This is a genomic window from Allobosea sp. RCC_152_1, assembly GCF_041360765.1.
In the GTDB taxonomy this organism is placed as follows: Bacteria; Pseudomonadota; Alphaproteobacteria; order Rhizobiales; family Beijerinckiaceae; genus Allobosea; species Allobosea spartocytisi.
This window is the reverse complement of sequence record NZ_JBFUPU010000015.1, coordinates 1-54,002: the sequence shown is the minus strand read 5'-3', so window position 1 is coordinate 54,002 and position 54,002 is coordinate 1. Positions and strand designations below refer to the sequence as shown.

General features: G+C 67.3%; 49 protein-coding genes and 1 tRNA gene. 27 read left to right on the top strand and 23 right to left on the bottom strand.

The annotated features are described in order from the left end of the window. Positions 1–152 precede the first annotated feature (152 nt). The 7 genes from AB6806_RS28790 to AB6806_RS28760 all read right to left on the bottom strand — a co-directional run bounded on the left by AB6806_RS28790 (position 153) and on the right by AB6806_RS28760 (position 6,833). Positions 153–587 (bottom strand): DUF1236 domain-containing protein, encoded by a 435-nt coding sequence (locus AB6806_RS28790; protein ID WP_038361013.1) that lies wholly within the window; start codon positions 585–587, stop codon positions 153–155. 251 nt (positions 588–838) lie between these two features. After that, on the bottom strand, positions 839–1,813 hold the full coding sequence (locus AB6806_RS28785; RefSeq protein WP_051987700.1) for a tripartite tricarboxylate transporter substrate-binding protein: 975 nt from the start codon (positions 1,811–1,813) through the stop codon (positions 839–841). Between the two features lie 64 nt (positions 1,814–1,877). Next, on the bottom strand, positions 1,878–3,380 hold the full coding sequence (locus tag AB6806_RS28780; protein ID WP_113253330.1) for a tripartite tricarboxylate transporter permease: 1,503 nt from the start codon (positions 3,378–3,380) through the stop codon (positions 1,878–1,880). Positions 3,381–3,383: 3 nt separating this feature from the next. After that, on the bottom strand, positions 3,384–3,902 hold the full coding sequence (locus tag AB6806_RS28775; protein WP_191125233.1) for a tripartite tricarboxylate transporter TctB family protein: 519 nt from the start codon (positions 3,900–3,902) through the stop codon (positions 3,384–3,386). An 18-nt stretch (positions 3,903–3,920) separates the two neighbouring features. After that, positions 3,921–4,889, bottom strand: a complete 969-nt coding sequence (locus AB6806_RS28770; RefSeq protein ID WP_051987702.1) for a LysR family transcriptional regulator — start codon at positions 4,887–4,889, stop codon at positions 3,921–3,923. Between the two features lie 126 nt (positions 4,890–5,015). Then, positions 5,016–5,939: a DMT family transporter gene (locus AB6806_RS28765; RefSeq protein WP_248312678.1), complete on the bottom strand. Its 924-nt coding sequence runs from the start codon at positions 5,937–5,939 to the stop codon at positions 5,016–5,018. Between the two features lie 231 nt (positions 5,940–6,170). Further along, positions 6,171–6,833: a glutathione S-transferase family protein gene (locus AB6806_RS28760; protein ID WP_038361025.1), complete on the bottom strand. Its 663-nt coding sequence runs from the start codon at positions 6,831–6,833 to the stop codon at positions 6,171–6,173. Positions 6,834–7,166: 333 nt separating this feature from the next. Here AB6806_RS28760 and mgtE point away from each other — a divergent pair, with 333 nt between their 5' ends. Beyond that, positions 7,167–8,534: a magnesium transporter gene (mgtE, locus tag AB6806_RS28755; protein ID WP_038361028.1), complete on the top strand. Its 1,368-nt coding sequence runs from the start codon at positions 7,167–7,169 to the stop codon at positions 8,532–8,534. 13 nt (positions 8,535–8,547) lie between these two features. Here the strand turns inward: mgtE and AB6806_RS28750 are convergent, their stop codons facing one another. Beyond that, positions 8,548–10,218, bottom strand: coding sequence for a GGDEF domain-containing protein (locus AB6806_RS28750; RefSeq protein ID WP_370956360.1), 1,671 nt, complete (start codon positions 10,216–10,218; stop codon positions 8,548–8,550). A gap of 173 nt (positions 10,219–10,391) precedes the next feature. Then, positions 10,392–13,394, bottom strand: a complete 3,003-nt coding sequence (locus AB6806_RS28745) for a PAS domain-containing sensor histidine kinase (RefSeq protein ID WP_370956359.1) — start codon at positions 13,392–13,394, stop codon at positions 10,392–10,394. A gap of 220 nt (positions 13,395–13,614) precedes the next feature. Between AB6806_RS28745 and AB6806_RS28740 the strand changes: the two genes are divergently transcribed. The 3 genes from AB6806_RS28740 (at position 13,615) to AB6806_RS28730 (ending at position 15,316) form a co-directional block, all read left to right on the top strand. After that, positions 13,615–14,010, top strand: a complete 396-nt coding sequence (locus tag AB6806_RS28740; RefSeq protein ID WP_038361033.1) for a phasin — start codon at positions 13,615–13,617, stop codon at positions 14,008–14,010. 98 nt (positions 14,011–14,108) lie between these two features. Next, on the top strand, positions 14,109–15,077 hold the full coding sequence (locus AB6806_RS28735; RefSeq protein WP_142020169.1) for a phasin family protein: 969 nt from the start codon (positions 14,109–14,111) through the stop codon (positions 15,075–15,077). A 162-nt stretch (positions 15,078–15,239) separates the two neighbouring features. Further along, positions 15,240–15,316, top strand: a tRNA-His gene (locus AB6806_RS28730). Between the two features lie 255 nt (positions 15,317–15,571). Here AB6806_RS28730 and AB6806_RS28725 read toward each other — a convergent pair. The 4 genes from AB6806_RS28725 to AB6806_RS28710 all read right to left on the bottom strand — a co-directional run bounded on the left by AB6806_RS28725 (position 15,572) and on the right by AB6806_RS28710 (position 19,808). Beyond that, positions 15,572–17,083 (bottom strand): tripartite tricarboxylate transporter permease, encoded by a 1,512-nt coding sequence (locus AB6806_RS28725; RefSeq protein WP_038361036.1) that lies wholly within the window; start codon positions 17,081–17,083, stop codon positions 15,572–15,574. A 33-nt stretch (positions 17,084–17,116) separates the two neighbouring features. After that, on the bottom strand, positions 17,117–17,605 hold the full coding sequence (locus tag AB6806_RS28720; RefSeq protein WP_113253335.1) for a tripartite tricarboxylate transporter TctB family protein: 489 nt from the start codon (positions 17,603–17,605) through the stop codon (positions 17,117–17,119). A gap of 148 nt (positions 17,606–17,753) precedes the next feature. After that, on the bottom strand, positions 17,754–18,746 hold the full coding sequence (locus AB6806_RS28715) for a Bug family tripartite tricarboxylate transporter substrate binding protein (protein ID WP_142020170.1): 993 nt from the start codon (positions 18,744–18,746) through the stop codon (positions 17,754–17,756). Between the two features lie 69 nt (positions 18,747–18,815). Continuing rightward, complete coding sequence (locus tag AB6806_RS28710) at positions 18,816–19,808, bottom strand: 4-hydroxythreonine-4-phosphate dehydrogenase PdxA (RefSeq protein ID WP_112763517.1); 993 nt, start codon at positions 19,806–19,808, stop codon at positions 18,816–18,818. A 202-nt stretch (positions 19,809–20,010) separates the two neighbouring features. Here AB6806_RS28710 and AB6806_RS28705 point away from each other — a divergent pair, with 202 nt between their 5' ends. Together AB6806_RS28705 and AB6806_RS28700 are read left to right on the top strand one after the other, a co-directional pair. Continuing rightward, positions 20,011–21,534, top strand: coding sequence for a flagellar biosynthesis protein FlgA (locus AB6806_RS28705; RefSeq protein WP_370956358.1), 1,524 nt, complete (start codon positions 20,011–20,013; stop codon positions 21,532–21,534). Next, a complete protein-coding gene (locus AB6806_RS28700) occupies positions 21,531–22,196 on the top strand; it encodes a GntR family transcriptional regulator (protein WP_038361048.1) in 666 nt (221 codons plus the stop codon). The genes AB6806_RS28705 and AB6806_RS28700 overlap by 4 nt, the downstream gene beginning before the upstream one ends. Positions 22,197–22,262: 66 nt before the next feature. Here AB6806_RS28700 and AB6806_RS28695 read toward each other — a convergent pair whose 3' ends face one another. After that, positions 22,263–23,099, bottom strand: a complete 837-nt coding sequence (locus tag AB6806_RS28695; protein ID WP_142020171.1) for an alpha/beta fold hydrolase — start codon at positions 23,097–23,099, stop codon at positions 22,263–22,265. Between the two features lie 289 nt (positions 23,100–23,388). On the opposite strand from AB6806_RS28695, the gene AB6806_RS28690 reads away from it, so the two are divergent. Both AB6806_RS28690 and AB6806_RS28685 read left to right on the top strand, forming a co-directional pair. Beyond that, complete coding sequence (locus AB6806_RS28690; protein ID WP_248311131.1) at positions 23,389–23,850, top strand: Hsp20 family protein; 462 nt, start codon at positions 23,389–23,391, stop codon at positions 23,848–23,850. Positions 23,851–23,960: 110 nt separating this feature from the next. Further along, positions 23,961–24,227 carry a BQ00720 family protein gene (locus tag AB6806_RS28685; protein ID WP_038361053.1) on the top strand — a complete coding sequence of 89 codons (267 nt, stop codon included), beginning with the start codon at positions 23,961–23,963 and terminating at the stop codon, positions 24,225–24,227. A 16-nt stretch (positions 24,228–24,243) separates the two neighbouring features. Here the strand turns inward: AB6806_RS28685 and AB6806_RS28680 are convergent, their stop codons facing one another. Continuing rightward, on the bottom strand, positions 24,244–25,017 hold the full coding sequence (locus AB6806_RS28680) for an alpha/beta hydrolase (RefSeq protein ID WP_370956357.1): 774 nt from the start codon (positions 25,015–25,017) through the stop codon (positions 24,244–24,246). Between the two features lie 106 nt (positions 25,018–25,123). Between AB6806_RS28680 and AB6806_RS28675 the strand changes: the two genes are divergently transcribed. Beyond that, positions 25,124–26,341 carry a glycosyltransferase family 4 protein gene (locus AB6806_RS28675; RefSeq protein ID WP_142020172.1) on the top strand — a complete coding sequence of 406 codons (1,218 nt, stop codon included), beginning with the start codon at positions 25,124–25,126 and terminating at the stop codon, positions 26,339–26,341. A 117-nt stretch (positions 26,342–26,458) separates the two neighbouring features. After that, entirely contained in the window at positions 26,459–27,001 is a 543-nt protein-coding gene (gene infC / locus AB6806_RS28670; RefSeq protein ID WP_038362350.1) for a translation initiation factor IF-3, read from the top strand. Between the two features lie 80 nt (positions 27,002–27,081). Here the strand turns inward: infC and AB6806_RS28665 are convergent, their stop codons facing one another. Further along, positions 27,082–27,375 (bottom strand): GYD domain-containing protein, encoded by a 294-nt coding sequence (locus AB6806_RS28665; protein WP_038361058.1) that lies wholly within the window; start codon positions 27,373–27,375, stop codon positions 27,082–27,084. A 280-nt stretch (positions 27,376–27,655) separates the two neighbouring features. Then, on the bottom strand, positions 27,656–28,681 hold the full coding sequence (locus AB6806_RS28660) for an amino acid ABC transporter substrate-binding protein (protein WP_142020173.1): 1,026 nt from the start codon (positions 28,679–28,681) through the stop codon (positions 27,656–27,658). A 325-nt stretch (positions 28,682–29,006) separates the two neighbouring features. Here AB6806_RS28660 and rpmI point away from each other — a divergent pair, with 325 nt between their 5' ends. Both rpmI and rplT read left to right on the top strand, forming a co-directional pair. Then, positions 29,007–29,207 carry a 50S ribosomal protein L35 gene (gene rpmI, locus AB6806_RS28655; protein WP_038361062.1) on the top strand — a complete coding sequence of 67 codons (201 nt, stop codon included), beginning with the start codon at positions 29,007–29,009 and terminating at the stop codon, positions 29,205–29,207. 28 nt (positions 29,208–29,235) lie between these two features. Beyond that, positions 29,236–29,610, top strand: coding sequence for a 50S ribosomal protein L20 (rplT, locus tag AB6806_RS28650; RefSeq protein WP_038361064.1), 375 nt, complete (start codon positions 29,236–29,238; stop codon positions 29,608–29,610). 163 nt (positions 29,611–29,773) lie between these two features. Here the strand turns inward: rplT and AB6806_RS28645 are convergent, their stop codons facing one another. Continuing rightward, positions 29,774–30,601 carry an LOG family protein gene (locus AB6806_RS28645; protein WP_465247262.1) on the bottom strand — a complete coding sequence of 276 codons (828 nt, stop codon included), beginning with the start codon at positions 30,599–30,601 and terminating at the stop codon, positions 29,774–29,776. Positions 30,602–30,662: 61 nt separating this feature from the next. Between AB6806_RS28645 and pheS the strand changes: the two genes are divergently transcribed. From pheS to AB6806_RS28610, 7 genes are all read left to right on the top strand, one after another. Then, entirely contained in the window at positions 30,663–31,745 is a 1,083-nt protein-coding gene (gene pheS, locus AB6806_RS28640) for a phenylalanine--tRNA ligase subunit alpha (protein WP_113253344.1), read from the top strand. A gap of 28 nt (positions 31,746–31,773) precedes the next feature. Then, entirely contained in the window at positions 31,774–32,955 is a 1,182-nt protein-coding gene (locus AB6806_RS28635) for a ceramide glucosyltransferase (RefSeq protein WP_133562189.1), read from the top strand. Between the two features lie 26 nt (positions 32,956–32,981). Beyond that, the gene (pheT, locus tag AB6806_RS28630) at positions 32,982–35,405 is read left to right on the top strand and encodes a phenylalanine--tRNA ligase subunit beta (RefSeq protein WP_370956355.1); all 2,424 of its coding nucleotides are present in this window, start codon (positions 32,982–32,984) and stop codon (positions 35,403–35,405) included. A gap of 231 nt (positions 35,406–35,636) precedes the next feature. Then, positions 35,637–36,548, top strand: coding sequence for an alpha/beta fold hydrolase (locus tag AB6806_RS28625; protein ID WP_370956354.1), 912 nt, complete (start codon positions 35,637–35,639; stop codon positions 36,546–36,548). After that, positions 36,545–37,624: a tartrate dehydrogenase gene (locus AB6806_RS28620; protein WP_112763289.1), complete on the top strand. Its 1,080-nt coding sequence runs from the start codon at positions 36,545–36,547 to the stop codon at positions 37,622–37,624. Before AB6806_RS28625 ends, AB6806_RS28620 begins: the two co-directional genes overlap by 4 nt. A 90-nt stretch (positions 37,625–37,714) precedes the next feature. Then, complete coding sequence (locus AB6806_RS28615) at positions 37,715–38,419, top strand: TerC family protein (RefSeq protein WP_370956353.1); 705 nt, start codon at positions 37,715–37,717, stop codon at positions 38,417–38,419. Between the two features lie 77 nt (positions 38,420–38,496). Beyond that, a complete protein-coding gene (locus tag AB6806_RS28610; RefSeq protein WP_038361080.1) occupies positions 38,497–39,240 on the top strand; it encodes a TerC family protein in 744 nt (247 codons plus the stop codon). A 3-nt stretch (positions 39,241–39,243) separates the two neighbouring features. Here AB6806_RS28610 and AB6806_RS28605 read toward each other — a convergent pair whose 3' ends face one another. After that, positions 39,244–39,855 carry a 4'-phosphopantetheinyl transferase family protein gene (locus AB6806_RS28605; protein WP_370956352.1) on the bottom strand — a complete coding sequence of 204 codons (612 nt, stop codon included), beginning with the start codon at positions 39,853–39,855 and terminating at the stop codon, positions 39,244–39,246. 157 nt (positions 39,856–40,012) lie between these two features. Here AB6806_RS28605 and AB6806_RS28600 point away from each other — a divergent pair, with 157 nt between their 5' ends. The 4 genes from AB6806_RS28600 (at position 40,013) to AB6806_RS28585 (ending at position 43,108) form a co-directional block, all read left to right on the top strand. Beyond that, the gene (locus tag AB6806_RS28600) at positions 40,013–40,747 is read left to right on the top strand and encodes an AzlC family ABC transporter permease (RefSeq protein WP_370956351.1); all 735 of its coding nucleotides are present in this window, start codon (positions 40,013–40,015) and stop codon (positions 40,745–40,747) included. Beyond that, positions 40,734–41,051, top strand: a complete 318-nt coding sequence (locus AB6806_RS28595) for an AzlD family protein (RefSeq protein WP_142020180.1) — start codon at positions 40,734–40,736, stop codon at positions 41,049–41,051. The genes AB6806_RS28600 and AB6806_RS28595 overlap by 14 nt, the downstream gene beginning before the upstream one ends. 188 nt (positions 41,052–41,239) lie before the next feature. Further along, positions 41,240–42,112 (top strand): branched-chain amino acid aminotransferase, encoded by an 873-nt coding sequence (locus AB6806_RS28590; protein WP_038361085.1) that lies wholly within the window; start codon positions 41,240–41,242, stop codon positions 42,110–42,112. A gap of 18 nt (positions 42,113–42,130) precedes the next feature. Further along, positions 42,131–43,108, top strand: coding sequence for an NAD(P)H-dependent flavin oxidoreductase (locus tag AB6806_RS28585; protein ID WP_142020181.1), 978 nt, complete (start codon positions 42,131–42,133; stop codon positions 43,106–43,108). A gap of 4 nt (positions 43,109–43,112) precedes the next feature. Here AB6806_RS28585 and murJ read toward each other — a convergent pair whose 3' ends face one another. Continuing rightward, positions 43,113–44,636, bottom strand: coding sequence for a murein biosynthesis integral membrane protein MurJ (gene murJ / locus AB6806_RS28580; protein WP_370956350.1), 1,524 nt, complete (start codon positions 44,634–44,636; stop codon positions 43,113–43,115). Positions 44,637–44,643: 7 nt separating this feature from the next. Next, entirely contained in the window at positions 44,644–45,675 is a 1,032-nt protein-coding gene (locus AB6806_RS28575) for a glycosyltransferase family 2 protein (RefSeq protein WP_370956349.1), read from the bottom strand. Positions 45,676–45,798: 123 nt separating this feature from the next. Between AB6806_RS28575 and AB6806_RS28570 the strand changes: the two genes are divergently transcribed. Together AB6806_RS28570 and AB6806_RS28565 are read left to right on the top strand one after the other, a co-directional pair. Then, positions 45,799–46,632 carry a ChbG/HpnK family deacetylase gene (locus AB6806_RS28570; protein WP_142020183.1) on the top strand — a complete coding sequence of 278 codons (834 nt, stop codon included), beginning with the start codon at positions 45,799–45,801 and terminating at the stop codon, positions 46,630–46,632. Positions 46,633–46,803: 171 nt separating this feature from the next. Continuing rightward, on the top strand, positions 46,804–48,489 hold the full coding sequence (locus tag AB6806_RS28565; protein WP_185747779.1) for a methyl-accepting chemotaxis protein: 1,686 nt from the start codon (positions 46,804–46,806) through the stop codon (positions 48,487–48,489). Positions 48,490–48,562: 73 nt separating this feature from the next. Here the strand turns inward: AB6806_RS28565 and AB6806_RS28560 are convergent, their stop codons facing one another. Further along, the gene (locus AB6806_RS28560) at positions 48,563–49,165 is read right to left on the bottom strand and encodes a superoxide dismutase (RefSeq protein WP_112763299.1); all 603 of its coding nucleotides are present in this window, start codon (positions 49,163–49,165) and stop codon (positions 48,563–48,565) included. 236 nt (positions 49,166–49,401) lie between these two features. Between AB6806_RS28560 and AB6806_RS28555 the strand changes: the two genes are divergently transcribed. Then, positions 49,402–50,838: a hypothetical protein gene (locus AB6806_RS28555; protein WP_370956348.1), complete on the top strand. Its 1,437-nt coding sequence runs from the start codon at positions 49,402–49,404 to the stop codon at positions 50,836–50,838. A 92-nt stretch (positions 50,839–50,930) separates the two neighbouring features. On the opposite strand, the gene AB6806_RS28550 is transcribed toward AB6806_RS28555, so the two are convergent. Then, positions 50,931–53,129, bottom strand: a complete 2,199-nt coding sequence (locus AB6806_RS28550; RefSeq protein ID WP_142020185.1) for a S9 family peptidase — start codon at positions 53,127–53,129, stop codon at positions 50,931–50,933. A gap of 329 nt (positions 53,130–53,458) precedes the next feature. Here AB6806_RS28550 and AB6806_RS28545 point away from each other — a divergent pair, with 329 nt between their 5' ends. Continuing rightward, positions 53,459–53,875, top strand: coding sequence for a Ros/MucR family transcriptional regulator (locus AB6806_RS28545; RefSeq protein WP_038361095.1), 417 nt, complete (start codon positions 53,459–53,461; stop codon positions 53,873–53,875). Positions 53,876–54,002: the final 127 nt, after the last annotated feature.

Genomic DNA, 54,002 nt, shown 5'->3' with positions numbered 1-54,002 from the left:
CATCATGTGCGGCGTCGGGCTCGATGAGCCCGCGATGAGAGCCTTTGCTTGACTCGTACCGCCCCAAAAGAGAAGCCCGCCCCGGTTTCGGGGCGGGCCGTGGCCGAAGGCTGGCGGGTTTCGCTGGCAGTGCCTTCGGCCGATGTCGGTCGTTACTGGATGATCTGTACCACGCGGCGGGTTTGCGGCTCGACGATGACCGCGCGGTCGTTCACCACGGTGTACGCGTAGCCCGACGCCTGCGGGCCGTATTCCGCCGGCAGGGGGCGATAGACCACGCCCTGTTCCGGCAGGACGGTGCCGACCGCGACCGGCTCGGCATAGGTGTAGGACGGCACGCGCTGCTCGACGACATAGGTGCGGAAGCGCGGGGTCGCCGCATCGCCGACGATGGCGCCGACCACGGCGCCGCCGACACCGCCGACCACGGCACCGACCGGGCCGCCGACCACCGCGCCGCCCACGGCACCGGCCGCCGCGCCGCTGGTCGCGCCGCCGACGGCACCGCCGGAGGGCTGCTGGGTTTGGGCGAAGGCGGTCGCCGGAACGAGGGCGAGCGCCGCTACGAAAGCAAGCTTCTTGATCATGGTTCTTCTCCTTATCGAAGTGAACTTCGCGTCGAAGCGAACTTCGTGGAGCAAGAACTTGCAGGAAGAGCGCCAGTTCCGCTCGGGCCCGGTCACGAGATGTTAACGGTCTGAAACAGGCTCCGGGAAGCCGTTTTATCTCAGTGTCTTGCCGGGGTAACGCGGCGGCCGGGGGAGGGTGAAAGCGCACGCTCGAACGAAAAAAGGCGGGCCCGAAGGCCCGCCGTCACGCAACCCAAAAGAGTGGGGGATTACTGCTTGGGGGCAGCCGAAAGCGCCGGGGTCAGCTTGTCGGCGTCGCGCTTGATCAGGGCGGCGAAGCCGGCCGGCGTGCGCTCCTCGGCGGTCGGCAGGACGGTGCCGAGATCGAGCAGGCGCTTCTTGGTGCCCTCGTCGTTGAGCGCCTTGTTCAGCGCGTCGACCAGCTTGTCGACGGCCTCCTTCGGCAGGCCCTTCGGCCCGGCGATGCCGTTCCAGGCCTCGATCTGGTACTCGGGCAGGCCGGCTTCCTTGGTGGTCGGGACGTCCGGCAGCGCCGGCGAGCGCTGCGCCGAGGCGACGGCATAGGCCTTGATCGAGTTGGCGCGCACCTGCTCGGCGACCGAGACGATCTGGTCGCACATGAAGTCGACCTGGCCGGAGACGAGGTCGTTGAGCGCCGGGCCGGTGCCGCGATAGGCGACGGCATTGATCTTCGGCGTGCCGAGAACGCCCTTGAGCAGGGTGCAGGTCGTCCAGGAGACCGAGCCGAGGCCGGCATGGGCCTCGTTCACCTTGTCGGCGTTGGCCTTCACATAGCTGACGAACCCGTTGAGGTCCTTCGGCTCGAAATTCTTGCGCGCCACGATCAGGATCGGCGTGCCGCCGGCAAGCCCGATCGTCTGCATGCCGTTGATCGGGTCGTATTTCAGGCCGGGATAGGTGGCGGGCGCCGCCGAGAAGGTGCCCAGATGCCCCATCGCGATGGTGTAGCCGTCCGGCGCCGCCGTGAGGGCGCGGGCGATGCCGGTCGTGCCGCCGGCGCCGGCGACGTTCTCGATGACGATCTGCTGGCCGAGCGTCTTCGACATGTTGTCGGCGACGATGCGCGCGATGATGTCGGTGGGGCCGCCGGCCGCGAAGGGCACGATCATCGTGACGGGCTTCGTCGGATAGCCCTGCGCCTGCGCGCCGCCGGCGAAGGCCAGCGCCGCGGTGGCGGCAAGGCCGAGAACGAGCTTCTTCATTGGCATTCCTCCCTGAGATTATTGACGATGAGAGTGGAGGGGTGCCGCCGGGGCGGCAACCCCGTCATTCGGTGAAGACTTCGTCGCGCTTCTTCGAGATCGAGGGCAGCAACGCGACGACGAGCACGAGCACGGCGACGACGAGCAGCCCGGCGGAGATCGGACGCTCCACGAAGGTCACGAACGAGCCGCGGGAGATGATCAGCGCCTGCCTGAGCTTCTCTTCCATCAGCTTGCCGAGCACGAAGCCGAGCAGCATCGGCGCGGGCTCGAAGCCGAGCTTGATCAGCAGATAGCCGAACAGGCCGAACATCGCGGTGAAGGCGACGTCCATCGGCTGGTTGTTCACCGAATAGATGCCGATGCAGCAGAAGATCAGGATCGCCGGGAACATCAGCCGGTAGGGCACCTGCAGCAGCTTCACCCACATGCCGACCAGCGGCAGGTTGATGACGAGCAGCATCAGGTTGCCGATCCACATCGAGGCGATCATGCCCCAGAACAGCTCCGGGTTGCGGGTCATCACCTGCGGGCCGGGGATGATGCCGTGGATCGTCATCGCGCCGACCATCAGCGCCATCACCGCATTCGGCGGGATGCCGAGCGTCAGCAGCGGGATGAAGGCGGTCTGCGCGCCGGCATTGTTGGCCGATTCCGGCCCCGCCACGCCCTCGATCGCGCCCTTGCCGAAACGCGAGGGATCCTTGGCGAGCTTCTTCTCCATCGTATAGCTGGCGAAGGGGCCCAGCACCGCGCCGTTGCCGGGCAGGATGCCGAGAACGCCGCCGATCGCGGTGCCGCGCAGCACCGGCGCCACCGATTGCTTGATGTCGCTCCAGCCGGGCAGGAGCCGGCCGATCTTGGCCTTGACGACGTCGCGCGCCTCGGGGTTCTCGAGGTTGCGCAGCACCTCGGCGAAACCGAACACGCCCATCGCCAGCACTGAGAAGTCGATGCCGTCGGACAGGGCCGGGATGCCGAAGCTCAGCCGTTCCTGGCCGGTCTCGAGATCCGTCCCGACCGTCGAGAGCAGAAGCCCGAGCATGATCATGCAGAAGGCCTTGAGGATGGAGCCGCGCGCCAGCACGACCGCGAAGCACAGGCCCATCACCATCAGCGAGAAATATTCGGCCGGGCCGAACAGCAGCGCCATCTTGGTCAGCGGCGCGCCGAGCGCAGCGATGGCGACCGTGGCGACGCAGCCGGCGACGAAGGAGCCGATGGCGGCGGTGCCGAGCGCGATGCCGGCGCGGCCCTGCTTGGCCATCTGGTGGCCGTCGAGCGTGGTCACCACGGCGGTGGCCTCACCCGGGATGTTGACCAGGATCGCGGTGGTCGAGCCGCCATATTGGGCGCCGTAATAGATGCCGGCGAGCATGATCAACGCGCCGGTCGGATCGAGGCCGAAGGTGATCGGGAGCAGGATCGAGATCGTCGCGATCGGGCCGACACCGGGCAGCACGCCGATCAGGGTGCCGACGAGGCAGCCCACGAAGCACAGCGCGATGTTCTGCATCGTCAGCGCGACGCCGAAGCCGAGCGAGAGGTGGGAAAATGTCTCCATCATCGCTCAAACACCCAGAAGCCAGGGCGCGAGCGGGATCGGCAGGCTCAGCGCGTATTTGAACATGAGGATGCAGGCTGCCGACATCGCCACGGCGAAGATCAGCAATTCCTTGAGTCTGCGGTCATCCGCGGCGAGGCCTGCGAAGAAGACGAGGAGCGGTCCCGAGACGAGCAGCCCCAGCGCCGGGATCCGGATCGGCCCGATCTCGAAGCCGCGGATCGTCAGCGCGAACAGGCAGGCCCCGCCGAGGGCGTAGAAAATGCCCTTCCAGGACCAGCCGCTCAGCTGCTCGCCATTGTAGCGCAGCGACGACAGCACGAGCATGAGCCCAAGGGCGCCGCAGATCACCGCGAAGGCTTTCGGCAGCATGCCGGGGCCGAGCTGGCGCAGCGTTCCGGCCGGCAGCTCCCAGGCGAAGACGAAGGCGATCAGCGCGAGCAGGATCATGAACAGGCCGCCGGCGAGATCCTGCGTCGAGCGCACGCGCAATCCTTGCGCCCGTTCTATCTGGTTCAAACTCATGAAGCTCCTCCGGCTGGCTTATTGGATCCGGGCCGGCCGCTTTTGCGGCTTCGGCGGGGTTGCGTGAGGCAGGACGTGGCGCTCCTCGATCAGCGTCACGCTCTCGCGCAGGATCGCGAGAAAATCGTCCCGGGACGGCAGCTTCTGCTGCGGCCGCCAGGCGACGCCGACCAGCGCGCCGGGCGGCGGCGGGTCGAGCATCGCGCCGCGCAGCCGCCGCAGTGTCACGCCGGGAAAGGTCAGTCGCGAAACCCAGTCGGGCGCGAGCGCCATGCCGAGCCCAGCCGCGACGGCCGACATCATCGCCGGCTTTTCGGTCGCCTCGATGGTGACGTTGGGAACGGCGCCGACGCTCTCGAAATAGGCCATCACGAGATCGTAGGCATAAGGCCGGATGCGCTTCGAGGGCACGACGAAGGGCTCGCCCACGAGGTCGTGCATGGTCAGGTGGTCACGCGCCGCGAGCGGATGGTCTTCGCCGAGCACCACGATCGGGCGCTCGACCCGCAGGATCTCGAAGGCGCAGTCGGTCGGCTTGCGCGGCGGGCGCACCAGGGCGAGGTCGAGCTTGCCGGCTTCCAGCATCTGTACCAGCGCGGCGGTCATCGCCTCGACGAACTTGATCTCGGTGCCGGGGAAGCGCTTGCGGAAGGTCATCAGCGCCTCCGGCAGGAAGCTCGACGACGCCGCGTCGATCGCGCCTACGCGCAGCACCTTGCCCGACGCCAGCGAGGCTTCCCGCACCGCGCGCGAGGCCTGCTCCATCTTGACGAGGATGCCCTTGGCCTCCTCGAGCATGATCAGCCCGGCGCGGGTGAGCGCGACCTGCCGGGTGGTGCGGGTCAGGAGGTTGACGCCGAGCTCGTCCTCGAGCGCGCTGATCTGGCGGGAAAGGGCCGGGGGAGCCACGCCGAGACGCTCGGCCGCGCGACCGAAATGCAACTCTTCCGCCACCGCGATGAAGCACCGCAGTTGCCGTACATCCATGGTCGTCCCCTGTTCCCCGTATCGCTTGTCGCGATATCTCAGTCAGTAGGGCGGGCCAATATAGTCTCCAGCCGACAAGTCGACTCTAGAACAATTCATAATTTTTTGGCAATAAAGCCTTTGGTCTCAAGCTGGGCGCGTGCGCCTCGCCCGGAACAGCCTGCCGTCGATCAGCGCGAGCCCGGCGGCGATGGCCGCCATTCCCAGGAAATGCCGCGGCAGCAGGGCTTCGCCGAGAAAGGTCGCGCCGAGCAGAATGGCGCTGACCGGGACGAGGAACGTCACCAGCATGACATTGGTGCCGCCGGCGCGGCGCATGACCCGGAAGAAGATGACGTAGGCGAGCGCCGTCGAGAGGATCGCGAGCCCGACGAGCGAGAATACAACGGGGGTGCTGGGAGCGGGCAGCAGCCAGGGCGGGTCGAAGGCGATCACCAGCGGAATGGTCATCACGGTGGTGGCGCTGACCTGTCCGGTTGCCGTGACCAGCGGGGGCAGCTCGCGAAAGCGCCGGCCGTACAAGCCGGCGAAGCCATAGGAGAGCGCGGCGGCAAGGCAGGCAAGCTGGGGCAGCAGCGCTCCCGAGACGCCGCCAACCGCGTCGGGGCCCATCAGGATCGCGACGCCGACGATGCCGGCGGCGACCCCGGCGATCTTCAGGCCGCTCGCCTTCTCGTCCTGCCCGAAGACATGGGCGACGACGACGCCGAAGAGCGGGGTCGTGGCGTTGAGGATCGAGGCCAGCCCGCTGGCGATCTGGGTCTGGCCCCAGAAAATCAGCCCGAACGGAATCAGATTGTTGAGCAGCCCCATGCCGAAGAAGGCGAGCCACATCCGCCCGCCGACGCGCATCGACAGTCCCGATAGCCTGACGACCAGCAGCAATGTGGCCGCCGCCAGCCCGACCCGCGCGAGCACCACCGCCAGCGGTGGCCATTCCGAGACGGCGATCTTCCCGAAGAAGAACGACCCGCCCCAGAGCAGCGAGAGCAGGATCAGCAGCAGCCAGTCGCCGAGATCCATGACGGGCTGCTTGGATGGGGCGGACATGGGAGGCCTGTGGTTAGGAGGAACTGGGCACGGCGCCTGGCCTCGCCGGAAATCCGCCGTCATTCCGGACGGGCCGCGTAGCGGCGCCGATCCGGAATCCATCGTAGAACGCAGCGCTCGACGATGGATTCCGGGTCAAGCCCGGAATGACGGTGCGCTTCCGTCAAAGGTGGCTTGGTCTAGGCGGATGCCGCCGCCCGCTCCACCCGTTTCCTGTGTTCGGGCCTTTGTTCAGGCGGCTTCGGCGTCGCGCGCCTGCCACATCGCCTGGAAAGCCGGCCGCGCCTGGCAGGCCTCGAGCCAGGCCTTCACGTTCGGATGGGCGTCGAAGAGCTGCGTGGCGGGCCTCGCATAGCGGATGACCTCGGCGACGTTGATGTCGGCGACGGTGAACCGCTCGCCCATGACATGGCCCTTGCCCTCGACCAGCGTGCGGTCGAGCACGGCGAAGGGGGCGGCCAGCGTCGCGAGCGCCGCTTCGACCACCTCAGGTTTGCGCTTCTCGGGCGGGAAAGCGGCGAGGTGCTGCTGCAGGCTGAGCGCATGCGTCTCGCATTCGGTCGCCGCCCAGAGCGCCCACATGACGGCGAGCCCTTCTTCCTGCGCGTCCTTCGGCGCCAGCGGCCCGCCGTGCTTGCGGGCGAGGTAGAGGTTGATCGCCAGCGATTCGTGCAGCTTGAAGCCGTCATCGTCGATGCTGGGGATATGGCCGTTCGGATTGACCTTCAGGAAGTCGGGGCTGCGTGTGTGCAGCGGCACGCCGGGTGCCTGCGGGTCGGCGAGGCGATAGGCCTGGATGACCGGCACATGCCGGAACGGCAGTCCGAGCTCGTTGGCGAGCCAGATGACGCGCGTCGCGCGCGAGCGGTAGCAGCCATAGATCGTCAGGGTCATCGCATGGGGTCCGGCGTCGGAGAAGAGTGCGGCGGCAGCGGCGGCTGGCCGCCGATTCCGTCCCGGCCACCATAGTCGCCGCCCCCCTCCCGACCAAGGCCCGAGATCGATGCTGCATCGCCAAAAAAACGTTTGACGACGAGGCGTTGCGGGTGCATGTGGCCAGCCGTCGCCGGCTCCCGCAGCCGGCACTCACAGGACAACCAGACCCGATGCCCGACGACAGTCCCAGTCGACAGTCGAAGCCGTCTGCTGCCGCCTCGCGCGGCTGATCCGGGTCCCCGGCTCAGCCTTGCGATCGGTGCCGACGGCCGATCGCCAGGAATAAGAGCCATGAACGAGATCGAACTCGCCCCCGACCTGCTGTCGGTCGTCGTCGCCAGGACTCTGGCGGAAGAGCATGTCGCCGACATCGTCGAGACGCTCAACGAGCAGGACAGCGCGACCATCGCGCATATCCTGCAGGAATTGCCGTTCGAGCGCGCCGTGGAGGTGCTCGACCAGCCGGAGCTGGCCGACGCCGCCGAGGCGCTGGCATTGCTGCCGGAGGACCGTGCCGGGGCCTTCCTCACGGCCATGTCGGCCGACCGCGCCGCCGACGTCTTCCAGGACTTCGACGACGAGACCCGGCAGCGCCTGAGCGCACGCCTCGACCGCCAGACCCGCACCGATCTCGGCAAGCTGCTGGCCTATCCCGAGCACAGCGCCGGCTCGATCATGACGACCGAGTTCGTCAGCGTGCCGTCGACCTGGACGGTGCAGCAGACGCTCGACTACATCCGCCGCGTCGAGCGCTCGCGCGAGACCGTCTATGCGATCTACGTGCTCGATCCGGCGACGAAGAAGCTCGTCCGCGCCGTCTCGCTGCGCCGGCTGATCAGCGGCGACCCTGCCGCGCCCGTCGAGTCGGTCGTGCCGGCGCACAAGCCCATCACGGTGACGCCTGAGGTCGATCGCGAGGATGTCGCGCGGCTGATCACGAAATACGACCTGCTCTCGGTCCCCGTCGTCGATGCCGAAGACCGCATCATCGGCATCGTCACCTTCGACGACGTCATCGACGCGATGATCGCGGAGACGACGGAGGACGTGCAGAAGCTCGGCGGCATGGAGGCACTCGACGAGCCCTATAACGAGATCGGCTTCCTCGCGATGATCCGCAAGCGCGCCGGCTGGCTCTCGATCCTGCTGCTCGGCGAGATGCTGACCGCCTCGGCCATGCAGTTCTTCCAGACGGAGCTGGAGAAGGCGATCGTGCTGACGCTGTTCATCCCGCTGATCATGAGCTCGGGCGGCAATTCCGGCTCGCAGGCGACCTCGCTGATCATCCGGGCGCTGGCGCTGCGCGAGATCACGCTGAAGGACTGGTGGCGGGTCATCCTGCGGGAGTTGCCCTCGGGCCTCGTGCTGGGCTCGATCCTCGGCGCGATCGGCATCGTCCGCATCGCGCTCTGGCAATGGCTCGGCTTCTACGATTACGGGCCGCATTGGATGCTGATCGCGGCGACGGTCGGCGGCGCGCTGATCGGCATCGTCACCTTCGGCTCGATGATGGGCTCGATGCTGCCCTTCCTGCTGAAGCGGGCCGGCTTCGACCCGGCCAGCGCCTCGGCGCCGCTGGTGGCGACGCTGGTCGATGTCACCGGCCTCGTCATCTATTTCGGCGTGGCGGCGCTGATCCTGAGCGGGACCTTGCTCTGACCGGGCCGTTTCGTCAGGCGTCGTCGCCGCTGGCGACGACGCGGTTCCGCCCCCGCTGCTTGGCCGCATAGAGCGCCATGTCCGCGGCCCGCAGGAGGTCGAGCCAGATGGCCGGGCGGGCCGCCGTCATCGCGGTGCCGAGGCTGGCGGTCAGGGCGATCAGGCCCCCGTCCGGCAAGACGAACGGCTCGCTGGCCACGATCTGTCGCAGCCGCTCGGCGACAGAGGCGATCGTTTCGGGCGATTGTCCGGTGACGATGATCGCGAATTCCTCGCCGCCGAAGCGGGCCAGCACGTCCTCCTCGCGCAGCGCGCCACGCAGGCGTTGCGCCGTGCTGCGCAGCACGGCGTCGCCGGCGGCGTGCCCGTAGCGGTCGTTGACGCCCTTGAAATGATCGAGATCGAGCAGGATCAGCGCGACCGGAGCCGCCGCGCTCGCCAGTTGCGGGACCAGCCTTTCGAGCGCGCCGCGGTTGAGGACGTCGGTCAGCCCGTCGGTATCGGCCTGTCGCCTGAGCTGCTGTTCGAGCCGCGCGCGCTCCTCGTCCAGCCGGTCGCGCTCGATCAGCTTGGCGCGAAGGGTGACGAGGGCATCGAACAGTCCGCGCATCTCGCCGCGCAGCCCGGGTCCGGCGACGGCCGGCTCCAGCCGTCCTTCGGCGAGACGGATGACCTCTTGGCGAGCCAGCAGCAGGGGGCGGAAGAACAGGTGCTGTCCGGCGAGCAGGAGCAGCAGCTCGACCGTCAGGGCCAGCCCGGTCGCGGCCGAGGCGTAGACAAGAGCTTCTTCGGCAACGTCGCGGCGCGCCTCCAGCTCGCGGATCGTCATCGCGAGATAGGCTTCGCGCAGCTCTTCGATCGGCTTGAAGCTGGGCACGATCATGCGCGTGAAGCTTGCCGTGGTGAGGTCCGCTTGGCCGGCATCGAGCTGCGCCCGCGTCGAATCGATCAGCAGCAAACCGTCCCGGATGAAGGCATGGGCGGTGTCCTGGCTGGCCCGCACCACCTGCTCCGTGCCGCTGGTGACGATCTGCTGCTGGATGTTCTCCCAGAGCTGCCAGACGCGCCCCCGGGTCGCCTCGAAGGCGGCGCGTTGTTCGGGCGTCATCGGGCGACCCTGGGCGATCACGATCACGATGTAGGACCCGAGCCGGCCGGCATAGTCGCGCAGCTCGCCGATCATGCGCGCCGTCATGGCCCTGCCGACCAGATTCGAATCGTCCTTCAGCAGCGCGGTCATCGCCGTGTCCAGGAGGGGCTGCGTCAGGTCGTAGGTGGCGAACATGCCCTGGATCGCCCGTTCGACGGCCGCAGGGGCGCGTTCCGGCTGAGGCCGGTTGAGAAGCGCATCGACCTCGGCACGGGTTCGACGAAGCTGGTCCTGCAAGTCCGCGACCGAAGCTGAGAACGCCGGAGAGGAGGCGAGCCCGGCAAGGGCCGCGTCAGTCGCCTGACGAGCGAGCGCGAAGCCGCCCGCCCGCGCGCCGTCGCCGACGGTGATCCGGCCGAGCGCGGCATTGGTCGGCCGGCGTTCGACCGACACGCGGTTTGCCGCATCGAGCACCGCGCGGAAGGCGATCAGCCGGGCGAGGCCGAGTTCGCTGTTGTGGAAGGTCCGGTAATAGCCGGACAGGACATTGGTCCCCCAGCCCCGCCGAGCAGAGCAGGATGATCGCCACGGCACCCAGGAAATACGGGTTGAGCGCCGTGCCACGCAGGCCGGAGAAACGCATCGGTCGTGACTCGGGGAAAGCTGCTCGCGACGTGGCAAGACTGCCGCTGCGGCAGTTCGCGCTAAAGCCCGGTCGAATGCGGTAAAAATGTGGCGAGCAGGCGATTTTCGGCCTGCCGGGCCGCTCAGCTCGCCAGCACGCGCTGCGGCGGGAAGGTGATCTCGACCAGCGTGCCTTCCTTCTTGACGCTGGTGATCGACATCGCAGCGCGGTTGGCCTCGACCAGCGCCTTGGTCAGCGGCAGGCCGAGCCCCGTGCCGCCGGCGCGGCGCGTCGTCGGCACCTGACGGAAGGGCTCAAGCGCGAGCTTCAACTCGTCGTCGTCCATGCCGATGCCGGTGTCGCGCACCCGCAGGATCGCTTCGCCCTGGTCGCCGAGCGCCGTCGAGATGATGACCTGCCCGCCGGCATCGGTGAACTTCACCGCGTTGGAGAGCAGGTTGATCGCGATCTGGCGGATCGAGCGCTCGTCGGCGACGACCGGCGGCAGCTTCGGCGAGAGGCCCGAGCGCAGCACCACACGCCCGCGCTGCGCTTCCGGCTGGAGCAGGGCTACGGTCGAGAGCGCGATCTCGTTCAGGTTGACGCTGACGAAGTCGAGATCGAGCTTGCCGGCCTCGATCTTGGCGAGGTCGAGCAGGTCGTTGACCAGGCTGATGACGTAGCCGCCCGACTGGTGGATGTCGCGCAGATATTCCTTGTAGCGCTCATTGGCGATCGGCCCGAAGCGCTCCTCGGCCATCACCTCGGCGAAGCCGATGATGGCATTGAGCGGCGTCCTGATCTCATGGCTGATCTTGGCGAGCACATCGGATTTCTGCGCGCTCGCCATCTCCGCCGCCTTGCGCGCATCGACGAGCTCGCCCTCGGTCTTCTTCCAGGCGGTGATGTCGCGCAGCACGGCGCAGAAGCGCGGCTCGGCGCCATGCGCGATCTGGCCCATGGTCATGAAGAGCGGGATCTTGCCGCCCTGCCGCACCCGGCCGACCACCTCGCGCCCATCGTTGAGCACCGAGGCGACGCCGCCGCCTTTCAGCCCTTCAAGATAGTCGAGCGCCGGCGCATGGCTCTCGGCCGAGAACAGCAGCGTGAACAGCTCGCCCGTCACCTCGCGCTGGTCGTAGCCGAACAGCGCCTCGGCCGCCTTGTTGAGGGAGAGGATGCGACCGCGATCGTCGACCGTGACCACGCCGTCGGTTGCGGTGTCGAGCATGGCGGTGAGCTCGGCGATGCGGCCGTCGCGCGCCTCGGCATCGAGCCTGAGCGCCTCGACGCGCGCGGCCGATTCGGCTTCCTCGGCGGCGAATTCGGCCGCGAGCTCGGCTTCCTCGGCCTCCTCCGGCGTCATCACCGGCGCTTCGCCGCCGCCGCTGTCGGGGTGGCGGAAGGCCATCAACGTTGCCGGCGCGTCGAGCCAGTTCACGCTGGAGAGCACGGCATCGACGCTGACGAGATGGCCGGTCCGGTCGATCAGGGTCATTGCCCCGCCGCCGCTGCGCGAGGCCTCCTTGATCAGACGGCTGACGCCGCCGGCCTTCAGGTCGGCGAGATCGGCGTAGTCCAGCAGGTCGAGCAAGGTGCGGTTGGCATAGAGCGCGTCTTCGCCGCGATTGACCAGCACGGCCACCGGCAGCCGGTCGAGCACCTCGGCGTGAGAGTTGCGCTGGCGTGCGGGGGCGATCGCCGGCTCGGGCGCCAGGGGGGCGGCAGGAGCGGGCGCTTCCGCTTCGGCCTCCTTCACCCGCAGCGGCGCGACCGGCGGCAGGCGCGGTGCATCGTTGGTCTCATCGTCGGCGAGCCGTGCGCCGAGCGCCTTGGCGATCTCGCGGAAGGCATTGCGCTCGGCCGAGCTGAGATGGGCCTTGGACGGCTCGAGGACAGGCCGGATCGCCGCGTGCTGTCCGTTGCGCAAAGGCACGATGTTGGCGGCCGGCGCGACGACGGGCGATGCCGGCTCCTCGGGCGCGTCGCGGCGGTCAGCGGGTTGGACCTTTGGCTCTTCCGCGGCGATATCCGGCTGGGCGGGCTCCGGCTGCTGCGAGACGGGCGGCGGGGCGTCGGTGGAACCGGCCTCGTGATGCCGTGCCGATGAGGGCTCTTCCCGTGCCGGCTTGTCATCGGAGGCGGGCTCCGGATGAGAAGCCATTTCGCCGGTCGTGACCGCGTCGGTGTCGGCGATAGACGATGCCTCTTCGGGGGACACCTCGTCCCGCACCGTCGGTGTCCCGATCGTGGCCGCTTGGTCCATGGGGGCCGGACCGACCTCGACGGCATCGTCCTGCGCTACCGGCTCTTCGCTCACCGGGAACGGCTCCGGCGCGTTCAATCGGGCGATGCCGAAGCCGCGGAACCCGGCGAACTGTCTGTTGGCGCCGAGCACGGGCACGCCGGAAAGCTCGACCGGCACGGCCTCGCCCGGCGTCTCGCTCCGCCACAGGACGGTATGGCCGCTCCAGGTCGCCTGCGTGGCGAGGCGTTCCCGCAACCCGCCGCTGCGGTCTATGAAATGGCTGCCGGCCAGATCGTCCCAGCGTTGGCCGACCAGCTGCGCGGCGGCGGCTGCGCCGGTCAGGGCTGCAATGTCCCCGGACAGCTTGGTCAGCCGCCCATCCGCGTCGCTCTGCCAGAGGAAGCGAACCGTGGCCGGACGCGCGGGGGCGGGCTCGGCGGAGGGCGCAATGGCCGCAGGTGCAGAAACCAGGGAAGGAGAGGAAGCGGGAGGCGCATCCACCGGAGGCGGCACGGCCACGCCGAGCCGGCGCAGTTCGGAGGCCGGAATGGCGATGGCGAGCACGGTGCCGGCATCGGCCAATGTCAGCAGTTTGCAGCCGCAGGTGACGGGAAAAGCCGCGAAGCTGGCGGTCAATCGCAGCCGCTCCAGCCGGATGCCAGCGGTCGAGGCGAGGCCGCCCGCGAGCAGGAAAAGACGCTGGCGCGTCGGTGCCGGCAGCGACACCGCCGAAGGGGTGGCACCGAGCAGGGCTTGTCCCGCGGGATTGATGAAGCCCGGCCGTTCGGCCGCGGCATCCCACAGGATCAGCGCGCCGCCGGCGGCAAAGGCCGTGAGCGCGGGGTCTTCACCCGCCGCCACGCCCCATCGCGCCCAGTCCTGTCCGGCTTCGCTCATCCTGGTCCGCTCGTTCGATCCGACTCTTTATGGCTAACAAATCTTTAATAGCTTCCAAACGTCGGCGAATCCATGGAACCAAAGATTGCTCTCCCGCTTCTCTTCCAAACAGCGTTAACGTAGCCGGGCGCAGCTGCTGTCGCGTCGTTGTCATCGCACGGCAACAATGATATTGCAGTGCACAATGAATTAGAGGTTCGGTTGTAACAGGAGGATCCCCATGGACGGCAAGCTTCCCTACGAGATACCGGCAGAGATGCGCGACTTCGCGGAACGCAGCGTAGAGCAGGCGCGCAAGGCTTTCGACGGCTTCATCGGCGCCGCGCAGAAGGCTGTGGATAGCGCGCATGGCTCGGCCGAAAACGCCCGCGTCAACACCCAGGAAGCGACGCGCAAGGCGATCTCCTACGCCGAGAACAACGTCGCGGCGGCTTTCGAACTCGCCCAGAAGTTGGTGAAGTCGAAGGATCTGACCGAGGTGATGCAGCACCAGTCCGATTTCCTGAAGGCGCAGATGGCGACCCTCCAGAGCCAGCTCAAGGAAATGGGCGCCGCCGCCCAGGACGTCGCCACCAAGGCGGCCGAAAGCGTCAGCAAGGCCACCAAGGGCCGCTGAGCCCTTTTGAAGGCTGCCGTTTCGGCGGCGGCTCCGACGAGCGACCGGCCGGGCAGGGTGCCCGGCTTCTGCCTGCCAGCCGTTGAAGGAGAGCCGTGATGGCCAAGCCGCCTCCGACCCGGACCACCGCCAGAGCTCCGGTCAGCCTGCCTTCCGTCAAAGCCTTGTCCTCGGCACCGGCCGAGGCGAAAGCCGCGCCGCCCGCACCCGCTGCCCCGCAGCCCGTGCCGGTAGCCGTGGCTGCAAAGCCGGTTCCTCCGGTCGCCGTAACGCCCTCTCCGGTACCGCCGGCCAAGCCTGTTCCTCCGGTCGCCTCGAAGCCCGCGCCGGCAGCCCTGGCGGCCAAGCCCGTTTCTCCGGTTGCGGCGGCGCCTGCGCCGATACAGCCGGCGCCAGTGGCCGTGAAGGCTGTTCCTTCCGCCCCGGCGGCAAAAGCTGTGATCGCCACTCCGGCAACCGCCGCCAAGCCGGCGCCGGCGAAGGCGCCCGGCAAGTCGCCCAGGAAGGTGGCTTCGGCCAAGCTGCGGATCGAGAAGCCCGTGACGAAGGTCGTCGCGCCGAAGAAGCCGATGGCTGCCGCGCCGGTACCGAAAGCTGTCGAGGCCAAGCCTGCCCCGTTCAAGCCGGCCCAGCTCAAGCCCGTCGCCGCCAAGCCTGTCGAGCAGCCGAAGCCGGCTGCGAAGGTGGAGGTGCCGCTCAAGCCTGTGCCGGCCGCCGCCGCGCCGCAGGCACCCTCTGCCTCTGCCAAGGCGCCTGTGAAGCCCGTCTCGCTCGATTCGCTGCCGCTGCCGCGCCCGCCGGAATTCGCCGCGGTCACGGCCGAGACCGTGATGAGCCAGGCTCTCACCATGGCCCGGGCCTTCGGCGCGCTGCAGGCGAAGGTGCTCGACCACGCCTGCGCCGAGCTGAAGGCGACGCTGGGCGACGCCGAGAAGATGGCGCGCACCGAAAGCGCTTCCGAGGCGATCACGCTTCAGGCGAAGGCGGTCCGCCGCAGCTACGAATCCTATGCCGAGCACCTGAAGGAGCTTGCGCGCATCGCCAACGCGGCTTTGCGCAAGGACTGAAGGCGCGGATGGCGGCTCTGACTGGCCTGCCGCGCCGGCAGCCGGCTGCAGCGTCGGTTTTTCGTTGGCGAAGTTGAATTACGCGGTTGCAAAAGCGCGGCGTCGGCACTAGGTTCCGCGCCGCTGGAGACCCCGCTGCGGCGCCGGGTCGAACAGTCATGGGCAGCCATAGCTCAGTTGGTTAGAGCGCTAGATTGTGGATCTAGAGGTCCCCCGTTCAAGCCGGGGTGGCTGTACCATCTTCTTCAGGACAATCGATAGGTTGCGCCGTCGGTGACGAGACGTCCCGGCCGGTTCACTGCGAATCGGCCGTGAGCGCCGGATTCGGCTTCGGAGCGGCTCGTCCCGAACGATGAGGCCTTTCTGACGAGCTCTGTCCCATGCCGGCAGCAGCGTTCGCGCGCCGGCTCGATCGTCCGTTCCCGGGTCTTGGAACGGAACGGCTCAGCGGATGGCCAGGGCTTCCCGCCGGGGCCTCCGCCGGGAGGGGAGGCCTATGCGGTGCGTGACACCGCCTGGCCGCGCATGCGCCGGATGGTGGCGCCGATCAGCGGCATGAACAGCAGCATGAGGCCGATCCCCATCAGCGTCGAGACCAGCGCGTTCGACCAGAAGATCGAGAGCGAGCCCTGGCTGAAGATCATCGACTGGCGGAAGGCGTCCTCGGCCTTGTCGCCGATCACCATGGCCAGGATCATCGGCGCGATCGGGTAGTCGAGCTTCTTGAAGGCGTATCCGACGATGCCGAAGGCAAGCGCGATCCACAGGTCGAAGGGCTTGCCGGCGACCGTATAGGCGCCGATGAAGCACACCACGATGATCAGCGGCCCGATGATCGAGAACGGGATGCGCAGGATCGAGGCGAAGAGCGGCACCGTCGCCAGCACGGTGATGACCGCGACGATGTTGCCGAGATACATTGAGGCGATCAGCCCCCAGACGAAGTCCGGCCGGTCGGTGAAGAGCGTCGGGCCGGGGTTGAGGCCCCAGATCATCAGCCCGCCCATCATCACCGCCGCCGTGGCCGAGCCGGGAATGCCGAGCGCCAGCATCGGCAGCATCGCGGCCGAGCCGGCCGCGTGGTCGGCCGTCTCGGGCGAGATCACGCCCTCCGGCTCGCCCTTGCCGAACTTCTCCGGGTTGCGCGAGGAGCGCTTGGCCATCGCATAGCTCAGGAACGAGGCGGCGGTCGGTCCGCCCGGCGTGATGCCCATCCAGATGCCGATGGCGGCCGAGCGCAGCAAGGCCAGCCAGTAGCGCGGCAGCTTTGCCGCCGTGCGCAGCACGTCGCCGAGTCGCACCTTCGCGGCGATGCCGCGGAAGCTCAGCCCGTCCTCCATCGTCAGCAGCAATTCGCCGACGCCGAACAGCCCGATCACCGCGATGAGGAAGCTCACCCCGGCCAGCAGCACGTCGAAGCCAAAGGTCAGGCGCACGCTGCCCGAGACGGTGTCCATGCCGATCGAGGCCAGCGAGAAGCCGACGCACATCGCCACGATCGTCTTGAAGGGGGAGGCGCCACCGAGGCCGATGAAGCTGGCGAAGGTGATGAAATAGACCGCGAAGAATTCCGGCGAGGAGAAGCGCAGCGCAAAACCGGCGACCCAGCTCGACAGCACCGTGATCAGGATCACGCCGGCCAGCGCGCCGAAGCCGGCGGAGAGAAAGGCGAGGGAAAGTGCCTCGGTCGCCTTGCCCTGCTTGGCCATCGGATGGCCGTCGAAGGTCGTGGCCACGGAAGAGGGCTCGCCCGGAATGTTGAACAGGATCGAGGTGGTCGAGCCGCCGAACAGCGCTCCCCAGTAGAGCGAGGTCAGCAGGATGATCGCCGAGACCGGGTCCATCGAGAAGGTCAGGGGTAGCATCAGGGAGACGCCGTTGGGCGCGCCCAGCCCGGGCAGCACGCCGACCAGGATGCCGAGCAGCACGCCGGCGATCATCAGGGCGATGTGGTGGAAGCTGATCGCGACGGAGAAGCCGTGCATCAGCGAGGCGACGTTATCCATGAGCCGGAGCTCCCTTCCGGGTTTCGGTCCGGGTCAAAGCCCGAGCGCGGCCTCTAGCGGGCCCTTCATCAGCGGAATGTGGAAGAAGCGTTCGAGCGCCAGGTAGAAGAACACGGCCGAGCCGATGGCGACGGTCAGCGTGCGCAGCCAGCCGAAGCCGCCCTGGAAGCGCATCGTGAAGACGAGATAGACGACGGTCGCGACATACATGCCGAGCGTCGCGCACAGGATCACGAAGCCGAGGATGGGCAGGAAGAAGCTCGCGACGCGGTGGATGCGCTCGCCGTCGAGCACGACCTCGGCCAGCATGTCTCGTCCCGAGAGCCGCTTGCCCCAGGTCAGGGCGAGGGTGGCGAGGCTGCCGAGCGCAACCAGCATGCCGGTATAGAACGGAAAGGCGCCGGCCTCGGGGCCGGAAGTGTCCCAGCCGATGCCGAATTCGAGCGCGCCCCAGACGATCGTCAGCCCATAGGCGAGCGTGAAAAGCGCGACGACGGTCTCGGCCCAGAGGCGGGTGACCATGGGATTTCCCTTCTCGGATCAGGCAGGTTTCGATCAGGCGTCATCCCGGGCTTGACCCGGGATCCATCGAAGGGCGTCGAACGCTGCGATGGATCCCGGCGCGACGCTTCGCTGCGGCCGGGATGACGGTGAGGCTGCCGCGGCAGCCTTATTTCACCACCCAGCCCTCGGCCTCGAACACCTTCTTGTTCGCGGCCTCGTCCTTGGCGACGAAATCGGCGAGCTCCTGGCCCTTCATGAAGCGCGCCGTCTGCGCGGTGCGGGTCACGAATTCCTGCCATTCCGGGGTCTGACTGACCTTCTCCAGCACGCCCTCGTAGAATTTCACGGCGTCCGCAGGCACGCCGGCCGGCAGCCAGACGGTGCGCGGCATCTGGAAGCTCTCGATCGGAATGCCGGATTCCTTGCAGGTCGGGATGTCGCCCCAGCCCTTGCCGCCAAAGACGGGGTCGCTCTTGGCGAGGCGCACCGGCGAGAACACGCAGAGCGGCTTGACCTGCCCGGCCTTCCACTGGCCGACATTCTCATTGGGGTTGTTGGTGTTGGAATCGACATGGCCGCCGGCGAGCTGCGTGGCCGCCGCGCTGCCGCCCTGGAACGGCACGTAGATCCATTTGGCGCCGGTCGCTTCCTGGATCATGACGGTCAGCGTCTGGTCGGTATCCTTCGACTGGCTGCCCGCCATCTTGAAGCCGGGCTTGGCCTTGACCGCGTCGATATAGCTCTTGGCATCGTTATAGGGCGCGCTGCCGTTGACCCAGAGCAGGAACTCGTCGAGCGCCAGCGCCGCGACCGGGGTCAGGTCCGACTTGCTGAAGGCGAGCTTGGCGACATAGGGCAGCAGATAGGCGTTGTTGGTGCCGAAGATCACCTTGTGGGCGTCGCCCTTGCCGGCCTTGCCCTGGAGATAGCCCTCGGCGCCGGAGCCGCCGCCCTTGTTGACCACCACGATCGACTGCTCGACCAGCTTGTGCTTGCTGATGATCGACTGGATGACGCGCGCGAAATTGTCGGTTCCGCCGCCGGGGCCGGAGGTCACGACGAACTCGATCGGGCCGGTCGGCTGCCAGGCCTGCGCCGTGGCGCCCCCGCCGAGCGCGAAGGCGGCGGTGAGCGCCGCGGTGAGTGCGAATTGCTTCATCTGTTTCGTCTCCCTGGGATGTCTGGTTATGCGCGGCTCTTGCGGCCGCTTGGGTATTGAGAAACCGGTTCAGGCCGCTGCGCGGCCGGGCTCCTTTCCGTCCTTGGCCATCTTGATGGCCAGCGACAGGGCGGCGCGCGAGGCGCCGAGATTGGCGATGCCCTTGCCGGCGATCTCATAGGCCGTGCCATGGGCCGGGGTACAGATCGGGAAGGGGAAGCCGCCGATCAGGGTGACGCCGCGGTCGAAGCCCATCAGCTTCATCGCGATCTGGCCCTGGTCGTGATACATCGTCAGCACCGCGTCGAAATCGCCGTTCTTCGCGCGCAGGAAGACGGTGTCCGACGGGAACGGCCCTTCGACCGTAAAGCCCTTGGCCTTGGCCGCCTTGACCGCCGGCTCGATCGTCTCGATCTCGTCGCGGCCGAAATTGCCGCCGTCGCCGGCATGGGGGTTGATGCCGGCCACCGCGATGCGCGGCGGGTCGAAGCCGGCTGCCCGCAGATTGGCATCCGCCAGCGCCAGCGCCCGCAGGATGCGCTCCTGCGTGATGTTCTCGGCCACCGCCGAGAGCGGAATATGCGAGGTGACGCGCGCATTCCACAGCGTGTCGAGGACGTTGAACTCGCTCGCGGGCCCCTCGAAGCCGATGGCGTCGCGCACGAAGCGGATCTCGTCGTCATAGCCGGGATAGGCGAAGCGCATGGCTGCCTTGTTGAACGGCGTGAAGAACACGGCGTCGGCCTTGCCGGAGGCGGCGAAGCGTAGCGCCCGGCGGAAATTCTCGGTCGCCGCCTTGCCGCCCGCAAGCGTCGCCTTGCCGCGCTGAAGATCGGCGGGGTCGTGATTGGCGAGGTCGATGAAGACCGGCTTGTCGGCCTTCGCGGGCAGGGCGTCTTCCGAGGCGGCGATCTGCACATCGGGGTCGAGCCCGGCATCGGCGGCGCCGAGATCGAGCAGGCGCTTGTCACCGAAGATGACGTAACGGGCCGCGTCGCGCAGGTCGGGCTCGCGCAGCAGGCGCGCCAGCAATTCGGGGCTGATGCCCGAAGGATCGCCCATCGCCACCGCGATGACCGGCTTCTTGCCGTTCTCGGAGCTGTCCACCGCTGATCCTCCTGCGGGGCGCGCGTCGATTCGCAAGGGCAATTCGCCCTGATCCGGCTGCGCGTTCCCTCTTGATGTCGTTCGTTGCCGAATTCGCTAACACAGCTCGCCCGACTCCTCAAGTATGCTGTATGCAGTATAATAGCAGCACATGAGAATGAACGAAGCGGCGCCCGAACACCGGGAGCGCGCCGCCGATAGGGAGAGCGAGACGATGAATTTCCACGCCCATTACGCCGGCATCCGGCAGCCGGTCGCGACCTGCCTGGTCGGCAGCGGCGGCTTCGGGCGCAGCTATCTGGCGCAGGCGCGGCGCACGCGCCTGATCGAGGCCCGCATCGCAGTGGATATGACGGCCGAGGCGGCCGGTCGGGCCTTTGTGGCGGCAGGCTATGCCGCCTCCGAGGTCGCCCTCTGCGAAACGGCGGCCGAGGCGCGCGCGGCCTGGGAGGCTGGGCGCTGCGTCGCGGTGGGGCGGCTGGAGACGGTGATCGAACTGCCTTTCGCCTTGCTGGTGGAGGCGACAGGCTCGCCCGAGGGCGCGACGCGCCATGCACTGATGGCGATCGAAGCCCGCCGCCACGTCGCTCTCGTCTCGAAGGAGGCCGACAGCGTGGTCGGCCCCGGCCTCGCGCGGCTTGCGCAGGACAAGGGCGTGCTGGTCACGCCGGTCGATGGCGACCAGCCGAGCCTGCTGATCGCCCTCGTCACCTGGGCGGAGGTCCTCGGTCTTGAGATCGTCGCCGCCGGCAAGTCGAGCGAGTACGACTTCGTCTTCGATCCGGCGTCCGGCAACGTCACCTGCAACGGCGTGACGAAGCAGCTGCCGGAGCTTTCCACGCATTGGCTGCCGGGTTCGCGCTCGGTCTCGGCCGTTGCGGCCGAGCGTGCGCGCATCCTCGGCGGCGCCTTTCCGCTGCGCGCCGTGCCCGATCTCTGCGAGATGACGCTCGTCGCCAACGCGACCGACCTCGTGGCCGACCGCGCCGGCTTCCACGCGCCGCCGGCGCGCATTCCCGAGATCGCCGATCTGTTCACGGCACGGGCCCAAGGCGGCCTGCTCAGAGGCGCGCGCCGGATCGACGTGTTCCATCATCTGCGTCTGGCGGAGGAGGCGAGCTTCGCCGGCGGCGTCTTCGTCGTCGTGGGCTGCCAGAACGCCGAAACCTGGGAGATGCTGGCCGGCAAGGGCCATGTCCTCTCCCGCGATGGCAGGACGGCGATGCTGTACCTGCCGCGCCATCTGCTGGGCGTCGAGGTTGCGACCAGCATTCTCGATACCGCCGGGCTCGGCCGCTCGGGCTATGGCGACGACTACCGGCCCCGGCAGGACCTCGTCGCCGTCGCCGAGCGCGACCTGTCGGCCGGCACGGTCCTGGCCATGGGCGGCCATCATCACAGCATTGCCGGCGTCGGTGCGGAAATCCGTCCGGCCGCAGCGCTGGCCGAGGATCGTCCCGCCCCGTTCTATCTCGTCGCCGACCGCAGGCTGCTGCGCGATGTGAAGGCCGGCGAGGCGATCCGTCTTGGCGATGTCGAGATCGCGCCGGATTCGACCTTGCTCGCGACGCGCCGTCGCCAGGATGCGCTCTTCGCCGATGATCTGGCCGGGAGCGGTTTGACAGGGCAGGGCGCCCATGGCGTAAACGCCGATAGTTTGGAAACGATGGCGACACGATGAGCGATGCAGCGAGCGATTATCCCCGCATCACCCGCCGCACGCTGCACGACGAGGTGCTGGAGCGCCTCCGCGACATGATCATCGAGGGCCGGCTCGAGCCCGGCCAGCGCATCAATGAGGGGCAGGTCGGCGCGCAGCTCGGCGTCTCGCGCACCCCCTTGCGCGAGGCGATCAAGACGCTCGCCAGCGAGGGGCTCGTCGAGATCCTGCCGGCCAAGGGCGCCGTGGTCCGCAAATTCTCGGCGCAGGATCTCTATCAGGTGCTCGAGGTGCTGAAGGCGCTGGAGCAGCTCGGCGGCCGCATCGCCTGCGAGCAGGCCCCGGATGCGACCATCGAGGCGATCCACGCCTTGCACAGGCGCATGCTGGAGCTCTACGCGACGCGTGAACGGCTCGAATATTTCAAGCTCAACCAGGCGATCCATACGGCCATGGTTGCGGCCTCCGGCAATCAGGTGCTGGTCGAGATGCACGGCACGCTGCAGTCGCGGATCAAGCGGCTGCGCTTTATCGGCAATGAGGGGCCGGAGAAATGGGCCGGCGCCGTCGCCGAGCACGAGGAGATGATGGCGGCCCTGTTGAAGCGCGACGCGGACGCGCTCTCGGAGGCGATCGGCAAGCATATGGAATCGACGCTCAGGCGCGTCCGGGACGTGCTCTGAGATCGGCTTGAGTTCCCGCGCCCGCTGTCGAACGGCCGGCGCGGGAACGGAGCCGCTTAAGCGAGCTCAGCTCTGCACGAAGGCGAGCAGATCGGCATTCAGCACCTCGGCATGGGTGGTGAGCATGCCGTGCGGATAGCCCGGATAGACCTTGAGCGTGCCGTTTTTCAGCAGCTTGATCGATTCATGCGCCGAGGCGCCGATCGGCACGATCTGATCATCGTCGCCATGCAGCACGAGAGTCGGCACGCCGATCGCCTTCAGATCCCCGCTCTGGTCGGTCTCCGAGAAGGCCTTGATGCCGTCGTAATGGGCCTTGGCGCTGCCCATCATGCCCTGGCGCCACCAATTCCTGATCACGCCCTCGTCGACCTTCGCGCCCGGCCGGTTGTAGCCGTAGAACGGCCCGGTCGGGACATCGAGGAAGAACTGCGCGCGGTTGTCGGCGAGCGCCTTGCGGAAGCCGTCGAAGACCTCGATCGGCAGGCCGCCCGGGTTCTTCTCGGTCTTGACCATGAGAGGCGGCACGGCGCTGACCAGCACCGCCTTGGCGACCCGGCCCTGCGGCTCGCCGAACTTCGCGACATAGCGGGCGACCTGCCCGCCGCCGGTCGAGTGGCCGATATGGACGGAGTTTCTCAGGTCGAGATGCTCGACGACGGCCGAGGCGTCGGCGGCGTAATGATCCATGTCATGGCCGTCCCAGATTTGGGCCGAGCGGCCATGGCCGCGCCGGTCGCTGGCGACGACGCGATAGCCCTTCGCCAGGAAGAACAGCATCTGCGCGTCCCAGTCGTCGCTGCTCAGCGGCCAGCCATGGTGGAACATGATCGGCTGGGCGTCCTTCGGCCCCCAGTCCTTGTAGAAGATCTCGACATTGTCCCTGGTCGTTACGAATGGCATGTCGGTCGTCCTCTTTTGCCTGACAAAGTCCCTGCAGAATTGATGCCGATGTCGCGGCTCGCTGCATTTCACCCTGAGTTTGTGTCAGGTTGTCATTCGCGATGCGAAGCCGCGCGCCGCGATGGCGCTCGCCGATAAAAGCGCATGCGCCGGGTAAGGCAAGAGGCGTATTGGCCGCTGCCTTGTGCTTCGCCGGCTCCCCTTGAAGCCGCGGCGGCTCTTCGCCATATCTAGCCCAAGCGGAAGGGTTCGCCTTTCGCCCGCGGGATGCTGCCAGTGGCGGGTTCCGATGATTGATGAGGCGCCTTTCGAGGGCTTCTGTATGACGCGTACGCCTAGTCTGTCCCATCCGTTCCTGCTCGGTTTCGATGATATCGAGCGCGCGCTGGATCGCGTCGCCAAAGGCGCCAGCGAGGGATATCCGCCCTATAACATCGAGCGGTTGCCCCGGACGGAGGAGGAGCCGGATCGCCTGCGCATCACGCTGGCGGTCGCCGGCTTCGCGCGCGAGCAGCTTGAGATCACGCTGGAGGAAAACCAGCTCACGATCCGTGGCCGCCAGGGCGACGACAAGAACCGGCAGTTCCTGCACCGTGGCATCGCGGCGCGCCAGTTCCAGCGCAGCTTCCTGCTGGCTGATGGCATGCATGTGCTCGGCGCGGATTTGTCGAACGGTCTGCTCGCGATTGATCTGGCCAGACCGGAACCAGAGAGGCTCGTCAGGCGTATCGATATCGTGAGCCGCGAGTAGAGGACGAGGGTTCGTCCGATTTTGAAGGGTGCGTCAGCGGTTTACGCATCTGTTCATAATTGAAGGCGCAGTATCGAAACCGCATTCGCACTGCTCTGAAGGAGGGCGCGATGAAACAGGACAGGATTTTGATCCAGAGCAACCCGCTGACCCCCGCTGAATTCGCGGCACTCGGAACAGGTGAGGTCGCCTACGTCAAGCCGATGACTTCGGACGAGCTGATGCGGATCTTCCCGCAGGCCCCGAAGATCGAGTCCGGCCTCAAGCTCTATACGCTACTGTCGGCCGACGGGGCACCGATCCTCGTGACCGATACGCGCGAGGCCGCCACGGCCAATGCCTGGGAGCATGACCTCAAGATGGTCAGCGTCCACTGACGCCGGCTGGCTGAATTCAGGAGGCGGTCGCCACCCCGGCGACCGCTGCCTGCAACCGGGCGATGTCGGCGGGTGACGAGAGGCGGTGATCGCCGTCCTTGACCAGCGTCAGCACCACCGGGTCGCCGCTCAGATGTTCCACCAGCTTGAGCGCCTGCCGCCAGGGCACGTCCGGGTCGCGCATTCCCTGCAGGATATGGACCGGGCAACCGGCCTTGATCTCGCCGCCGAACATGAGATGCCGGCGGCCATCCTCGATCAGGGCCCGGGTGATCGGCGTCGGTTCGGGTGAATACTCGGACGGACGCAGCCAGACGCCCTCGTCGAGGATCGTCCGGCGGATCGAATCGGGCATCTGCGCCCACATCAGTTCCTCGGAGAAATCGACGGCCGGAGCGATCAGCACCAGACCTGCGGGCTGGAGCGCCGTGCCGAGCAACCGGCGGGCCGCGAGCAGCGCGATCCAGCCGCCCATCGAGGAGCCGACGAGGATCGGCCGCTGCCGACACTGGCTTTCGATCATGGCGAGGGCGTCGCCGAGCCAGTCCGACAGGGTGAAGTCGCCGAAATCGCCGTCGCTTTCGCCATGCCCGCCATAGTCGAAGCGCAGGCAGGCCCGGCCGTTTGTGCGAGCCCAGTCGGCGAGCGCCTCAGCCTTGGTCGCGCGCATGTCGGAGCGGAAGCCGCCGAGCCAGACGACCGGTGCCCCTTCGCCCTCTTGCGGGAGGAAGGCGAGGCGACGGCTTGAGCCTTTACCGACCTCGAGCCATTGCGGGGGCTGGCGCTCCAAGGCAAATCTCCTGTGACGAATCGCGGTGCCGCGGCGATTATGGGTGCGGCGACCGTCCGATAGGGGCATATTCGCCCGCACGAATGAAAGTCCAGATCAAGAGCGCATGTCCTTCAAGCCGGGTGCCCATCTTTCGCTGCCTTCGACCGAGACCCATCCGCTCGCCGGGCGCACGATCCTGCAGATCATTCCGGAACTCGAAGCCGGCGGGGCCGAGCGTACCGCCGTCGACATCGCCAAGGGTCTGACCGATGTCGGTGCCCGCGCGCTGGTCGCGACCGAGGGCGGGCGCCTCGTCGCCGAGCTTCAGGCCAAGGGCGGCGTCTGGCTGCCTTTCCCGGCGGCGTCGAAGAACCCGGTCGCGATGGCGCTCAATGTGCGCAAGCTCGTCGAGCTTTGTCGTGAGGAGGAGGTCGAGCTCATCCATGCCCGCTCGCGGGCGCCGGCCTGGGTCGCGCTCGCCACCGCGAAGATCCTGAAGCTGCCCTTCGTCACCACCTATCACGGCTCCTATAACAGCCGTTCCACGGTGAAGACGCTCTACAATTCGGTGATGGCGCGCGGCGATGTCGTCATCGCGAACTCCGCCTATACGGCCGGGCTGATCCTGGACAAGCACCCGGTGGCGCGCGACAAGGTGCGGGTCGTCAATCGCGGCACGAATTTCTCGGCCTTCGCGCCCGCCGCCGTCAGCGCCGACAGGGTGCAGGCCCTGCGCAAGGCCTGGGGCGTCGAGCCGCATCAGCGCATCGTGCTGCTGCCCGGCCGCTTGACCGGCTGGAAGGGCCAGCGCGTTTTGATCGAAGCCGCCCGCATCATGCGCGACGGCGGCGATACCGATACCGCCTTCATCCTCGCCGGCGATGCCCAGGGTCGCGACAGCTACGTCAAGGAGCTCGACGGCCTGATCGCCAAGGCCGGGCTGGAAGGCCGCGTGAAACGTGTCGGCCATTGCAGCGACATGCCGGCGGCGATGCTTTCGGCCGCGGTCGTCGCGGTGCCCTCGACCGATCCGGAAGCCTTTGGCCGCGTCGCGGTCGAGGCGCAGGCGATGGGCACGCCCGTCGTCGTCTCCGATCTCGGCGCCGTGCCCGAGACGGTGCTCGCCCCGCCGCAGGTCACGCCGGCCGAGCGCACCGGCTGGCATGTCCCGCCGGGCGATGCCGCCGCTCTGGCGGCTGGCTTGCGCGAGGCGCTCGATCTGCGCCCGTCGGCGCGGGAGGCTCTGGCGCGCCGCGCCCGCGTCCATGTCGAGCGGCATTTCTCGCTGGAGGCGATGGTCGCGGAAACCCTCGACGTCTATTGCGCGTTGCTGGGGCGCTGACCGACTTCTGCGGCAGGAGATGCCTGACGCAGCTTCGTCATGCATTGACAACGCGCGTCTTTATGCAATGTGTCTGAATCAACGGCGCGAGCCGCGCCAAATACAGGAGAATACCCCATTCGTCGTCCGTACCGCGCTGCCCCGACCCCGACCAAGGAAGGTCCCCGCTCGAACCGCGACATCCGCGGAGTTCGCGAAGTCCAACTCATCGACGATACCGGCGCCAATCGCGGCGTGGTCTCGTTTTTCGATGCGCTGAAGCTCGCCGAGGATGCCGGTCTCGACCTGGTCGAGATCGCCCCGAACTCCGTTCCGCCCGTCTGCAAGATCCTCGACTACGGTCGCTTCCGCTTCCTGGAGCAGAAGAAGGCCGCGGAGGCGCGCAAGAAGCAGCGCACCATCGAGATCAAGGAGATCAAGCTCCGGCCCGGCATCGACAAGCACGATTACGACGTGAAGATGAAGGCCATGCACGGCTTCTTCGAGGAAGGCGACAAGGTGAAGGTCACCCTGCGCTTCCGCGGCCGTGAGATGGCGCATCAGGACCTCGGCGTGAAGGTGCTGGAGCGCGTCAAGGCCGATCTCGTCGAAATCGCCAAGGTCGAGAGCGACTGGCAGCTCGAAGGCCGCCAGATGGTCATGGTGCTCGCGCCGCGATAAGCGCGAGCCCAACCGGTTTCCGGAAAGAGCGCGCCTTCGGGCGCGCTTTTTCGTTCTGGGGCGCCCCCAGGGTTTTTGCGTCAGCTCACCGAGCGGATGATCTCGCGATAGGCTCCTTCCGGAAACGCCTTGAGCGTCTCGGTTCGGATATTGCCCAGCATGGCGAGCTGCAGGCAGAAGCGAGCCTGCACGGCGTCATCCGGCGCCTCGCAGACGATGACCATGTCGTATCGACCCATGGTCATGAAGAATGCCTTGAACGCGCCGCCCATCTCGGCGAGCGCCTGTTTGGCCGCATCGAGCCGGCTCGGCGACGCTGTGAGGTTGCGCGCGCCCTGGTCGGTCCAATTCGCCAGCATGATGTAGGTTGTCATCGGGCTACTCCCTGAAGCGGCCCGGCCTGTCCTTCGGAAGCATGGGCGGCGGCTCGATACCGCGGCCGTGTCGATCATGGGCTGTCGCCGGACCTCGGCCGCCATCTTACCGCATCAGCCGGGGGGAGCGGAACCGGCTTCGCCGCGCCCGGGCATTTTCGGACGAAGCGGACACCGGCCCGCGTGAAGAAAACGCGATCGAAGCAAGAGCCGGATCACCCTTCCGCGTCCGACAGGACCCGTGGAGGCGATCCGGCCGCCGCTTTCGCGCGCTCGCTGCTCAGCGGATCGGCGGGCCGTATTGCAGGCCGCCCTGCGTCCACAGCTTGTTGACGCCGCGCGGCAGCGGGTTGCTGCTCTTGGGGCCGAAATGCCGGTCGAAGCTCTCGCCGTAATTGCCGACCGCCTTGACGATGCGCACGACCCAATCATTGGTCAGGCCGAGACTTTCGCCGAACTTGCCCTCGGCGCCGAGCATGCGGCGCACTTCCGGGTTCTGCGAGGTCTTGGCCAGTTCCTCGACATTGGCCTGCGTCACGCCCAGCTCCTCGGCATTGATCGTGGCGATCACGGTCCAGCGCACGAGATCGAACCAGGCGGGGTCGTTCTTGCGCACCCAGGGACCGAGCGGCTCCTTGGAGATGACCTCCTGCAGCAGCACATGCTCGTCGGGGTCCTTCAGCCTGCCGCGCGTGCCGGCAAGCGCCGAGAGATCGGTGGTGTAGGCGTCGCAGCGGCCGGCCTCATAGGCCTGGACCGTGTCTTCCAGCGTGCCGAACGCCACGGTCTCGAACTTGATGCCGTGGGTGCGGCCGTAATCGGCGAGGTTCAGCTCCGTGGTCGTGCCCTGCGCGACGCAGACCGAGGCGCCGTTGAGATCCTTGACGGTGCTCACGCCGAGCTTCTTTCGGACGATGAAGCCCTGGCCGTCGTAATAGTTGACCGTGGTGAAGCTGACTCCCTGGCCGATGTCGCGGCCGAGCGACCAGGTCGTGGTGCGGGCAAGCACGTCGATCTCGCCGGCCTGCAGCGCGACGAGGCGGTTCTTGCTCGACAGCGAGAGATAGCTCGCCTTGTTCGGGTCGTTGAAGATCGCGGCCGCGAGCGCGCGGCAGACATCGGTGTCGAAGCCGACCCAGATTCCGTTCTTGTCCTGCAGCGAGAAGCCCGGCACGCCCTCGCTGGTGCCGCAGATGATGTTGCCGCGCGCCTTGATCTTCTCGAGCGTCGACTGGGCGAGGGAAGGGGTGGCGGCCGCGGCCGTCAGGGCCAGGCCTGCAGCCAGGCTGAGCAGGATGCGTTTCACGGTGGATCTCCGGGTTGGGCGAGGGCCGCGGGCCAATCTGCCAGTTTTGCGACGGAGGTGTGAAGCCGATTTCCGTAAGGTTCTCTGGTGAAATCGCGGCGGGCCGCTCCGGGTGTGTCACGCGCTGTTTCGGCGGGGCTTTGCCCGCGGTTTTCCCCAGAAGCCGGCTTTTCGCTTGCCAGCCGGCTTCTTTTCTGCGATACGCGCGGCCTTCGATCGCCCGGCTGATAAGGGCTGCCGTGGCGATCGTGCTTTGCTTCCTGAAAGCAAGACATTGGCAAAGCCGCCGCAAGGCGCGCTGGCCTTATGACCGATAGGAGCTGAAATGCCCAAGATGAAGACCAAATCGGCCGCCAAAAAGCGGTTCAAGATCACCGGTACCGGCAAGGTGCTCTACGCCCAGGCCGGCAAGCGTCACGGGATGATCAAGCGGACCAACAAGCAGATCCGCAATCACCGCGGCACCACCACCCTGTTCGAGGGTGATGCGGCCAACGTGAAGAAGTACTTCCTCCCCAACGGCTGACGCCACCTGATAGTCCGGAGATCATGACATGGCTCGCGTGAAACGGGGCGTAACGTCCCACGCCAAGCACAAGAAGACATTCAAGGCCGCCAAGGGCTTCTATGGCCGCCGCAAGAACACGATCCGCGCCGCCAAGGCGGCCGTCGATCGCTCGATGCAGTTCGCCTATCGCGACCGCAAGAACAAGAAGCGCTCCTTCCGCGCGCTCTGGATCCAGCGTCTCAACGCTGCGGTGCGTGAGCACGGCCTGACCTATTCGGTCTTCATCGGTGGCCTGATCAAGGCCGGCATCGAGCTCGACCGCAAGACCCTTTCCGCCATGGCGATCGACGACGCGGCCTCCTTCACCGCCGTGGTCGAGACCGTCAAGGGCGCGCTGGGCGCGCAGGCCCAGGCCGCCTGAGCGGTTCGGACCGATCTGATTTGGAGAAGGCCGGCGGAAACGCCGGCCTTTTTCTTTGGTGACGGCGATGAGGCCCGAGAATCTCCGATGGGAAGAGGCGCGGCATCGGAGCGGCCTCTCCGGCGAGAGATGTTCGGGTCAAGCCCGAGCATGACGGCTCCCGTTACGTCTGCACGCTGCCATTCCCCGGCGAGGCCCAGCCATCGCCGGCGCCGTCGACGATGCACTGATAGGCCGCTTCCGGCGTGTCGGCATAAGCGAACAGCTTCAGGTCCTCCGGGCGGATGAAGCCGGCCTGCGCCATCGTGTCGAGGTTGAGCAGCCCCTTCCAGTACGCCGAGTCGAACAGCACGATCGGCACGCGGCCCATCTTTCCCGTCTGCACCAGCGTCATGATCTCGAACAATTCGTCGAGCGTGCCGAAGCCGCCGGGAAACACCACCAGCGCGGCGGCCCGCATCGCCAGATGCATCTTGCGCATCGCGAAATAGTGGAAGCGGAAGGTCAAATCCGGCGTCGACCAGGCGTTGGGCTCCTGCTCGTGCGGCAGGGTGATGTTGAAGCCGATCGAGAGGGCGCCGGCTTCGGTCGCGCCGCGATTGGCCGCTTCCATGATGCCGGGGCCGCCGCCGGTGGCGATGACGTGGTTGCGGCCGGCATCCTTGGGCGCCAGCGCCCCGCCGCGCTCGGAGGCGATGCGGGCGAACGCGCGCGCCGCCTCGTACCAGCGATTGCCCTCCCGCACGCGTGCCGAGCCGAAGACGACGATGGTCGAGACGATGCCGCGCGCCCGCAGCAGATCTTCCGCCTTCTGGTATTCCAGCATGAAGCGGGCGCCGCGCATCGAATCGCCGAGGAGGAAATCGGGATCGAGGGCTGCGAGCCGATAGGAGGGGGATTCCTTCTGGGCGGTGCTGTCGGGCATGAAAGCGTGTCCTGCTTCGGCATGGCGTGCATCGCCCTGTGGCGATGCACCGCTTCGCTCTGGCATATGCTGGCCGTTCCCGCTAGAACGCGCCGTCCCCACGCCTTCAACACGTTGCGACCCGTTCATGACCGATATCGCCACTCTGGAACGCGACCTCCTCGGCGCGATCGATTCTGCCGCCGACGAGGCGGCCATCGAGGAACTGCGTATCGCGGCGCTCGGCAAGTCGGGCTCGATCTCGGCGCTGCTCAAGACGCTGGGCGCGATGACGCCGGAGGAGCGCAAGGAGAAGGGCCCGCTGATCAACGGCCTGCGCGATCGTGTCCAGGGCGCGATCGCGACGCGCAAGGAAGCACTCGGCGAGGCGGCGCTCGATGCGCGGCTCAGCTCAGAGCGGGTCGACGTCTCGCTGCCGGTGCAGGACGGCCCGGAGGCGCGCGGCCGCATCCACCCGATCAGCCAGGTCATCGACGAGATCACCGCGATCTTCGGCGATATGGGCTTCGCCATCGCCGAGGGGCCGGATGTCGAGACCGACGATCTCAACTTCACCAAGCTGAACTTCCCGGTCGGCCATCCCGCCCGGGAGATGCACGACACCTTCTTCTTCGCGCCGGATGCGAATGGCGAGCGCAAGCTTTTGCGCACCCACACCTCGCCGGTGCAGGTGCGCACCATGCTGGCGCAGGAGCCGCCGATCCGCGTGATCTGCCCGGGCCGCACCTATCGCAACGATTCCGACCAGACCCACACCCCGATGTTCCATCAGGTCGAGGGGCTCGTCATCGACAAGAAGGCCAATCTCGGCCACCTGAAATGGGTGCTCGAGGAGTTCTGCAAGGCGTTCTTCGAGATCGACGATGTGAAGATGCGCTTCCGCCCGTCCTTCTTCCCTTTCACCGAGCCTTCGATGGAGGTCGACATCCAGTGCTCGCGCAAGGGCGGCGAGATCCGCTTCGGCGAGGGCGACGACTGGCTGGAGATCCTCGGCTGCGGCATGGTCCATCCGAACGTGCTGAAGAATTGCGGGCTCGATCCGGACGTCTATCAGGGCTTCGCCTGGGGCATGGGCATCGACCGCATCGCCATGCTGAAATACGGCATGCCCGATCTGCGCCCCTTCTTCGAGGCGGATGTGCGCTGGCTCGCGCATTACGGCTTCCGCCCGCTCGACCTGCCGACGCTGACGGGCGGCCTCTCCTCATGACGATGCGGGCCGGGCAGGGGAGGGCGCGATGACGGCTGCGGGCTGGGCGGCTGGACTGGCCGTGCTGCTGGTCGCGGTGAACCTGGCGGGCCAGGCCATCGCGCTCTGGCGGCTGCGCCGGCCTCTGCAGCGCTCGGCCGTGCTCGCGGACCTGCCGCCGGTCACCATCGTCAGGCCGGTGCGCGGCATCGAGGCCTTCAGCCGCGAGACGGCCGTCTCCGGGCTCGAGCTCGACTACCCCAGCTACAGCACCATCTTCTGCGTCGCCGATGGCGACGACCCGATCGTTCCGCTGATCGAGGAGATGATCGCACGCTACGGCGCCGACAAGGTCAGGCTGATCGTCGGCGACGTCGTCGTCAGCGCCAATCCCAAGCTCAACAACTGCGTGCGCGGCTGGGAGGCGGCGACGACCGACTGGGTCATCCTCGCCGATTCCAACGTGCTGATGCCGAAGGACTACATCCAGCGCATGCTGGCCGCCTGGCGCCCCGAAACCGGCCTCGTCTGCTCGACGCCGGCCGGCTCGCGGCCGCAGAGCTTCGGGGCCGAGGTCGAATGCGCCTTCCTCAACGCCTTCCAGGCGCGCTGGCAATATGTCGGCGAGGCGCTGGGCCTCGGCTTCGCGCAGGGCAAGTCGATGCTCTGGAACAAGCCCTTCCTCGACGCGCGCGGCGGCATCGCCGCGCTGGGCGCCGAGATCGCGGAGGATGCCGCCGCCACCAAGCTCGTGCGCAGCGCCGGCAAGCATGTCCATCTCGTCGGCCAGCCCTTCGAGCAGCCGCTCGGCCCGCGCCGCATCGCCGATGCGGTGCAGCGCCAGTTCCGCTGGGCCCGCCTGCGACGCGTCACTTTCCTGCCCTTCTTCGCGATCGAGATCCTCTCGGCTCCGCTGCTGCCGGTCCTGCTGGCTGCCTTCGCCTGCCTCGGCTACGGTCTGCCGGTCTGGCTCGGGCCGCTCGCCGTGCTGGTACTCTGGTATCTCGGCGATATCGTTCTGTCGGCCGGTGTCGGCTGGTTCCTGAACTGGCGCTCGCCCTTCGCCATGCTGGTGCGCGACATCGCCTTTCCCGGCATCTGGGCCTATGCCTTCGTCGGCGGCGAGGTGAGCTGGCGTGGCAACGCCATGAAGATCCGCACCGACGGCACCAACGAGCTCAACGACACCGCGCCGGCGCTCTCGGCGGCGCGCGCGAAGATTTCCGACTGATCCGGCAAAGCTGATCCGATAAGACGATGAAGTTCACGATCTCCTGGCTCAAAGAGCATCTCGACACCGACGCCTCCGTTGCGGAGATCACCGATGCCCTGACCCGCATCGGCCTGGAGGTCGAGGCGATCGAGGATCGCGCCGCCGCGCTCTCGGCCTTCACCATCGCCTATGTCATCGAGGCGAAGCAGCACCCGAATGCCGACCGCTTGCGCGTCTGCATGGTCGACACCGGCACGGGCGAGCCCGTGCAGGTCGTCTGCGGCGCGCCGAACGCCCGCACCGGCATGAAGGGCGTGTTCTCGCCGCCGGGCAGCTACATTCCGGGCAAGAAGATCACGCTCGGCAAGGGCGTCATCCGCGGCGTCGAGTCGAACGGCATGCTGGTTTCGGAAGCCGAGCTGGAACTCTCCGAGGACCATGACGGCATCATCGAACTGCCGGCCGATGCGCCGGTCGGCCATCCCTATGCCGTCTACGCCGGGCTCGACGACGCCGTGATCGAGATCGCGGTGACGCCGAACCGGGCGGATGCGCTGGGTGTCGCCGGCATCGCCCGCGACCTCGCCGCTGCCGGCCTCGGCAAGCTGAAGACGCAGGCCATCCCGCCGGTGCGCGGCTCCTTCCCGTGCCCGGTCAAGGTTACGCTCGATTTCGCCGAGGAAGACAAAAAGCTCTGCCCGGTCTTCGCGCTACGCCTCGTGCGGGGGGTGAAGAACGGCCCGTCGCCGGACTGGCTGCAGGCGCGTTTGCGTGCCGTGGGCCTCAGGCCCATCAACGCGCTGGTCGACATCACCAATTTCATGACGCTCGACCGCAACCGGCCTTTGCACGTCTTCGACGCGGCCAAGGTCAGGGGCAACCTCACCGTCCGCCGCGCCAAGGCAGGCGAGACCATCCTCGCTCTCGACGGCAAGACCTATACGCTCACCGAAGAGCAGGTCGTCATCGCCGATGAGCACGGCGTCGAATCGCTCGCCGGCATCATGGGCGGCGAGGCCTCGGGCAGCAGCGAGGCGACCACCGACGTGCTGATTGAAAGCGCGCTCTGGGATCCGCTCAACATCGCCCGCTCCGGTCGCGCGCTCGGCATCAATTCGGATGCGCGCTATCGCTTCGAGCGCGGCGTCGATCCCGACTTCACCCGGCCCGGCCTCGACCTCGCGACGGCGCTGGTGATCGAGCTCTGCGGTGGCGAGGCCTCCGAGATGGAATTCGTCGGCGAACTGCCGGAAAGCCCGGCCGCGATCGACTTCCCCTGGTCGGAGGTGAAGCGCCTGACCGGGCTCGAATTGCCGCAGGTCGAGATGAAGCTGGCGCTCACCTCGCTCGGCTTCCACGTCTCGGGCGCGGGCGAGCGGGTCAAGGTCGCAGCCCCCTCCTGGCGCGCCGATGTCGGCGGCAAGGCCGATCTCGTCGAGGAGATCGTGCGCATCGCCGGGCTCGACCGCGTCATCTCGACGCCGCTGCCGCGCATCAAGGGCGAGGTCGTCAAGCCCGTCCTGACCGTGCTGCAGAAGCGCACCCGCACCGCCAAGCGCACGCTGGCCGCGCGCGGCCTCGTCGAGGCCGTGACCTGGTCCTTCATCTCGCATGATCAGGCGAAGCTCTTCGGCGGCGGCTCGCGCAAGCTAGCGCTCGCCAACCCGATCGCGGCCGATCTCTCCGACATGCGCCCCTCGCTGCTGCCGGGGCTGATCCGCGCCGCGCAGAACAATGCCGATCGCGGCTTCCCGGATGTCGCTCTGTTCGAGGTCGGCCAGATCTTCCTCAGCGACGAGCCGGAAGGCCAGCTCATCGCCGCCGCCGGCCTGCGCCGCGGCACGGCCAAGCTTGACGGTGTCGGCCGCCACTGGGACGGCGGCGCCAAGGCCGTCGACGCTTTCGACGTCAAGGCCGATGCGCTCGGCCTGCTCTCCGCTCTCGGCGTGCCGACCGGCGGCTTGCAGATCGTCGCGGGCGGTCCCGGCTGGGCCCATCCCGGCCGCTCGGCGACCCTCCAGTTCGGCCCCAAGGGCGTCATCGGCGCCTTCGGCGAGGTTCACCCCAAGATCCTCAAGGCGCTCGACGCCAAGGGACCGCTCGTCGCCTTCGAGATCCATCTCGATGCGCTGCCGCTGCCGAAATACAAGCCGACCAAGGTCAAGCCGAAGCTTGCGCTCTCGGACTTCCAGCCGGTGACACGCGATTTCGCCTTCATCGTCGACAAGGCGGTGGCGGCCGGCGACATGATGAAGACGGCGCAGGGCGCCGACCGCGCGCTGATCGCCAATGTCGGCGTCTTCGATCTCTATGAGGGGCAAGGCGTCGAGGCCGGCAAGAAGTCGGTCGCGCTGGCGGTGACGCTCCAGCCGGTCGAGAAGACCCTGACCGAGGCGGAAATCGAGGCCGTCGGCAGCAAGATCGTCGCCGAGATGGCCAAGCGCTACGGGGCGACGCTCAGGGGCTGATGCCCGCCATCCAACGCACGTCATGCTCGGGCTTGACCCGAGCATCTCGCGCAGGACGAGGCTCACCTGCTCTCTTCGGCAGGAGATTCTCGGGTCCCCGCTCCGCGGCGCCCGAGAATGACGTCAGGGCCAACAGTCTCTGACCATTGACCACGATTATGTAATAATCAGCGGCAGAAAACCCTGCGCATTCGGAGTATCGGCACCGGATTGTTGCAATTTCGCTGACTGATGACTCTGACCGAACGCCCCGTCACGGACAATCTGTTCCCCGGCTTCCGCCTGCTCGACGTCGCGACATCGGGCGCGCGCATCCGCGTGCGCACCGGCGGCGAGGGGCCGCCACTCCTGCTGCTGCATGGCTACCCGCAGACCCATGCGCTCTGGCACAAGGTCGCGGCACGGCTGAAGGACCGCTTCACGCTCGTCTGCGCCGACCTGCGTGGCTATGGCGACAGCGAGAAGCCGCCGACCGACGCCGGGCACGCGCCCTATTCCAAGCGCGCCATGGCGCAGGATATGGCCGATGTGATGACGGCGCTGGGTCATGAGCGCTTCTTCGTCGGCGCGCATGATCGCGGCGCCCGCGTCACCCATCGCCTGGCGCTCGACCATGCCGAGCGCGTCATCCGCCTCGCCACGCTCGACATCGCCCCGACGCGGGAGATGTATGCCAACACCACCGACGCTTTCGCCCGCGCCTATTGGCACTGGTTCTTCCTGATCCAGCCCGCGCCCTTCCCGGAACGGGTGATCGGCGCGGATCCGGAAGCCTATTGGCGCAAGAAATGCGGTTCCGGCTCGGCCGGGATGACGCCCTTCGCGCCGGAAGCGCTCGCCCATTACCTGCGTTGCTTCGCCGATCCCGCGACGATCCATGGCTCCTGCGAGGATTATCGCGCCGCCGCGACCATCGACATCCGCCATGACGACGAGGATGGGGACCGCAAGCTGACCCAGCCGCTGCTCGCGCTCTGGGGCGCCAACGGCATCATCGGCAAATGCTTCGACCCTCTCGCCTTGTGGCGCGAGCGTGCGCAGGATGTGCGCGGCCATGCCCTGCCGGGCGGCCACTATCTCGCGGAGGAGGTCCCCGACCTCGTCGCCGCGGAGTTCAGCGCTTTCTTCGGAGCAGCATCATGACTGGGACCAATCGCGTCTACCGTATCGCCGTCATCCCCGGCGACGGCATCGGCAAGGAGGTCATGCCCGAGGGGCTGCGCGTGCTGGAGGCGGCGTCGAAGAAGTTCGGCTTCGATCTGCGCCTCGACGAGTTCGATTTCTCCTCCTGCGACTACTACGCCAAGCACGGCAAGATGCTGCCGGACGACTGGAAGGACAGGATCGGCGGCCACGACGCGATCTATTTCGGCGCGGTCGGCATGCCCCAGCAGGTGCCGGACCACGTCTCGCTCTGGGGCTCGCTGCTGCTGTTCCGGCGCGAGTTCGACCAATACGTCAACCTGCGCCCCGTCCGCCTGATGCCGGGCGTTCCGGGCCCGCTCGTGGGCCGCAAGCCCGGCGACATCGACTTCTTCGTCGTGCGCGAGAACACCGAGGGCGAGTATTCCTCGGTCGGCGGGCGCATGTATGCCGGCACCGAGCGCGAGATCGTCATCCAGGAGACGGTGATGAGCCGTGTCGGCGTCGACCGCGTGCTGAAATACGCTTTCGAGCTTGCCCAGCGTCGCCCCCGGAAGAAGCTGACCTCGGCCACCAAGTCCAACGGCATCTCGATCACCATGCCCTACTGGGACGAGCGGGTGAAGGAGATGGCCAAGAACTATCCGGGCGTCGCCGTCGACCAGTACCATATCGACATCCTGACCGCGCATTTCGTGCTGAACCCGGACCGCTTCGACGTGGTCGTCGCCTCCAACCTCTTCGGCGACATCCTTTCCGATCTCGGCCCGGCCTGCACCGGCACCATCGGCATCGCGCCATCGGGCAACATCAACCCGACCGGCGATCACCCCTCGCTGTTCGAGCCGGTCCACGGCTCGGCGCCCGACATTGCGGGGCAAGGCATCGCCAACCCGGTCGGCATGATCTGGTCGGGTGCGATGATGCTCGATCATCTCGGCGAGCACGAGGCGGCCAAGGGTATCGAGGCGGCGATCGAGCGGGCGCTCGGCGACGCGCGGACGCGGACACGTGATCTCGGCGGCTCGCTCGGTACTGAAGCTGCCGGCAAGGCGGTCGAGCAGGCGCTCGGCTGAGCGAAGACAAGGGCGGCGCGGCCCTGGCCGCGCCGATTGGGGCAAACGAAGCCGGAATCGGCCGGGGCAGACGAGGAAAGTCGCGCGACCATGGATCTGACGTCGTTTTCGCTGGGCGATCCCCTGCTCTGGGGCAAGCTCTTCGAGATCATCCTGCTCAATGTCATCCTCTCCGGTGACAATGCCGTCGTGATCGCGCTGGCCTGCCGGGCGCTCGCGCCGGAGCAGCGCACCAAGGGCATCGCGCTCGGCGCGGCGGTGGCCGTGGTGCTGCGGATCGTCTTCACGGTGGTCATCGCGTCTCTGCTGAGCATGCCCTTCCTGCGCATCGTCGGCGCCGGTTTGCTGATCTGGATCGCGGTGAAGCTTCTCGTCGAGGATGAGGGGCAGGACGAGGATTCCATCGCCGCCAGCAGCAAGCTCTGGAAAGCCGTGCAGACGGTCGCGATCGCCGACATCGTCATGAGTCTCGACAATGTCCTCGCCATCGCCGGCGTGGCGCGCGATTCCATGCCGCTGCTGATCGTCGGCCTCGTCATCTCGATCCCGCTGATCGTGGTCGGCGCCTCGCTGATCACCAATCTCTTGACCCGTTTCCCGATCCTGGTCTGGGCCGGCGCGGGCCTGCTCGGCTGGGTGGCGGGCGAGATGCTCGACAGCGACCCCTGGCTGGTGACCCGCTTCGGCGCGGAACTGCTGCACCAGCTCGAATACCCCGTCGCCATCCTCGGCGCGCTGCTCGTGCTCGGACTTGGCTACCTCATCAAATCGCGCCGGCCGGACCCGGCCCACTAACCCTTTGTTTTGATGCAATTCCGGCCGCGGAGCCGCTGCGCGCTTCTGCTGGAACGGCTTGAAGGACTGACCGACACATGGATTTCTCATCTTCGACCTTCTGGGTGTCGCTGCTCCAGATCATCTGGATCGACCTCCTGCTCTCCGGCGACAACGCCATCGTCATTGCGATGGCGGTGCGCTCGCTGCCGGAGAAGCAGCGCAAGCTGGGCATCCTGCTCGGCGCCGGCGCCGCCGTGGGCCTGCGCATCCTCTTCGCGGTGGTGGTGTCCTATCTGCTCAACATCCCCTTCCTGAAGGTCGTCGGCGGGCTGCTGCTGTTCTGGATCGCGATCAAGCTCGCCAAGGGCGAGGAAGAGGCGCACAGCGACATCGCGGCCAGCGACAATCTCTGGAAGGCGGTGCGCACCATCGCCATCGCCGATGCGGTGATGAGCCTCGACAACGTGCTCGCCATCGCGGCGGCGGCGCGCGGCCATTTCGAGCTCTTCATCTTCGGCCTGCTGCTGACCATCCCGCTGATCATCTTCGGCGCAAACGTCCTCTCGAAGGTCCTCGAACGCTTCCCGATCCTGGTCTGGTTCGGCGCCGGCCTGCTCGGCTGGATCGCCGGCGAGATGCTGGTCAGCGACATCGCCGTGCTGCAATGGCTCCAGACCGCCATTCCGAGCTGGGTCCAGACCGTTCCGGTGTCCGACACGCATCCGGTCGGGCTGGCGACGAACAAGACGGTCTTTTACGGAGCGGCGGTCGTCGGCGCAGCCTTCGTCTGCGCTGTCGGCTACCTTCTCAAGCGCAAGCCTGCTGACCAGCCGGGCTGAGCTTCAGGCGCCATCCAGAACGATCGCCGCGGCGGCCAGGATCTCCTGGCCGCCGTTTTCGATGGTGGCGAGTGCGCCGTCCGCCGTGCCACGCAGCGGATCGTGGACACGGAAGCGTTCGGGCGAGATGAGTAAGATCGCGAAGCTTTCGGGCGGCCGGACGAATCCGGTTCCGAGCGCCTTCACATAGGCCTCCTTCGCCGCCCAGAGCCGGGCGAAGGCGAGGGCGCGCAGCGAAGGTTCGCTCTCCTCCAGCATCCGCCATTCATCGCGGTGCAGGGCTTCGCGCGGAATGACGCCGGCCGGATCGACCCGTTCCACATCAACCCCGACGGGTGCCTGCGCGAGCGCGATGGCGATGACGCCCGCCCGTGTCGCAAGCGAGATCTGCAGCTCCGTTTCCAGCGCCGTCGCCAGCAGCGGCCGGCCGGCGGAATCATGAGCGATGGCGATTTCGGCCGCAGGGCGGCCGAGCTGCCGCGCCAGGATGGCCCGTGCCGTCTCGCGCCGGAGTGTCGAGCGCTCCGTCAGGTTGCGCGGACGCTGCGGCGTCGCAACCAGCCAGACGGCCGGGTAGGTGGGCGCGGTCGCCTCGATCGAACGGAGCCAGTGCATGGGCCGGACTATGGCATGCGGCTTATCCCGTCACCACGCGCGCGGGCCGATATCCGGACCGCGTCCTGCCCCGTCGGCCTCCGCCTTGCATGGGGCACATGCGTAGGTGCAGCCGGCATGCGTTGACCCGACGGCGCCTTCGGCCTTTGGAAAGACCATGCAGTCACACGATACCGAACCGCCATTGGCGGGCAATGTTGCTCCCTTCACGGCACAGGGCATGCTGCTCGGCCTGCGCAAGGTTTCCGTGCTGCTGCCGGGCATCGTCGTCTTCGCCGTGGCCTTCGGCGCCGCCGCCTCGGCCAAGGGCATGAGCCTCGTCGAGACGCTGCTGATGAGCGCCCTGGTCTATGGCGGCGTCTCGCAGCTCGTGGCGATGGAGCTGTGGCGGCCGGAATGGAGCTGGGGCGCCATCGTCGGGCTGGCGGTGGTCACCGCCACGGTCAATGCCCGGTCGATCCTGCAGGGGGCCTCGCTGCAGCCCTGGTTCGCGCGCTATCCCAAGGGGCTGAACGCCTTCCACCTGTTCTTCTTCACCGATGCGAACTGGCTGATCGGCACGCGCTATCAGGCCGAGGGCGGGCGTGATCTCGGCGTCGTGGTCGGCGCGGGCCTCGGGCTCTGGGTCGTCTGGGTTCTCGCCACGGTTCCCGGCCACATGCTGGGCGCCCTGGTCTCCGATCCGCGCCGTTACGGCATCGACCTCGTCATGCCGATCTTCTTCGCGGCGATGATCGTGCCGCTCTGGCGCGGCCGGCGCGGGGCCGTTCCCTGGGTCGTCGCCGGTATGGTCGCCCTGCTGACGGCAAAGCTCGTCGACGGCTACGCCTTCATCATCGCCGGCTCCCTCGCTGGCGCCGTCACGGGGGCGTTCCGCGATGACGCTGTCTGATCCCGGCCCCTGGGGCGCCTTCATCGCCATCGGCGCCATGGCGGTGGCGACCTATCTCTGCCGGCTGGCAGGGGTGGTGCTGATGAGCTTCGTGCCGCTGACGCCGCATGTCCGGCGCGGCCTTGCCGCGCTGCCCGGCTCGATCGTGGTCGCGACCGTGCTGCCTTTGATCGAGCGGCTCGGCCTCGCCGCGGCCGTGGCGCTGCTCGCCGCCATCGGCGCGATGTTCGTGACCCGCAACGAACTCGTCGCGCTGCTCACCGGCATGGCGATGATCTCGGCGGCGCGGTTCTTCGGCTTCTAGAGCATTTTCGAGCGAAGTGGACACCGGTTCGCGTGAAGACAATGCGGCAAACCAAGACCTGACCCATCACCCCGCCCGATGGCTTCCATCACATCCCGTCATCGCGCCATGTCCGGCTGGCTGTTGACGGCGCGTGGCGGCGGGAGGACGGTGCGGCTTAGCAAAAACGACTGAAACGGAGCGCCGTCATGGCATGGTATTCTCAGACCTGGACCTGGTTCGACGGAGCCTGGCATGAGGGCAACCCCGGCCTCGTCGGCCCGCGCAGCCATGCGCTCTGGCAGTCCTCCTCCGTCTTCGACGGCGGCCGCTATTTCGACGGCGTCGCCCCCGACATCGACCTGCACGCCGCGCGCGTGAACCGCTCCGCCGTGGCGCTCGGCCTCGAGCCCACCGTGACCCCGGATTTCATCGTCGAGAAGATGTATGAGGGCGCGAAGAAATTCGCTCCCGGCACGGCGCTCTACGTCAAGCCGATGTACTGGGCCGAGGCCGATGGCCCCTCGACCATCATGCCCGATCCGGATTCGACCCAGTTCGCGCTCTGCCTGTTCGAGGCGGCGATGCCGCAGCCGACGAATGGCTTCTCCGTCACCAAGGGCATCTATCGCCGTCCGACCTTCGAGACTGCCCCGACCGATTCCAAGGCCGGCTGCCTGTATCCCAATAACGCCCGCATCCTGAAGGCCGCCAAGGCCGCCGGCTTCGACAACGCGCTGGTGCTCGACATGCTCGGCCATGTCGCGGAGACGGCGACCTCCAACATCTTCCTCGCCAAGGACGGCGTGGTGAAGACGCCGGTCCCGAACGGCACCTTCCTGAACGGCATTACCCGCCAGCGCGTCATCAGGCTGCTGCGCGAGAACGGCGTGCCGGTCGAGGAGTGCAGCCTGCGCTACGAGGATTTCGAGACGGCCGACGAGATCTTCATCTCCGGCAACTACTCGAAATGCATGCCGGTGATCCGCATCGACGATCGCGTGCTCCAGCCCGGCCCGCTCTTCCGCAAGGCGCGCGAGCTCTACATGGACTTCGCGCACAGCAAGGCGAAGGCCGCCTGAGGCCCATAGGAACTGGCCATGGCGCGCCTCGCCACGCGGCTGACCGAGCGGCTCGGCATCGCTCACCCGATCCTGTCGGCGCCGATGGCGCTGGCGGGTGGCGGGGCGCTCGCGGCCGCCGTGACGCGAGCGGGCGGGCTTGGCCTGATCGGCGGCGGCTACGGCGATGCTACGTGGCTCGATCAGCAATTCACGGCGGCCGGCAATACCCGGACCGGCTGCGGTTTCATCACCTGGTCAATGGCGAAGCGGCCGGAGCTGTTGACGCAGGCGCTGGCGCATGAACCCGCCGTCCTGATGCTGTCCTTCGGCGATCCGCGCCCCTTCGCCGCCGAAATCGCGGCGGCGGGCGTGCCGCTGATCTGCCAGTGCCAGTCATTGCAGCATGTCCGGCAGGGTCTGGAGGCCGGTGCCGCGATCATCGTCGCGCAAGGCGCCGAGGCCGGCGGCCATGGCGCACGCCGCGCAACCTTGCCCTTCGTGCCCGAAGCGGCCGATCTCATCGCCCGCGAGAGCCCGCAGACGCTGCTTCTCGCCGCGGGCGGCATCGCCGATGGGCGCGGGCTCGCCGCCGCGCTGATGCTGGGTGCGGACGGCGTGCTCGTCGGCACCCGCTTCTGGGCTAGTCGCGAGGCGCTGGTGCATGAGCGCCACCATGCCGCCGCCGTCGCCGCCACCGGCGATGGGACGGTGCGCTCCTCATTGCCCGACATCGCCCGCCAGCTCGACTGGCCGAAGCCCTTCGACATCCGCGTCGCGGACAATGCCTTCATCGCGCAATGGGCCGGGCGCGATCACGAGCTGAAGGCCGCGATCGCGACGGAGGCGACGGCCTATCGCGAGGCCTTCATGGCCGGAGACCCCGACAAGGCCGCCGTGATCTTCGGCGAGGCGGCGGGGCTGATCGCCGATGTGCCGTCAGCCGGCGAGATCGTCGAGCGGATGGTCGAGGAGGCCGCTGCACTGCTCGGCGGGGCAGGGCGCTTCCTCGGCTGAGAATTCAGCGCAACAACCTGAGCAGCCCCGTCATCTTCAGCCCGATGCCGGCGATGGCGACATAGAGCAGGCCCGCGGCTGTGGACAGCAGCAGCACCGCCATCAGCAGCGGCTGCGGCAGGGACGCTGTCCATGCCTGGGCCGGAGAGGCGAACCACCAGGCCAGAAGGCCGGCGGCGATGGTGGCCATGCCGACGATCGCGACAAAGCCCGGCAGGCGCCGGTCCGGCTCGGTCCAGCCGCGCCGCCGCGCCAGCACGAACAGCGTCAGCAGATTGACCCAGGCGCCGGCGGCGGTGGCGAGGGCGAGGCCCGGAGCCCCCCAGTCGCGCCACAGGAACAGCTTGAGCGTGAGATTGCAGGCGATGGCCGCGAGCGCGACCAGCATCGGCGTCCTGGTGTCGCCGCGCGCCTGGAAGGCCGAGACCTGCGTGCGGATCATCACGATCGCCGGCAGGCCGAGCGAATAGGCGAAGAGCACGGTGCCGGCCGCCCGGCTCGCTTCGGCATCGAAGGCGCCGCGCTGGAACAGCCCCGCCACGATCAGGTCCGGAATCGCGATGAAGGCGGCGACGAAAGGAGCGCTGGCGAGGAGCGAGATCGCGACGGCGCGGTTCTGCGAGCGGTTGGCGCCGGCCTCGTCCCCGCGCGCGACCTGCCGGCTCATCGCCGACAATGCGACCGTGCCGACCGCGATGGCGATCAGCCCGAGCGGGAGCTGGTAGAGCCGCTCGGCGTAGTAAAGGGCCGAATAGGCGCCGCGCGGCAGCAAGGAGGCGATGATCGTATCGGCGAAGATCGCGATCTGCACGCCGGCCGAGCCGATCACCGCCGGCCCGAAGGCCTTCAGAAAGCGCCGGACGCCGAGATCCATATGCGGCCTGACCAGCTTGCTGGAGACGCCCGCGCGCTTGGCCGCCACATAGAGCAGCACCCATTGCGCCAGCCCGGAGATCGCGACGCCCCAGGCGGCGGCATAGGCCGCGCCCGGAAACAGGAAGGGCACGGCGAGCGCCGCCATCACGCCGATATTGAGCAGGATCGGCGCGGCGGCGAAGGCCGAGAAGCGGTCGACCGCGTTCAGCGTCGCGCCGAGGAAGGTGACCATCGTCACGAAGAGCAGATAGGGGAAGGTGATCCGCGTCAGCGCGACGGCGAGCGCGAAGGTGGCCGGGTCTTCCTTGAAGCCGGGTGCCAGCAGCGTGACCAGCCAGGGCATCAATGGCAGGGCCAGCGCCAGCAGCACGACCTGAATCAGGAACAGCACGGTGAAGAGCCGGTCGGCGAAGAGATTCGCCGCCTTCTGCCCCTGCTTCTCCGCGACATGGGCATAGGCCGGCACATAGGCTTGGTTGAAGGCGCCCTCGCCGAAGATGGCGCGGAAATGATTCGGGAGGCGCAGCGCCACCGAGAAGGCGTCCATGGTGGCGCCGGCACCGAGCACGGCCGCGAGCATGATGTCGCGCGCGAAGCCAGTCAGGCGCGAGATCAGCGTATAGCCGCCGACCGACAGGATGTTCCGGAGCATGAAAATCCTAGCGGATCAGCGGCGGCAGGGCGTCGCCGCGCGGGTGGTCGACGGTGCGCGCCTCGAAACCGACGCGCTCGCCGATGAGGTAGAGCGGCCGGCGCTTCACCTCGGCGAAGATGCGGCCGACATATTCGCCGATCATGCCGAGCGAGACGAGCTGGATGCCCGAGAAGAACATGATCGAGACAATCAGCGACGGGAAGCCGGGAAGGTCCGTGCCGTAGATCAGCGTGCGCAGCATGAAATAGAGCGCCGACAGCGTCGCGATGCAGGCGATGATGGCGCCCGACCAGGTCGCGATCTTGAGCGGCACGGTCGAGAAGGAGGAGAGCCCGTCGAAGGCGAAGGAGAACAGCTTGCGATAGCGGAACTTCGACTGCCCATGCTCGCGCTCGGCGACCTGGAAAGGCACGCCGACGGAGCGGAAGCCGACCCAGGCATAGAGCCCCTTGGAGAAGCGCGCCCGTTCCGGCAGAGCTCGCAGCGCATCGACCGCCTTGCGGTCGAGCAGGCGGAAATCGCCGGCGCCTTCCGGCAGGTCGGTTTCGCCGAACTGCGAGAAGATGCGGTAGAAGGCCTTGGCGAAATTGCGCTTCAGCCGGGTCTCGCTCTCGCGGTCGACGCGCTGGCCGTAGACGTTGAGATAGCCCTCGCGCCACTTCTCCAGAAAGGCGGGAATGACCTCGGGAGGGTGCTGCAGATCGGCATCCATGATGACGACCGCATCGCCATAGGCATGGTCGAGCCCGGCGGCGATGGCGATCTCCTTGCCGAAATTGCGGCTGAAGGAGACGGCGTTGATCCGCGGATCGGTAGAGTAGAGCTCGCGGATGGTCGCCAATGTCGCGTCCTGGCTGCCATCGTCGACGAAGACGATTTCCCAGGAGGCGACCGCCTCCGTCAGCACGGCCCGCAGCCGCTCGACGAGCGGGCGCAGATTGTCGGCCTCGTTGTGGACGGGCACGACGATGGAAAGCTCCGGCCAGCGGGAGACCCGGGGCGTGCGCTGAAGCGGCGGGGACGCGATGTCCGACACGAACGACCTTTCATGACGCGTCTGTCGACGGGGTGACGCGCGACGCACAGAACCGTAAAGCTTGCCGGCCGACAAGCCCGCATCCGACGGCGCCTTGCGGCCGAAGGAGGAACACCAGCAGCGATGGCGAACGGCTTTGTTCTCTGCGCCGATGATTTCGCCATGACCGAAGGCGTCAGCCGTTCGATCCTGGAGCTCCTCGGCCGTGGCAGGCTCTCCGCCACCGGCGCGATGACCAACCGGCCACACTGGCGCAGATTGGCGCCGGAACTCGGCGCTTTTGCGGAAGCCGCCGATCTCGGCCTGCATGTCAACCTGACTTGCGCCGCCCCGCTCGGCACGATGCCGCGGCTGGCGCCGGGCGGAGAATTCCAGGCGCTGGGCGTCGTGGCGCAGGCCGCGGCGATCTCGCCGGCCGTCCGGCGCGAGATCGCGGCCGAGTTCGGGCGCCAGCTCGATGCCTTCGAGGATGCGATGGGGCGCCCGCCCGATTTCGTCGACGGGCATCAGCATGTCCATGTCCTGCCCGGTGTGCGGCGCGCGGTACTCGATGCGCTGGCGCGGCGCTATCCGGCGGGGTCTGTCTATGTGCGCGATCCGGCCGACAGGATTTCGGCGATTCGCGAGCGTGGCGTCGCGGTGGGCAAGGCGCTGGTGATCGCCGGGCTCGCGACCGGCTTCCGCGCGGCCGCGCTGCGCCGGGAGCTGCGTGTCAATCGCGGCTTCTCCGGCGTCGCGCCTTTCGATCCGGCGCGCGATTTCGCGGCCGATCTGCGCCGCTTCCTGATCGCGCCGGGGCCTGCGCATCTGGTGATGTGCCATCCCGGCTTCGTCGATGACGAGTTGGCGCGGCTCGACCCGGTCGTGGCGCCGCGGCCGGTCGAGCACGCGGCGCTCGCCGCCTTCCGGCCGCCGGAGGGCATGCCCATGCGGCGTTTCCGGGAGCTTGCCGCTTAGAGCATCGGCCCGAAAACTGGACCGCGGTTTTCGGGAAAAGCCGATGCTCTAGGGCCGGCTGCCGGCCGCCGCCGCAAGCGATTTGTTTACCGGCTTAGGTCAGTGTCCTCGCGGTGGATGGGGGCGCCGTCCGTCGATGGATCGCGCCGGGTTTTAAAGGGCAGTCGCTCGATGACGGGGTTGACGCGGGCGGCCGAGGCGGCTGAGGAAACGCAGGCGCAGGGGGGGATGAAGGGCTTCGGCTCGCTGAGCCGGCAGATCGCGCTCGCGGCCGTGGTCATCGTGGCCGTGGCGATCATCTTCGTGGTCATGGCTGTGGCGCGCTACAATGACAGCCGCACCCGCTCCGATCTTGACCAGAAGGCGACCGCGCTGACGCTGATGGTCGCCAATGCGGCGCCGTCGCTGATCCTGTCGCGCGACAACCTCACCCTGGGCTACATCCTCGAATCGCTGCGGCGCGACCCTGATTTCGATGCCGCCATCGTCGCCGACGATCTAGTCTCGCTCGCTTCCGCCGGACGGACCGAGGAGGCGCGCCTGTCCCTGACGCCGCGCTGGCTGACCAGTGCGGTCGGAGAGGAGCCCTGGCGCAAGCTTCTGTCGGTTCCTTCGGTCGAGATCGAGGACGATGTCAGCGTCACCAAGATCCAGCCCGTGCGCGTGGTCGATAGGCAGATCGGCTATGTCGCGGTGCGCTTCGACAAGACCAGGCTGGTCGCACGCGCGACCTGGGAGCAGTTCGTCATCATCGGCCTGGGGCTCGCCGTCCTGATCGTGCTCGGGCCGCTGCTCTGGTTCTCGCTGTCGCGCACGATGCGCCCGCTGCGTGGCATGACCAATGCCATCGTCAGCATCTCGGACGGCGATCTCGACACGCCGATCGACGCTCAGGATCGTGGCGACGAGATCGGCGCGATCGCGCGCGCCCTCGGCGTGCTGAAGATCAGGCTGGCTGAGCGCGCGGCGCTGGAAGAGAAGCAGACTCTCTCCGAGACCGAGCGAAGGGCTCGGCAGCAGAACGTCGACGGTGCGATCGCGATGTTCCGCAGCGAGGTCGGCCTCGCGCTCGAAGCCTTCAAGAGCAACGCCGATCGCATGCAGGAGGCCTCCGACGGGCTGGCGCGCGTCGCCGCCGAATCCTCCGAGCGTGCCGCGCGCGCTGCCGACAACGCGCATGGTGCCTCTGGAAACGTCGAGAGCGCCGCGCAGGCGGCCGAGGAAATGGGCGCCGCGATCCGCGAAGTCGAGTTCCAGGTCCGGCGCGTCCGCACCGAGATCGTCGAGGCGGCCTCGGCCTCGCGCAACACCGCCGGCTCGGTCGAGGCGCTGGACGAGACGGCGCGCGCCATCGGCGAAGTGGTCAATCTCATTCGCGACATCGCCGCCCAGACCAACCTGCTCGCGCTCAATGCAACCATCGAGGCGGCGCGGGCCGGCGAGGCCGGGCGCGGCTTCGCGGTGGTGGCCTCCGAGGTCAAGTCGCTCGCGGCCCAGACCGCCGATGCAACCGACCGCATCGTCTCCCAGGTCGCCGCGATTCAGGGAGCGACAGGGCAGGTCGTCGGCGCGATCCAGAACATCGCCGAGCGGATGAACGCCATCGAAACCTTCGCCAACTCGGTCGCGGCCTCGATCGAGCAGCAGGCGCTCGCGACCGGCGAGATCGCCAGCGGCGTCGCCATGGCGAGCTCCTCGGCCCTGTCCGTCTCGAGCGACCTGAGCGTGCTCGCCGACAGCGTCGAGGAGACCGGCCGTTCGGCCGAGCAGGTCCGCGGCGCGGCCGGCGAGGTGGCGACGCAGGCCCAGAGGCTCGATTCGACCGTGGACCAGTTCCTGCGCAACGTCGCCGCCTGAAGCGGTCGCGGAGCGGCAAACAAAAACGGGGCCGCGAGGCCCCGTTTGCTTTTCCGGTTCCTGATCGCCGGGATCAGCCCTTGGCGGCTGCGCCATGGAGCTCGGCGACGTATTCCCAGTTCACCAGGCTTTCGAGGAAGGCCTTGAGATAGTCGGGACGCCGGTTGCGGTAATCGATGTAGTAGGAGTGCTCCCACACGTCGACGCCGAGGATCGGCGTGCCGCCATGGACCAGCGGGTTCTCGCCGTTCGGGGTCTTGCTGATGGCGAGCTTGCCGCCCTTGACCTCGAGCCAGGCCCAGCCCGAGCCGAACTGGCCGATGCCGGCGGCGATGAAGTCTTCCTTGAACTTGTCGACCGAGCCGAAGGAGTCGACGATCGCCTTCTCCAGCGCGCCCGGGATCTTGCCGCCGCCATTCGGCTTCATCCACTTCCAGAAATGGAGGTGGTTGTAGTGCTGGCCGGCATTGTTGAAGACCGCGGCATTCTTGCCGTAGGAGCCCTTGACGATCTCCTCGAGCGACTTGCCCTCGAATTCCGTACCCTTGATCGCGTTGTTGCCGTTGTTGACATAGGCGAGGTGGTGCTTGTCGTGGTGATACTCCAGCGTCTCCTTCGACATGAAGGGCTGAAGTGCGTCATGAGCATAGGGGAGATCGGGAAGGGTAAAGGTCATTGGGCCTCTCCTTGGGCTGTGAAATCGCTTGAATCAGAATGGCTTGCCATTCGGAGGCGGGGCCATGACAACCCTGCCGCTCCACGCGTTAGTTAAGCCGCCGCGCGCGGCTCGACAACCGCCAAACCTGCGAAAAACCCATGTCCTCTCGACAGGCGGCCACAATGGGGCCAGATTCCTCTCCTTAAGCCAGGTCGATTGGAAACTCTCTCTTATTCAATACGTTAGATATTGGCATGTTCCCGCCCGTCCATGAGCCGGGCAGGCCCTGCGTCAAGGAAGCCGAATTGATCGCGATTTTTACTCTCCTCGGCCTCGGGCTCTTCGGCGGCGGTGCCTATGCCGTCTATGATGGCTGGCCCTATCTGGTGCTGGAGCGGGGCTTCACCCAGGTCATCATCGGCTCGATCGCCATGACGGCAGGCCTTATCCTGCTGGCGCTGGCCTGGGTCCTGAAACAGCTCAAGGCCATCAGGACGGAGCTGGCGGAAGCGGCCGAGGCCCGCGTCTCCGTTACGGCTCCTGCGGAGGCCGCTTTTCCGGCCGTCTTGCCCATGGCGCCGGCGAATGTGCCGCCCGCCTCGTCCCCGATCGTGCCCGCCGTGCTGGGTGCGGGTGCTGCGGCCGCCGCGGCCGCCGTCGTCGCGGAGACGTCGGAAGCCAGCCCATCGACCACCGGAGCGGTGGAGCGGGACCTGTTCGGCACGCTGGTCGCCGACCATCTTGCTGCCGCGCCGAAAGAGGAAGAGGGAGAGGAAGAGCAGGATGAGGTGCCGGCGCCGGAGCGCGATGATTCCGTGCCGGACATGTTCGCGAAGGTTGCGGCGGATATCGAGCCGAGCGAGGCGGAGCATCCCATCGCCGTCGAGGATGAGAGCCACGAGCCGGCCGAGATCGTTGCGGCCCATATCCAGCCGCTGAGCGAGGACGAGGCCCTGGCGCACAGCGACGAGCAGGCCGAGGCGGCGGTCGAGAAGGCGGAGATCGACGAGCTTCCGCCCGAGCATCCCGTCGCCGCCGTCACGGATCAGGCTCCCGCCGATGAGGAAGACAGCGCGCGTGACGAGTTCGCGATGCTGCGGGAAAGCCTGACCACCGAACTCGGCGACCTGCGCCGGCCGGCCGGGCGTGTCGAGCCGTCCTTCGCGCTGGACGACCCCTTCGCGGAAGCCGAAACCTGGATGAAGCCCGGCGCCAAGCGCCAGGAGCCCCGTTTCGACACGGAGCGGCCTTCGGCCGAGGTTGAAGAGACTCAAAAGCCCATGCCGGTCGCACCGGTCTGGCCGCCGCGTACCGGGCCCCATGCTTTCGGTGTGTCGCCTGCGAATGAAGCCGAGCAGCCGGCGAAGCTTTCTCCCGAGCCCGTCGGGATGGATGCGGCTCCGGAAGCGCCTGTGCCCTCCGAAGAGGTCGCGGAAGCGCCATCGAAGCCGGCCGATGAAGAGGTGCCTGCGGGCGAAAGCTCTCCCGCTGTCTCGTCCGAGCCGGCAGCGCCCGAACCTGCCGCCTCCGAAGAGGGTGTCGTCGGCGCCTATCAGGTCGGCGAAGCCCACTTCACCATCTATGCCGACGGTTCGATCCGCGCGCGCACGCCCGACGGTGAATACAGCTTCGCCTCGATGGACGAACTCAAGGTCTACCTCGCCAGCGAGAAGAGCCGGCTCGGCGTTTGAGCATCCGCGAGCGCCGCCGTCATTCTCGGGCTTGACCCGAGAATCTCATGACATGGCGGCTCCTTCGCCTCATCGAGCGCGAGATGCCCGGGTCAAGCCCGAGCATGACGCGGGAGGTTCTCGGGCCAGCCTTCGCCGACGGCCTTGATGGCGAAGGCATAGGCCAGCGCCGTTTCCTTCAGCGAATCGAAGCGCCCGGCCGCGCCGCCATGCCCCGCCTCCATATTGGTGTGGAGCAGGATCGGCCCGCCGCCGGTCATGGTCGCGCGCAGCCGCGCCACCCATTTCGCCGGCTCCCAATAGGTCACGCGCGGATCGGTGAGGCCGCCCATCGCCAGGATCGGCGGATAATCCTGCGCGCTGACATTGTCATAGGGCGAGTAGCTGCGGATCGTCTCGAAGGCTTTGACGTCCCGGATCGGATCGCCCCATTCCGGCCATTCCGGCGGCGTCAGCGGCAGGCTGTCGTCGAGGATGGTGTTGAGCACGTCGACGAAGGGCACTTCCGCGACGATGCCGGCGAAAAGCGCCGGCGCCATGTTGGCGACCGCGCCCATCAGCATGCCGCCGGCGCTGCCGCCCTCGGCGACGATGCGCCCGCGACGGGTGAAGCCGGCCTCCGCCAGCGCTTCCCCCGCGGCGATGAAGTCGGTGAACGTATTGCGCTTCTTCTCGCGCTTGCCGTCGAGATACCAGCGCCAGCCCTTGTCCGTGCCGCCGCGGATATGGGCGATGGCATAGACGAAGCCGCGATCGACCAGGCTGAGCGGCCGCGTCCGGAACGAGGCGGACATCGCCGAGCCGTAGGAGCCGTAGCCGTAGAGCAGGCAGGGCGCATTGCCGTCGAGCTTCAGATCGGCACGGTGCAGGATCGAGATCGGCACCCGCTCGCCATCCTCGGCCGTCGCGAAGATGCGCCGCACCTTGTAGTCGGCCGGGTTGTGGCCCGAGGGCACCTCCTGCCGCTTCAGCAGGGTCCGCTCGCCGGTTGCGAGATCGTAGTCATAGGTTTCGGCAGGCCGCGCCATCGAGGCATAGATGAAACGCAGCGTATTCGTGTCGAACTCGTAGCCGGCATCCATGCCGAGCCCATAGGCCTCCTCGTCGAAGGCAATGCTGCTCTCGGCACCATCTGCGAAGTCGCGGATCACGATGCGCGGCAGCCCTTCCTCGCGCTCCAGCCGGATCAGCCTGCCCTTGAGGCAGACATGGTCGAGGATGAGCCGGCCCTGCCGATGGGGAACGAGATCGCGCCACCCTGCCGGATCGGGGTTGGCGAGCGGGGCCGTCACGATCTTGAAGTCTTCCGCTCCCTCGGCATTGGTCAGGATCACGAAGTCGTCGCCATGGTGCTCGACGCTGTATTGCCGGCCGGGCAGGCGCGCGGCGACAAGGCTGAGCTTCGCTTCGGGTGAAGCGAGATCGAGCAAACGGATCTCCGAGGTTTCGTGATCGCTGATCGAGATCAGCAGGAAGCGGCCGGACTGGGTCTTGTCGATGTCGACGAACATGCCGGCATCGCTCTCGTCATGCAGCAGCTCATCCGTCTCGGCCGCCGTGCCCAGACGATGCCGCAGCACCCGCGACGGGCGGTGATCGGCATCAACGGCGACGTAGAAGAACGAACGGGAATCGCTCGCCCAGACGATGTCGCCCGTGGCGTCGTTGACCTGGTCGGCCAGATCCTCACCCGTTTCGAGATCGCGGACGCGGATCCCATGCAGTTCCGAGCCGGCCTCGTCCGCGCTCCAGGCAAGCAGCCGATGGTCGGGACTATGGACGGCGTCGCCGAGGTCGAAGAAGTCCTTGCCTTCGGCCAGGGCATCGGCGTCGAGCATGATCTGCTCGCGGCTCTTGCCTTTGTCTTTGCCCTTGTCCTTGCCGTGACCTTCCCGCGGGCGGCGGCAGATCAATGGATGCTCGGCTCCCTTGCGATAGCGTGAATAGTAGAGCCAGGCGCCGTCCCGCTGCGGAACGCTGGAATCGTCTTCCTTGATCCGGCCGCGCATTTCCTTGACGAGTTCGCGCTGCAGGTCGCGGGTCGAGGCCATCAATGCCTTGCAATAGACATTCTCTGCTTCGAGATAGTCGCGGATATCGGCGGGCAGCGCTTCGGGATTGCGCAGTACGTCCTTCCAGTTCGGGGCTCGCAGCCAGTCGTAATCATCGCGTAACAGCACGCCGTGGACGGTGCTTTCCTTCGTCCTGATCTCCGCTTTGGGCGGCGCCGGCAGGCGGCGGGATCGGCGCGATACGCCGCTCTGATCTCGAAGGCCGGGGGCAGGACGCATGAGCGGTTCTCCATGACGGGCGCCCGAGAGGTAGAGCCCCGCTGCTACGGTGACAAGACGCACTTCTTGTCGGTAGGTATACCTTTGCGTGCATTGGAAATCGCAGTCATTTGCGCTGCCGAATATTGGATCAAGATATTCCTGTTCGATTGAATTGTTCTCTTGCGTGAATAGGCAGTATCCATTACAGGCTGATCTCGATCGATCGGGTCGATGATTCTGTTTCCGGTAGTGCCCGCCACTATTGGCAAGGATGGCCACCAGGTGGGGCTTTCAAAGACGGGCGATCGCCAAAGTCCACGTTAAGAACGATAAGGAGCGACATAGCTATGGCCGATCACGAGGGAGCGGACTTCATCGAACTGACGGCAGACATCGTTTCTGCCTATGTCTCCAACAATTCAGTTCCTGCGTCCGACTTGCCGGCGCTGATCAGCGAAGTCCATTCGGCGCTCAGCCGCGTCATCGGCGGTGTGGCTCCGGTGCTTCCGGTCGAGGCGCCGAAGCCGGCGATCCCGGTCAAGAAGTCGATTACTGCCGATTTCCTAGTCTGCCTCGAGGACGGCAAGAAATTCAAGTCGCTGAAGCGCCATCTGCGCACGCAGTACAACATGTCGCCGGAGCAGTATCGCGAGAAGTGGGGCCTGCCGCCCGACTACCCGATGGTCGCTCCGAACTACGCCGAGGCTCGCTCGCAGCTCGCGAAGAAGATGGGCCTGGGCCAGCAGCGTCGCAAGCGTCGCTGAGACGCGGGACGAAGCAGAATTTCATCGACAGAAGCCGCCGGATTTCCGGCGGCTTCTCTTTTGGGGCGGTACGAGTCAAGCAAAGGCTCTCATCGCGGGCTCATCGAGCCCGACGCCGCACATGATG

What these genes read in the sequence shown, in the direction of transcription:
- AB6806_RS28790 (WP_038361013.1), bottom strand. Translation starts at nt 587, where the DNA reads ATGATCAAGAAGCTTGCTTTCGTAGCGGCGCTCGCCCTCGTTCCGGCG.
- AB6806_RS28785 (WP_051987700.1), bottom strand. Translation starts at nt 1,813, where the DNA reads ATGAAGAAGCTCGTTCTCGGCCTTGCCGCCACCGCGGCGCTGGCCTTC.
- AB6806_RS28780 (WP_113253330.1), bottom strand. Translation starts at nt 3,380, where the DNA reads ATGATGGAGACATTTTCCCACCTCTCGCTCGGCTTCGGCGTCGCGCTG.
- AB6806_RS28775 (WP_191125233.1), bottom strand. Translation starts at nt 3,902, where the DNA reads ATGAGTTTGAACCAGATAGAACGGGCGCAAGGATTGCGCGTGCGCTCG.
- AB6806_RS28770 (WP_051987702.1), bottom strand. Translation starts at nt 4,889, where the DNA reads ATGGATGTACGGCAACTGCGGTGCTTCATCGCGGTGGCGGAAGAGTTG.
- AB6806_RS28765 (WP_248312678.1), bottom strand. Translation starts at nt 5,939, where the DNA reads ATGTCCGCCCCATCCAAGCAGCCCGTCATGGATCTCGGCGACTGGCTG.
- AB6806_RS28760 (WP_038361025.1), bottom strand. Translation starts at nt 6,833, where the DNA reads ATGACCCTGACGATCTATGGCTGCTACCGCTCGCGCGCGACGCGCGTC.
- mgtE (WP_038361028.1), top strand. Translation starts at nt 7,167, where the DNA reads ATGAACGAGATCGAACTCGCCCCCGACCTGCTGTCGGTCGTCGTCGCC.
- AB6806_RS28745 (WP_370956359.1), bottom strand. Translation starts at nt 13,394, where the DNA reads ATGAGCGAAGCCGGACAGGACTGGGCGCGATGGGGCGTGGCGGCGGGT.
- AB6806_RS28740 (WP_038361033.1), top strand. Translation starts at nt 13,615, where the DNA reads ATGGACGGCAAGCTTCCCTACGAGATACCGGCAGAGATGCGCGACTTC.
- AB6806_RS28735 (WP_142020169.1), top strand. Translation starts at nt 14,109, where the DNA reads ATGGCCAAGCCGCCTCCGACCCGGACCACCGCCAGAGCTCCGGTCAGC.
- AB6806_RS28725 (WP_038361036.1), bottom strand. Translation starts at nt 17,083, where the DNA reads ATGGATAACGTCGCCTCGCTGATGCACGGCTTCTCCGTCGCGATCAGC.
- AB6806_RS28720 (WP_113253335.1), bottom strand. Translation starts at nt 17,605, where the DNA reads ATGGTCACCCGCCTCTGGGCCGAGACCGTCGTCGCGCTTTTCACGCTC.
- AB6806_RS28715 (WP_142020170.1), bottom strand. Translation starts at nt 18,746, where the DNA reads ATGAAGCAATTCGCACTCACCGCGGCGCTCACCGCCGCCTTCGCGCTC.
- AB6806_RS28710 (WP_112763517.1), bottom strand. Translation starts at nt 19,808, where the DNA reads ATGGGCGATCCTTCGGGCATCAGCCCCGAATTGCTGGCGCGCCTGCTG.
- AB6806_RS28705 (WP_370956358.1), top strand. Translation starts at nt 20,011, where the DNA reads ATGAACGAAGCGGCGCCCGAACACCGGGAGCGCGCCGCCGATAGGGAG.
- AB6806_RS28700 (WP_038361048.1), top strand. Translation starts at nt 21,531, where the DNA reads ATGAGCGATGCAGCGAGCGATTATCCCCGCATCACCCGCCGCACGCTG.
- AB6806_RS28695 (WP_142020171.1), bottom strand. Translation starts at nt 23,099, where the DNA reads ATGCCATTCGTAACGACCAGGGACAATGTCGAGATCTTCTACAAGGAC.
- AB6806_RS28690 (WP_248311131.1), top strand. Translation starts at nt 23,389, where the DNA reads ATGATTGATGAGGCGCCTTTCGAGGGCTTCTGTATGACGCGTACGCCT.
- AB6806_RS28685 (WP_038361053.1), top strand. Translation starts at nt 23,961, where the DNA reads ATGAAACAGGACAGGATTTTGATCCAGAGCAACCCGCTGACCCCCGCT.
- AB6806_RS28675 (WP_142020172.1), top strand. Translation starts at nt 25,124, where the DNA reads ATGTCCTTCAAGCCGGGTGCCCATCTTTCGCTGCCTTCGACCGAGACC.
- AB6806_RS28665 (WP_038361058.1), bottom strand. Translation starts at nt 27,375, where the DNA reads ATGACAACCTACATCATGCTGGCGAATTGGACCGACCAGGGCGCGCGC.
- rpmI (WP_038361062.1), top strand. Translation starts at nt 29,007, where the DNA reads ATGCCCAAGATGAAGACCAAATCGGCCGCCAAAAAGCGGTTCAAGATC.
- rplT (WP_038361064.1), top strand. Translation starts at nt 29,236, where the DNA reads ATGGCTCGCGTGAAACGGGGCGTAACGTCCCACGCCAAGCACAAGAAG.
- AB6806_RS28645 (WP_465247262.1), bottom strand. Translation starts at nt 30,601, where the DNA reads ATGCCAGAGCGAAGCGGTGCATCGCCACAGGGCGATGCACGCCATGCC.
- pheS (WP_113253344.1), top strand. Translation starts at nt 30,663, where the DNA reads ATGACCGATATCGCCACTCTGGAACGCGACCTCCTCGGCGCGATCGAT.
- AB6806_RS28635 (WP_133562189.1), top strand. Translation starts at nt 31,774, where the DNA reads ATGACGGCTGCGGGCTGGGCGGCTGGACTGGCCGTGCTGCTGGTCGCG.
- pheT (WP_370956355.1), top strand. Translation starts at nt 32,982, where the DNA reads ATGAAGTTCACGATCTCCTGGCTCAAAGAGCATCTCGACACCGACGCC.
- AB6806_RS28625 (WP_370956354.1), top strand. Translation starts at nt 35,637, where the DNA reads ATGACTCTGACCGAACGCCCCGTCACGGACAATCTGTTCCCCGGCTTC.
- AB6806_RS28620 (WP_112763289.1), top strand. Translation starts at nt 36,545, where the DNA reads ATGACTGGGACCAATCGCGTCTACCGTATCGCCGTCATCCCCGGCGAC.
- AB6806_RS28615 (WP_370956353.1), top strand. Translation starts at nt 37,715, where the DNA reads ATGGATCTGACGTCGTTTTCGCTGGGCGATCCCCTGCTCTGGGGCAAG.
- AB6806_RS28610 (WP_038361080.1), top strand. Translation starts at nt 38,497, where the DNA reads ATGGATTTCTCATCTTCGACCTTCTGGGTGTCGCTGCTCCAGATCATC.
- AB6806_RS28605 (WP_370956352.1), bottom strand. Translation starts at nt 39,855, where the DNA reads ATGCACTGGCTCCGTTCGATCGAGGCGACCGCGCCCACCTACCCGGCC.
- AB6806_RS28600 (WP_370956351.1), top strand. Translation starts at nt 40,013, where the DNA reads ATGCAGTCACACGATACCGAACCGCCATTGGCGGGCAATGTTGCTCCC.
- AB6806_RS28595 (WP_142020180.1), top strand. Translation starts at nt 40,734, where the DNA reads ATGACGCTGTCTGATCCCGGCCCCTGGGGCGCCTTCATCGCCATCGGC.
- AB6806_RS28590 (WP_038361085.1), top strand. Translation starts at nt 41,240, where the DNA reads ATGGCATGGTATTCTCAGACCTGGACCTGGTTCGACGGAGCCTGGCAT.
- AB6806_RS28585 (WP_142020181.1), top strand. Translation starts at nt 42,131, where the DNA reads ATGGCGCGCCTCGCCACGCGGCTGACCGAGCGGCTCGGCATCGCTCAC.
- murJ (WP_370956350.1), bottom strand. Translation starts at nt 44,636, where the DNA reads ATGCTCCGGAACATCCTGTCGGTCGGCGGCTATACGCTGATCTCGCGC.
- AB6806_RS28570 (WP_142020183.1), top strand. Translation starts at nt 45,799, where the DNA reads ATGGCGAACGGCTTTGTTCTCTGCGCCGATGATTTCGCCATGACCGAA.
- AB6806_RS28565 (WP_185747779.1), top strand. Translation starts at nt 46,804, where the DNA reads ATGACGGGGTTGACGCGGGCGGCCGAGGCGGCTGAGGAAACGCAGGCG.
- AB6806_RS28560 (WP_112763299.1), bottom strand. Translation starts at nt 49,165, where the DNA reads ATGACCTTTACCCTTCCCGATCTCCCCTATGCTCATGACGCACTTCAG.
- AB6806_RS28555 (WP_370956348.1), top strand. Translation starts at nt 49,402, where the DNA reads ATGTTCCCGCCCGTCCATGAGCCGGGCAGGCCCTGCGTCAAGGAAGCC.
- AB6806_RS28550 (WP_142020185.1), bottom strand. Translation starts at nt 53,129, where the DNA reads ATGCGTCCTGCCCCCGGCCTTCGAGATCAGAGCGGCGTATCGCGCCGA.
- AB6806_RS28545 (WP_038361095.1), top strand. Translation starts at nt 53,459, where the DNA reads ATGGCCGATCACGAGGGAGCGGACTTCATCGAACTGACGGCAGACATC.